The 51,510-nt window shown below is 64.9% G+C and carries 48 protein-coding genes and 4 pseudogenes; 19 read left to right on the plus strand and 33 right to left on the minus strand.

The annotated features are described in order from the left end of the window. Positions 1-216 precede the first annotated feature (216 nt). Positions 217-345: pseudogene (locus OC184_RS10170) on the plus strand (IS481 family transposase); the annotation flags it as partial. Positions 346-474: 129 nt separating this feature from the next. Here the strand turns inward: OC184_RS10170 and OC184_RS10175 are convergent. The 5 genes from OC184_RS10175 to OC184_RS10195 form a co-directional block, all read right to left on the minus strand. After that, positions 475-1,803: a DUF4041 domain-containing protein gene (locus tag OC184_RS10175; protein WP_265507091.1), complete on the minus strand. Its 1,329-nt coding sequence runs from the start codon at positions 1,801-1,803 to the stop codon at positions 475-477. A 597-nt stretch (positions 1,804-2,400) separates the two neighbouring features. Continuing rightward, entirely contained in the window at positions 2,401-3,294 is an 894-nt protein-coding gene (locus OC184_RS10180; protein WP_265507092.1) for a serine hydrolase domain-containing protein, read from the minus strand. Between the two features lie 463 nt (positions 3,295-3,757). Continuing rightward, on the minus strand, positions 3,758-4,243 hold the full coding sequence (locus tag OC184_RS10185; protein ID WP_265507093.1) for a RidA family protein: 486 nt from the start codon (positions 4,241-4,243) through the stop codon (positions 3,758-3,760). 22 nt (positions 4,244-4,265) lie between these two features. Then, positions 4,266-4,661 carry a c-type cytochrome gene (locus OC184_RS10190; protein ID WP_265507094.1) on the minus strand — a complete coding sequence of 132 codons (396 nt, stop codon included), beginning with the start codon at positions 4,659-4,661 and terminating at the stop codon, positions 4,266-4,268. A gap of 31 nt (positions 4,662-4,692) precedes the next feature. Further along, a complete protein-coding gene (locus OC184_RS10195; protein WP_265507095.1) occupies positions 4,693-6,189 on the minus strand; it encodes a flavin monoamine oxidase family protein in 1,497 nt (498 codons plus the stop codon). A gap of 445 nt (positions 6,190-6,634) precedes the next feature. Between OC184_RS10195 and OC184_RS10200 the strand changes: the two genes are divergently transcribed. Continuing rightward, on the plus strand, positions 6,635-6,976 hold the full coding sequence (locus OC184_RS10200; RefSeq protein WP_265507096.1) for a peptidoglycan-binding domain-containing protein: 342 nt from the start codon (positions 6,635-6,637) through the stop codon (positions 6,974-6,976). A 641-nt stretch (positions 6,977-7,617) separates the two neighbouring features. Here OC184_RS10200 and OC184_RS10205 read toward each other — a convergent pair. The 3 genes from OC184_RS10205 to OC184_RS10215 form a co-directional block, all read right to left on the minus strand. After that, positions 7,618-8,127, minus strand: a complete 510-nt coding sequence (locus OC184_RS10205; RefSeq protein ID WP_265507097.1) for an MgtC/SapB family protein — start codon at positions 8,125-8,127, stop codon at positions 7,618-7,620. A gap of 270 nt (positions 8,128-8,397) precedes the next feature. Next, positions 8,398-8,880, minus strand: coding sequence for a nucleoside deaminase (locus tag OC184_RS10210; RefSeq protein WP_265507098.1), 483 nt, complete (start codon positions 8,878-8,880; stop codon positions 8,398-8,400). Between the two features lie 117 nt (positions 8,881-8,997). After that, positions 8,998-10,230, minus strand: a complete 1,233-nt coding sequence (locus OC184_RS10215) for a serine hydrolase domain-containing protein (RefSeq protein WP_265507099.1) — start codon at positions 10,228-10,230, stop codon at positions 8,998-9,000. 197 nt (positions 10,231-10,427) lie between these two features. Between OC184_RS10215 and OC184_RS10220 the strand changes: the two are divergent. From OC184_RS10220 to OC184_RS10230, 3 genes and pseudogenes are all read left to right on the plus strand, one after another. After that, a pseudogene (locus OC184_RS10220) lies at positions 10,428-11,061 on the plus strand (tyrosine-type recombinase/integrase). A gap of 348 nt (positions 11,062-11,409) precedes the next feature. Continuing rightward, on the plus strand, positions 11,410-11,847 hold the full coding sequence (locus OC184_RS10225) for a hypothetical protein (protein ID WP_265507100.1): 438 nt from the start codon (positions 11,410-11,412) through the stop codon (positions 11,845-11,847). Then, positions 11,844-12,215, plus strand: coding sequence for a hypothetical protein (locus OC184_RS10230; protein WP_265507101.1), 372 nt, complete (start codon positions 11,844-11,846; stop codon positions 12,213-12,215). The genes OC184_RS10225 and OC184_RS10230 overlap by 4 nt, the downstream gene beginning before the upstream one ends. A gap of 403 nt (positions 12,216-12,618) precedes the next feature. On the opposite strand, the gene OC184_RS10235 is transcribed toward OC184_RS10230, so the two are convergent. The 12 genes from OC184_RS10235 to purC all read right to left on the minus strand — a co-directional run bounded on the left by OC184_RS10235 (position 12,619) and on the right by purC (position 22,251). Continuing rightward, positions 12,619-13,398, minus strand: a complete 780-nt coding sequence (locus OC184_RS10235; RefSeq protein WP_265507102.1) for a hypothetical protein — start codon at positions 13,396-13,398, stop codon at positions 12,619-12,621. Positions 13,399-13,729: 331 nt separating this feature from the next. Continuing rightward, positions 13,730-13,972 (minus strand): hypothetical protein, encoded by a 243-nt coding sequence (locus OC184_RS10240; RefSeq protein WP_265507103.1) that lies wholly within the window; start codon positions 13,970-13,972, stop codon positions 13,730-13,732. A gap of 128 nt (positions 13,973-14,100) precedes the next feature. Next, positions 14,101-14,622: a DUF6634 family protein gene (locus OC184_RS10245; RefSeq protein ID WP_265507104.1), complete on the minus strand. Its 522-nt coding sequence runs from the start codon at positions 14,620-14,622 to the stop codon at positions 14,101-14,103. A 42-nt stretch (positions 14,623-14,664) separates the two neighbouring features. After that, entirely contained in the window at positions 14,665-14,940 is a 276-nt protein-coding gene (locus OC184_RS10250) for a hypothetical protein (RefSeq protein ID WP_265507105.1), read from the minus strand. A 148-nt stretch (positions 14,941-15,088) separates the two neighbouring features. Beyond that, complete coding sequence (locus OC184_RS10255; RefSeq protein WP_265507106.1) at positions 15,089-16,195, minus strand: AAA family ATPase; 1,107 nt, start codon at positions 16,193-16,195, stop codon at positions 15,089-15,091. 302 nt (positions 16,196-16,497) lie between these two features. Continuing rightward, positions 16,498-17,829: a glutamine synthetase family protein gene (locus OC184_RS10260; RefSeq protein ID WP_265507107.1), complete on the minus strand. Its 1,332-nt coding sequence runs from the start codon at positions 17,827-17,829 to the stop codon at positions 16,498-16,500. Between the two features lie 4 nt (positions 17,830-17,833). Continuing rightward, complete coding sequence (locus tag OC184_RS10265; protein WP_265507108.1) at positions 17,834-18,658, minus strand: ABC transporter permease; 825 nt, start codon at positions 18,656-18,658, stop codon at positions 17,834-17,836. Further along, positions 18,655-19,536 carry an ABC transporter permease gene (locus tag OC184_RS10270; protein ID WP_265507109.1) on the minus strand — a complete coding sequence of 294 codons (882 nt, stop codon included), beginning with the start codon at positions 19,534-19,536 and terminating at the stop codon, positions 18,655-18,657. Before OC184_RS10270 ends, OC184_RS10265 begins: the two co-directional genes overlap by 4 nt. 48 nt (positions 19,537-19,584) lie before the next feature. Continuing rightward, on the minus strand, positions 19,585-20,319 hold the full coding sequence (locus OC184_RS10275; RefSeq protein WP_265507110.1) for a transporter substrate-binding domain-containing protein: 735 nt from the start codon (positions 20,317-20,319) through the stop codon (positions 19,585-19,587). Positions 20,320-20,343: 24 nt separating this feature from the next. Next, on the minus strand, positions 20,344-21,144 hold the full coding sequence (locus OC184_RS10280; protein WP_378925849.1) for an ABC transporter ATP-binding protein: 801 nt from the start codon (positions 21,142-21,144) through the stop codon (positions 20,344-20,346). Positions 21,145-21,237: 93 nt separating this feature from the next. Beyond that, the gene (gene purS / locus OC184_RS10285; protein ID WP_265507112.1) at positions 21,238-21,477 is read right to left on the minus strand and encodes a phosphoribosylformylglycinamidine synthase subunit PurS; all 240 of its coding nucleotides are present in this window, start codon (positions 21,475-21,477) and stop codon (positions 21,238-21,240) included. A 12-nt stretch (positions 21,478-21,489) separates the two neighbouring features. Continuing rightward, positions 21,490-22,251 (minus strand): phosphoribosylaminoimidazolesuccinocarboxamide synthase, encoded by a 762-nt coding sequence (gene purC / locus OC184_RS10290; protein WP_265507113.1) that lies wholly within the window; start codon positions 22,249-22,251, stop codon positions 21,490-21,492. Positions 22,252-22,381: 130 nt separating this feature from the next. Between purC and OC184_RS10295 the strand changes: the two genes are divergently transcribed. Beyond that, positions 22,382-22,696, plus strand: a complete 315-nt coding sequence (locus tag OC184_RS10295) for a DUF1476 domain-containing protein (RefSeq protein ID WP_265507114.1) — start codon at positions 22,382-22,384, stop codon at positions 22,694-22,696. Between the two features lie 172 nt (positions 22,697-22,868). Beyond that, positions 22,869-23,249, plus strand: a complete 381-nt coding sequence (locus OC184_RS10300) for a hypothetical protein (protein WP_265507115.1) — start codon at positions 22,869-22,871, stop codon at positions 23,247-23,249. Here the strand turns inward: OC184_RS10300 and OC184_RS10305 are convergent. Genes OC184_RS10305 through OC184_RS10315 form a run of 3 tightly spaced genes read right to left on the minus strand, consistent with a single transcriptional unit; the run spans position 23,239 to position 25,473 of the window. Next, entirely contained in the window at positions 23,239-24,555 is a 1,317-nt protein-coding gene (locus OC184_RS10305) for an MATE family efflux transporter (RefSeq protein ID WP_265507116.1), read from the minus strand. The two genes, OC184_RS10300 and OC184_RS10305, sit on opposite strands and share 11 nt — an antisense overlap. After that, the gene (locus OC184_RS10310) at positions 24,552-25,049 is read right to left on the minus strand and encodes a PaaI family thioesterase (protein WP_265507117.1); all 498 of its coding nucleotides are present in this window, start codon (positions 25,047-25,049) and stop codon (positions 24,552-24,554) included. The genes OC184_RS10305 and OC184_RS10310 overlap by 4 nt, the downstream gene beginning before the upstream one ends. A 1-nt stretch (position 25,050) precedes the next feature. Beyond that, positions 25,051-25,473 (minus strand): PaaI family thioesterase, encoded by a 423-nt coding sequence (locus tag OC184_RS10315; RefSeq protein ID WP_265507118.1) that lies wholly within the window; start codon positions 25,471-25,473, stop codon positions 25,051-25,053. A gap of 139 nt (positions 25,474-25,612) precedes the next feature. On the opposite strand from OC184_RS10315, the gene OC184_RS10320 reads away from it, so the two are divergent. The 10 genes from OC184_RS10320 to OC184_RS10365 all read left to right on the plus strand — a co-directional run bounded on the left by OC184_RS10320 (position 25,613) and on the right by OC184_RS10365 (position 36,418). Further along, on the plus strand, positions 25,613-25,990 hold the full coding sequence (locus OC184_RS10320; RefSeq protein WP_265507119.1) for a MerR family transcriptional regulator: 378 nt from the start codon (positions 25,613-25,615) through the stop codon (positions 25,988-25,990). Between the two features lie 109 nt (positions 25,991-26,099). Then, complete coding sequence (locus OC184_RS10325) at positions 26,100-26,498, plus strand: MerR family transcriptional regulator (protein ID WP_265507120.1); 399 nt, start codon at positions 26,100-26,102, stop codon at positions 26,496-26,498. A 4-nt stretch (positions 26,499-26,502) separates the two neighbouring features. After that, entirely contained in the window at positions 26,503-28,281 is a 1,779-nt protein-coding gene (locus tag OC184_RS10330; protein ID WP_265507121.1) for an acyl-CoA dehydrogenase C-terminal domain-containing protein, read from the plus strand. Between the two features lie 270 nt (positions 28,282-28,551). After that, on the plus strand, positions 28,552-29,193 hold the full coding sequence (locus tag OC184_RS10335; protein WP_265507122.1) for a glutathione S-transferase family protein: 642 nt from the start codon (positions 28,552-28,554) through the stop codon (positions 29,191-29,193). Then, a complete protein-coding gene (locus tag OC184_RS10340; protein WP_265507123.1) occupies positions 29,190-30,401 on the plus strand; it encodes an acetyl-CoA C-acetyltransferase in 1,212 nt (403 codons plus the stop codon). Before OC184_RS10335 ends, OC184_RS10340 begins: the two co-directional genes overlap by 4 nt. After that, on the plus strand, positions 30,401-30,871 hold the full coding sequence (locus tag OC184_RS10345) for a cupin domain-containing protein (protein ID WP_265507124.1): 471 nt from the start codon (positions 30,401-30,403) through the stop codon (positions 30,869-30,871). Before OC184_RS10340 ends, OC184_RS10345 begins: the two co-directional genes overlap by 1 nt. Beyond that, positions 30,868-33,048 (plus strand): 3-hydroxyacyl-CoA dehydrogenase NAD-binding domain-containing protein, encoded by a 2,181-nt coding sequence (locus OC184_RS10350; RefSeq protein ID WP_265507125.1) that lies wholly within the window; start codon positions 30,868-30,870, stop codon positions 33,046-33,048. The genes OC184_RS10345 and OC184_RS10350 overlap by 4 nt, the downstream gene beginning before the upstream one ends. A gap of 162 nt (positions 33,049-33,210) precedes the next feature. Next, positions 33,211-34,380, plus strand: a complete 1,170-nt coding sequence (locus tag OC184_RS10355) for a toxic anion resistance protein (protein ID WP_265507126.1) — start codon at positions 33,211-33,213, stop codon at positions 34,378-34,380. After that, positions 34,377-35,426 carry a DUF2927 domain-containing protein gene (locus OC184_RS10360; RefSeq protein ID WP_265507127.1) on the plus strand — a complete coding sequence of 350 codons (1,050 nt, stop codon included), beginning with the start codon at positions 34,377-34,379 and terminating at the stop codon, positions 35,424-35,426. The genes OC184_RS10355 and OC184_RS10360 overlap by 4 nt, the downstream gene beginning before the upstream one ends. Positions 35,427-35,506: 80 nt before the next feature. Further along, positions 35,507-36,418: a carbohydrate kinase family protein gene (locus OC184_RS10365; RefSeq protein ID WP_265507128.1), complete on the plus strand. Its 912-nt coding sequence runs from the start codon at positions 35,507-35,509 to the stop codon at positions 36,416-36,418. Between the two features lie 84 nt (positions 36,419-36,502). Here the strand turns inward: OC184_RS10365 and hflX are convergent, their stop codons facing one another. The 9 genes from hflX to dusB all read right to left on the minus strand — a co-directional run bounded on the left by hflX (position 36,503) and on the right by dusB (position 48,634). Then, positions 36,503-37,894, minus strand: coding sequence for a GTPase HflX (hflX, locus tag OC184_RS10370; protein WP_265507129.1), 1,392 nt, complete (start codon positions 37,892-37,894; stop codon positions 36,503-36,505). Then, complete coding sequence (gene hfq / locus OC184_RS10375) at positions 37,895-38,128, minus strand: RNA chaperone Hfq (protein WP_089343093.1); 234 nt, start codon at positions 38,126-38,128, stop codon at positions 37,895-37,897. It abuts the gene before it with no gap. Between the two features lie 120 nt (positions 38,129-38,248). Continuing rightward, a complete protein-coding gene (locus OC184_RS10380) occupies positions 38,249-39,880 on the minus strand; it encodes a TrkH family potassium uptake protein (protein WP_265507130.1) in 1,632 nt (543 codons plus the stop codon). 7 nt (positions 39,881-39,887) lie between these two features. Continuing rightward, a complete protein-coding gene (gene trkA, locus OC184_RS10385; protein WP_265507131.1) occupies positions 39,888-41,264 on the minus strand; it encodes a Trk system potassium transporter TrkA in 1,377 nt (458 codons plus the stop codon). 73 nt (positions 41,265-41,337) lie between these two features. Then, positions 41,338-42,729, minus strand: a complete 1,392-nt coding sequence (gene ntrX / locus OC184_RS10390; RefSeq protein ID WP_265507132.1) for a nitrogen assimilation response regulator NtrX — start codon at positions 42,727-42,729, stop codon at positions 41,338-41,340. Beyond that, the gene (locus OC184_RS10395; RefSeq protein ID WP_265507137.1) at positions 42,726-44,987 is read right to left on the minus strand and encodes a sensor histidine kinase NtrY-like; all 2,262 of its coding nucleotides are present in this window, start codon (positions 44,985-44,987) and stop codon (positions 42,726-42,728) included. Before OC184_RS10395 ends, ntrX begins: the two co-directional genes overlap by 4 nt. 73 nt (positions 44,988-45,060) lie before the next feature. Beyond that, entirely contained in the window at positions 45,061-46,506 is a 1,446-nt protein-coding gene (locus OC184_RS10400) for a response regulator (RefSeq protein ID WP_265507133.1), read from the minus strand. A gap of 11 nt (positions 46,507-46,517) precedes the next feature. Beyond that, the gene (locus OC184_RS10405; RefSeq protein WP_265507134.1) at positions 46,518-47,633 is read right to left on the minus strand and encodes a two-component system sensor histidine kinase NtrB; all 1,116 of its coding nucleotides are present in this window, start codon (positions 47,631-47,633) and stop codon (positions 46,518-46,520) included. Beyond that, positions 47,630-48,634: a tRNA dihydrouridine synthase DusB gene (gene dusB / locus OC184_RS10410; RefSeq protein ID WP_265507135.1), complete on the minus strand. Its 1,005-nt coding sequence runs from the start codon at positions 48,632-48,634 to the stop codon at positions 47,630-47,632. Before dusB ends, OC184_RS10405 begins: the two co-directional genes overlap by 4 nt. 253 nt (positions 48,635-48,887) lie before the next feature. On the opposite strand from dusB, the gene OC184_RS10415 reads away from it, so the two are divergent. Together OC184_RS10415 and OC184_RS10420 are read left to right on the plus strand one after the other, a co-directional pair. Continuing rightward, positions 48,888-50,270, plus strand: a complete 1,383-nt coding sequence (locus OC184_RS10415; RefSeq protein WP_265507136.1) for an L-serine ammonia-lyase — start codon at positions 48,888-48,890, stop codon at positions 50,268-50,270. A 145-nt stretch (positions 50,271-50,415) separates the two neighbouring features. After that, positions 50,416-51,150: pseudogene (locus OC184_RS10420) on the plus strand (IS701 family transposase); the annotation flags it as partial. On the opposite strand, the pseudogene OC184_RS10425 reads toward OC184_RS10420, so the two are convergent. Continuing rightward, positions 51,132-51,386 (minus strand): annotated as a pseudogene (locus tag OC184_RS10425) (integrase core domain-containing protein); the annotation flags it as partial. The pseudogenes OC184_RS10420 and OC184_RS10425 sit on opposite strands and share 19 nt — an antisense overlap. Positions 51,387-51,510 lie beyond the last annotated feature (124 nt).

The raw sequence follows: 51,510 nt of genomic DNA on the forward strand, positions 1-51,510 counted from the left end.
CTCGAAATGAACGGCGAGAGTTATCGCCTCGCCAACAGCACCGCCCGAAAGCGGCAACAAAAGTCCTGAGATTAGATCGCCTCGATTTGGCCCCAAGGGGCCAATGCGCCATGGCACGCGCTAGCTCTATGGTAAGCGCGCGCGCCATGGCGCCGGCCATCGTCACCTGGCCTGATTTTACGCCGCCGCGTGGCCGGGTTTTGCACCGCCGTTGACAACTTCGCACGCAGGCTCAAGACCCTCGGCGGCCTCACTCCATACGAATACATCTGCAAGATCTGGACATCCGAGCCGGACAGATTCATCCTAAACCCGATCCACCAGATGCCGGGACTGAACACCTAGGCGGTCAGGCGGTCGGGTCAGAATCTCCGAAAGCGGTGTCATTTCTGCGGCTGCCGTTGCCGCGAACATGATCGCGGCAACGGCGACGGGAAACTTCCTCATGTTCTTGATCCTCATCCTTGGGAAAGCTCAAATCTCAGCCGGCAGCGCCGTCTCAACCGACGCCCGCAGCTGAGCGAGTGTCTCATTTCGGCGAGCCATCGTCTCGTGCCACTCCTGCGCCTCACGATCCTTGAAGAACGATGCCGACGGCGCGAGGCGAGCAACCGCCTCTTCCACCTCCTCCAGGCCGACCCGGAAAAATTCTTTGCGGAAGTTCGTCATGTTGATCCGCCGCTCGGCGAATTCCCGATGGAGCGCCGATTCCAGGGCGGGAGCTTCTTCCGAGTAGATCATAGCGTGGACATCGAAACCGAATGGCACCGAGGCGTCCCCAAGCTCCCGCACACGGTCGTCCGGATCGAGCCTCCTTGTGAGCCCGATCTTGACGACATCTTCCCCAAAACTCCCCACGTTCGAGATGACGTAGACATAGCCGGATTTCGTCATCGTCGCCATGGCCTGTGCGCGCTCGGCCGCCGAATGAGCCTCGGCCAGCAGAACCTCAAGCTCGGCAATTTTCGACTGATCGGCGCCTACTTCGGAGCGAGCTTTATCCAGGAGGCGCTTGTATTCTCTTTCCTTCTTTTCGGCGGCTTCAGCCTCAGCGAGCAGTTTCTTTTCCTCTCGCTCAGCGCGCGCCATCTCGGCACGTTCCTCTTTCTCCGCCTTTTGCTTTTCGCGATATTCGTGCGTGAGCCGGAGCTCCTTTATCCGCAGTTCGATATAGTCCTCCTCCAACTGCAGGTTCATCGAGGCGTTCGCGCCATCAATCTGGCTGGCTGACGTGCGGATACGCTTCTCCATTGCGTTCACGTTATTCCAACGAACGTTGGCAATGGCAGCCTCGCATTCGTTATTAAAGGCCCGCAAGGTCAGCTTCGTTTGGCGGTTTATCATGGTCTGTCCCTTCGACTTACTCCCGTCGACGGTCCAGTTGTTGTTGGCAGAAACAGCGGACTTATCGGAAACCATCCGCTTCTGCTCTTCACGGCATCGACGAATTGCGTCTTTGTATTCCTCGCTGTCCGAAAAATCGAAATGGGGCTCATAGACACCAAGCTCCGCGAACGAAAGCCGCTCATCGTAAACGGCCACCTGCTGCTCCAGCTGATTTAGGAGCTTGCGCTTTTCGGCATACGTCGACCGCACCTCGGCCGTTTCCCGACGAGTTGCGTCTGCCTTATCGCGCATGCGGGCGATCTCGGCATCGAGCGAGACAACGGGAGCGAAGCGCTCCTTAAGAGCCGTGGCTTCCTGAGACGAACGTCGGGATGATGACCTGGCTCGGAACCAAAAGAAGACCAGCACGAACGGCAGCAACATCCAGACCAATGCGACAACGGCAACAGGTTCCATTCAATCCATCCGTGAAAAATGATTGGTGGAACTTTGCCGACGAGGATGCTCGATTGCAATCGCGGCGTGCGGTGCAAGATCAGTTTTCCCGCTGCACGCTTGGACCTACGTCCCCTTGCGTGGGCCAGCTCCTTGCCCGTCAGGACGGCGGGGGCAGGCATCTCAATAAGATTCGCCCGGAACTGCCACAGGTCTTCCAGACGTCCGGGACTTTTATGGGCAGATTGTTGGTGCGCGCAGGCAGGCCATCTTTAGAGGCTACCGCCGGACGGCTATTCACGCAGCGCCCAGTGCTAACGGCTGCTCTAGAGCAGCTGCAGTGCGGCAACCGGATCAGCGCGACCGACAGTTCTGCGCAAGCTATTATTCGCTGCACTCGTATTCGCCGTGGCTGTTACAAGCGTTGGCGAATGGCTTTCGTGTTGCTCTGCCAGCCCTAGTGCCGCGAACGGCGCGGGGCAGCCACTGACTCGCGCACTCGGCCCAGTGCGGTCGGTCGTAGCGTGACGGACGTCCCGTGGTGCCTCTCCAAACGGGACTTTCGCGCCTCCCGAAGCGAGATCGAGCAGGCACGGTCTATTCTGTGAGACGAAGCCGTCACAGGGCTCCACCGGCGTCGACCGCCGCAAACTCGGCCACGCCCTCATCGCGGCCGTCGGTGAAGCTCGCCACGGTGATGGGTCTCAGCCGGTCCGGGAAGTGATAGACCGCGTTCACGCTGAAGGGTCCTCCCCCCGAATGCCCGAACGCGCGTCCCGCTCCTCCCATGCGGCCGATCATGAGGCCGAGACCATAGCCGCATCCCGTCCATGGCCGTCCCTCGATCGAGCCGCCGACCGGGATCGCGGCCAGCATCTGTCTGAGTGACGCCTGTTTCAGAAGCCGCCCCTCGACCAGCGCCTGCAGCAGTCGCGCGGCGTCACCGGGGGTCCCGATCAGGCACCCGTGGTAGACCCATCCCGGATGATAGCGCCGCGCGGCCGTCCAATGCACGCGTGCGAATGGTTCCCGGTCGGTCGCAAGCTCCAGACTTGCAAGCCCGAGCGGCACGCTGATCATCTCTCTGACCAGCGCCGCGAAGGCTTGACCTGCGGCCTCCTCCACCCGCTCGCGTGCCAGCATGTAGCCTATGTTCGAATAGGACCAGCCGCGGCCTGGCGCAAAGCGCATGCCCTGCGCCATGACGGCCGCCAGAAGATCGCCCCGCAGCCACGGCTCCTGGTCGTCCTGGACGGCCTGATGATAGGCTGGAAGCGTGCCGTAGTCCGGCAGACCAGACGTGTGGTTGAGGAGCTGGCGCACGGTAAAACGCTCCTCCCCCAGGGGCTCGTCCAGATCGATCTTTCCGTCCTCGGCCAGCCTCAGGGCGCAAATCGCGATGACCGTCTTGGTGAAGCTCCAGTAGGGCAGCAGCGGGGCGCCGTCCTCGTCGGCCGCCTCGCCGCGGAGAGAAGGAAGAATGCAGGAGAAGATGCGTCCGCCTAGCGTCATCGTTCCAGCGTAATGCCTTGCCCGCCGACTGCAATCTTCACCTTGAGTTGCCGCCTCCGGCGACGTGAACGCAATGGTTCAGCCTCTGACACGCCCACTCGGCCCATAGCGGACGGTCGATCCCCTTGAGGCGCTGAAGTGCAGCTTCCCAGAACCGGACGTTTGTGCTCCGTGCAGCAAAGCGATCCATGCCGTGTCGCAGTGCGCGGCGGCGTGCAGTGTTCCCGGTTGCTGCTGAGGTTAGCTTCGGCGGCTCGCTGCGCGTCGAGTCACCAAAGCCGCGAGCCTGACGTGCCCTTCAACCGATGCAGAGCAGCTTCCACAAGCCCTGAACGATGCAATGTGCAGCGCAGCCAACAATGTGATGTCACAGATCATGTCTTAGCGTTGCATGATCAAAGGTCTTCCGAGAACACTCTCTTCCTGTGCATGGCCCGGCGCTCTGACACCGGGCCAGTTCATGTCAGGGCCGAACGGCAGTAACTTCGAGTTCGACCAGCCACGCCGGGTTCACCAGCGCTTCGACCACCATCGCGGAACGGACGGGCAGGTTCGGCTGCTCGTCCGTGCCAAAGAACTGACGGTAGCCCGCCATGAAGCCGTCGAAATCGACAGCCTCTCCCTCTGGGGCCACCAGAAACGCCTGCATCTTGATGATGTCGCCGACGCTCATCTCCATCGCTTCCAACTGGCTCTGGATGCGCGTCATGACGCTGACCGTCTGCTCTTCCGTATTGCCATAGGCCTCGAGGCTGCCGGGTTCGGCATCCTGATTGATCATGGCCGGCACAGTTCCGCTGAGATAGACGGTCGTCATCCCCGCCGGCACCTCGACGGCCTGCAGGATCGGAAAGTCCGAGTTCGGGATCGGGTGGCGGATCAACTCCTGCGCGGCTGCGGGCAGAGAGAAGGCGGCAGACAAGGCAAGTGCGGCAAACGTGGTTTTCATGACTAATCCTTCTTCGTTCAGTTCAGCGTGCGTCAGCGACGTGCTCGGGAGTGGCAGGATCTTCGGCGAAGTCGTTGCCGAATGAGGTGCGGATGTAGTTGACGACGTCGGCGATCTGCGTGTCGTCCAGAACACCACCCAAAGGCGGCATCGCCTTCTGCCCGTTCAGGATCACATAGATCGCGTAGTCGGGCATCAGCAGGTTCTCGTTGCCTGCCAGCGCAGGATAGTCGCCGGCGCCGCTGGCCCCTTCGCCTTCCGGCATGTGGCAGGCAGCGCAGATCGCCTCATATACATCTTGCCCGCCGCTTTGGGTCAGGCGCGAGGGGTTCTCAAACCAGCCAGCGCGGTCGATCATCGAGGCTTGGCCCGCCTCCTGCGCGACAGCGGGAGGTGTGAGCGTCAACAGAGCGGCCATCACAGTCATCATTCGGTTCATCATGGCCTCCTCAGCTTTCTGTCACGGTGACGTGCAGACGCTCGACGGCGTCCAGGGCCGACAGGATCGCGCCTTCCATCCAAGCGGGCAGATAAGAAATATGCTCGCCCGCCATCAGCGTCCGGCCGTCCATCACCGTTGCGTCCATGTAGTCGGCGTCGCGGTCCTTCCAGATGCCGTAGCAACCGAGCACCCAAGGCACCTTGTGCCAACCCACCGAAACGCCCGAAACGAACTCGTCCCGATATTGCGGATGAATCTGGCTGCCATAGTCGAGGACAGCCTCTATCCGGTCTGCCGGGGGCAGCGCGTTGAACTGATACGACGATGCGCCCCAGCTGTAAGCCGCCAGCAGCACGCCCGGTCCGTCGCTGAAATAGTCGTTCGAGGGATACGAAATGAGCGAGATTGGCAGGTTGGTGTAGCTGATGCCGCCGTAGATATGCTCGTCCTGCTCCCAGAAGCGACGCTTGAATTCGAGCCCGCATTTGAAGGACGACGCGTAATACATGCTGTCGATGATGCCCGACATCCGCGGCGAGAAGTCGTGGTCGATCTGCCCAAGGATCGAGAAGGGGATGGTGCAGATGCAGTAGTCGGCTGTCTCGGTCTGTTCCTCTCCGCCGTCGGTCGGCACCCAAGTTGCCGTGACGGTGTTCCCCTCGTGGCGGATGCGGGTCACCTTAGCCTGGAAGGTGATCAACTCGCCCACTTCACGCTCGAAAGCCTGGGCGATCTGGTCCATCCCGCCGACGGGCTGGAAGATCGTCGACTGCATGTGAAGATTGTCGCCGGCCGTGAGGTTGCGCCACAAGTTCGACTGCAAGATGACGGACAGAGGATGGACCTCGGAAGGTTCGGGCCTGCCGGTCGTGCCGCCACCTTCGGGAACAGCCCACCCGCGATAGGCAGAGGATGCCTCGCCGGTCACGTATTCCATTTCATCGTTGAGCGCACCGTAGCGCTTCAGCGCGTCCATCAGCAGCTGAGCATCCGCTTCGGTCACATCCGCATCCAGCGCCTGCTGGTCCACGACCTTTGCCAGAAGCTCTGCCACATGGCCGCGGAAGTCGGTCGAGATCTCCTTGAACCGCTGCGGCTGGCCGTCGAATGAGGCAGTGTTGTGCAGATAGGCGTTGTAGTTGACCTGGATGAACGGCTCCAGCTTCACGCCGAAGCGCTTGCAGTAGTCCAGAACGGCGTAGTGGTCCGAGGGGATCCGCCAAGGGCCGGGGTTGAGGTAGTTGCCTTCGGAGAAGGTCACATCCTGCGTATCACCGCCCAGTTCAGTGTATCTGTCGCCTCCACGCAGCGTCCAGCATCTGCCCCCCGCCTTCTCCCGAAACTCCAGCACCTGGACTTGGTAGCCTGCTGCCCGGAGCTCGTATGCCGCCGTCATCCCCGCAAGTCCTGCACCGAGGATCAGCACCCGGGTGCCGTTCACATCGCCCTGCAGGTCAAGCCGTCCTGCATAGTTCGAACCCTGCGCCAGCCCCATGGTGCTCATGGCACTATACATTGCGCCTGCACCCGCCACTGCTCCGATCATCGACAGCAGCGAGCGCCTTGATATTCCATCCGAGTTGAACGTCATGCCTGTCCCTTGTTCCTTTGCTCCGGCGTCACGCACCAGTTGCGTGAGCAGAGGTGTCGCGGGGTGGTGCAGCCAGAGCAATGGAGGGCAAAGTGCAGAGCATGCGAAATTGTCGAGTGCGGAACGAAGCGACAAGCCATACGCGGTTCTGCTCGCACCGCGTGCATTTGTTCTTCAGGTGCCGCAAAGGCGAGAGCTCGATTATCTATGACGCGGACACATATATATCAGCGGCAATTTCCGCTCCGACACGCTCTCGACCTCGATCAGGATCGACGATCGGCCTGCGGAGACCCAACAGTGGTCGAAGCTCACCACGAGCAAGGGCTCCGGCCTCTTCGGCGTCCGGGCCGAGGCGATGATGCGCCGGCTCATGGAGGCTCAGAGGGTCTTCTTCCGTATCGAGGATGGCGGCCAGAGATACGATGCCTCATTCGATCTCGCCGGCATCCAGCCTGTGGTCGAGGCGGTGGCAGGCGCCTGCGGCTTCATCCTCCTCCAGCGCACACGCAACGACTACCGCGCCATCCAGACCATGCTGAACGCCGCCGGCTTCGACACGGGCGCGCCGGACGGCGTCTGGGGTAGCGGCTCGGCGCGAGCCATGCGGGAATGGCAGGAGAAGAACGGATTGCCCGCAACCAGTGCGCCCGATCGTATAAGCCTCGAGGCAATGGGCATTACGCTCGCGGCCGAGTAGTGCGAGAACCAGGAGGATGTTGCGATGTGGCTTCTGAAATCGCTGTTCGGCGGCAAGGGTAGACCTGCGCCGCCATCTTCCTCGTCCCGGGCTGAGGCCAAGGCACGGCCGGCGAAGGCCGGCGCACGCCGCGGGCGCGTCGTCACGGATCTCAAGACCTTCTCCTCGGACGCGGTCGGCGAAAGCAATCAGGACGCTGGCCATGGTGGCGGAAGGCTACTAACGGGACAGCCAGGCCTTTGAGATCCCGGTCGTCATCGCGCTCGATCCCGCGAACAGCTATGACCCGAACGCGGTCAAGGTCGAGATCAAGGGCAGGACAGTCGGATAGCCGCTAATGAGACCGAGGCGCGTGCTTAACCCCATCATGGCCACGGCCCGCGAGCCGATCCAACAGGCCGGATACATATGAGCGACTTCCGCAGCCACGCCTAATTCTCAATTGCGAACAGCAGCCGGCACATACATACATTTGGGCTATCACGTCGATCTGCCGCACCTTGCGATGGTGACGGTGCGGATCAGCCTTCGACCTGCGAACTCGGCCCTTAGCGGCCGGTTGACCCTGTGAGGTGCTGCCATACAGCTTCTCCTGACCTGCCGTTCAAGCCATTAGCAGCATGCTCGCGAGGAGCAGTGCTTCAGCGGTCGTCATTCTGCCCTGCGCGCGGTAGATCCGCTTCCGATGCTTTCGGCATGATGAGAGGTATCACGCCGAGGATGATCAGAACGATGACTGCAGATAAGATCGCGGTCGCCTCAAGCCCCAGGCCGGCAATGACACCAATGGCGGCGGTCGCCCAAATGCTCGCGGCTGTCGTCAGGCCCTCGACTTCGCGCTGCTTCGCACGAACTACGATGGCTCCGGCACCCAGAAAGCCGATGCCTTGCACAACGCCCTGCAGAACTCGCGACATGTCCTCGATGGGCATGCCGCTTTGCAGGGGGCCGATGACGAACAGTGCCGCGCCCACGGCAACCAGCATATGGGTTCGTATGCCGGCGCTTCGCCTCTTCCGTTCCCGCTCGTAGCCGAGGATCCCGCCGAGCGCTGCCGCAATCATCAATCTTACCGTGATGCGGGTAATGGTCGACAGGTCCGGGATGTCCGAAAATTCGCTTAAGATCGTCAACCAGATCTCTTCCTTCACGGTCGGTTCCTCGTGCTAGCCGCCAAGACTGATGGGAAGATCTGGTGTCGCGCAAGTGCTTTGCTGGCAAGCGGAAGCGATCAGCATCCTCTTAGCCAAAACGGCGCGAACTACGGCCGGCAGAGACGGGAGCCGGCCCGTCACTAGATCGCGCTTCCGCTTGCCGCCGCAGAACCGAGTTTCTAACAGCCTCGACCCGATGCCGCCGGCCGACGCTTTCGAGGCACCGTATTGCAGCAGGTCGAGACCAGATGTTCGCGTAGGACGCAGCTAGCCGTAACCTTTATTTGATCGGACGTGGAGAACACGGACCTGCGACGCAAACTCGTCGAAGGGACCTTCAATGGTCGTATCGCTGATCACGTCGCTGATTGGTAGCGGCCGGACCCGGAACGCGGGAACACCCAGTTCGGCAAGCCATTTCGTCATTTGAGCTGCCGAGCTGGCATAAACAATCCGGCCAAGCCCGACCCAGCCATGGGCGGCGGCGCACATGGGGCAGTGTTCGCCCGAGGTGTAAACCGTGGCTGTAGCACGGTCCTGGACGTCCATGTTGTTCGCAGCCCATCGCGCAATTGCGAACTTCGGGTGCTGCGTGTGGTCGCCTCCTCCGATGCGGTTGTGGTCCTCGAACAGAACGTCACCGTCGGAAGAGACGAGCACCGAGCCGAATGGCTCGTTCCCGCTTTCCAGCGCCTGAGCCGCAAGGTCGACACAGCGCTGCAGGTGCTGACGATCGGCATCATCGATCATGAAACTTCCTTCCTGTTCGACGTCCCGAACCCTCGTCCGACAGAGCTAGCTTCGCAAAGGGCAACTGACGCACGGAAGACCGGCGGTAGCGTGTTAAAGAAGGATGGCTGAGGGCCATCAGTCCAGCGCAGCCGCGATGGCGTCGAACACAACCAGGGGGTCGACGGGCTCTCGACCCACGGGCTTGGGTTGCGCCATGTGTGTCGCGATCACGACGTTCCGAGTCGGGTTGATGTAGATGTTCTGCCCTTGGATGCCGATCGCGGCAAAGGCGCCATCAGCAATGGACGGATCAGTCCAGCCTGGCCACCACATGTAGCCATACTCGATCGTCTCGCCGCTCTTCAGCTCCTGCGGCTGTCCGGCAGTTTCCGTCCATCCTTCTGGCAGGATGGTGCTGCCGTCGATCACCCCGCCCTCCAGGAAGAACTGCCCGAAGCGGGCGAAGTCGCGCAGGGTCGCCGAAAGGCCGCTGCCGCCAATCTCAACGCCATCGGGGCTGTCCAGCCACCAATTGGCATCGGCCTCCATCCCGTAGGGCTGCCAGATCTTTTCTGCCAGGTAGGTCGCCAGCGGCATGCCCACCGCACCATGGACGACCTCGCCCAGAACCTGGGTTTCTCCGGTGGAATATGTATGGTGCGTGCCAGGCTCATGCGCGCGGGGCAACGCGGCCATCACCTCCATCGCCGCGCCCGGGCGCTGTTCGATCTGCGCGCGCAGCAGGTCGCGACGGTCGGAGGCGGGATCGGTATAGGTTTCGTTCCACTCAACGCCCGATGCCATCAGCAGGATGTCGCGGATGCTGACCCCGTCATAGGCGCTACCGGCCAGCGCAGGGACATAGTCGGTGACCATGTCGTCCAGGCCGTCGATATGGCCGTCCACGATCGCGGCGCCGACCAGGGTGGAGGTGATGGACTTGGCCACTGACATCGACATCCAGCGGGTGTCGGGCGTGTTGCCGCGCTGATAGGTCTCGTAGACGACCTCGCCATCCTTGAGGACGATCATCCCGGTGACATTGTCCAGCGACAGGAAGTCGTAGAGGTCGTAGGTCGCCTCATCGACCTGATAGCTGACCATGCTTGGCAGGTCGACAAGGGCTTCCGGCAGTTCGCGGGGGCTGTCGCTGGCCGGGATGGTTCGGGTCGGGAAGAGGCGGTCGATGTTGCGGAAGGTGCTGACGGCCAGATCCGGCGTCAGGTGGCCGTCATAGACATCCTCGATGGTGCCGATGGGTTCATCCGCATGCGGATAATCTTGTGCATGCAGGGCAGCTGGCAGGACCAGGCAGAGACTGCCCAAGGTCAGCAGGATACGCGTCCGATATAGCGGGGGGTGGTTCATAACGTCCTCCATCCGTTTATCCCATGAGACGGCAGTTCGGGACGGCGTGCAAGTGGTGCCCTATCTCGCTCAGGGCATCGCCGGACCGTTGCTGACGTGGTCCATCGATATTGCCGCGTCACCCGCGACCTTATGATACCATTACGCTGTCGGATCATCCGAAGACGAGGCGGGGCTGGTGGACAGGAGGATACACCATGTCCATGAACTTGCTTCCGACGCTTCGGCCTGAGCGTCCTGCCTGGAACAAGGGGCGTATCATTGGCCAGAAACACCCCCCTGCTTCCTAAACACGTTTGGTCCATCCGTGTCCGCCTCGAGATGGCGGATAATCGACGCGACTTGGCGTTGTTCAACATGGGCGTCGACAGCAAGCTTCGAGGCTGCGACCTGGTCTGCTTGAAGGTCCACGACGTCTTCGCAGCGGGGAGGGTGAAGGAGCGCGCCTCCGTCACCCAAAGCAAAACGGGCAAGCCAGTTCGCTTTGAGACCACCGAGACGACACGCCAGTCGCTCGAACGCTGGATCGCCGATCCGGAGATGTTCGGGCTGGAGTATCTTTGGCCCAGTCGTCTCCACCACAGTGCGCATCTGTCGACGAGGCAGTATGCGCGCATCCTGCGCGACTGGATTACGTCGATTGGGCTTGAGCCGAGCGCTTATGGCACCCACTCGATACGCCGGACAAAAGTGGCGCAGATATCCAAAAGGACTGGTAAACTGCGCGCTGTTCAGCTTCTGCTGGGTCATACCAAGATGGACAGCACAGTTCGATACCTCGGTGTCGATCTTGATGACGCGCTGACGCTTTCCGAAGGAATAGATCTGTAGTCCGGAAGCCGGCCGGCGGGGATCTTGTCGGCCGGCCCCCTCGGCCCATTGCGGTCATTCATGCCCGTCGAAGCGAACGACTGGAGGCAGCCCTTAGCTACCGATCGTGCCGTGTGCAGCGACGCGGTGATGCGTAAGAGGAGCCTGTGGTCGCTGTATTGGACCTCGGACATTGAGTTTAGTTGCTACGCGCGCGTGACGAGCCGCCCCCACTGCGTCTATCCATTCCAACGAAGGATCACACCACCAAACTGCGTGCTCAAACAAGCAGTTCGTATATAGGTTCCCACAAATGTAGGAGGATGCTAACAAGGCGTTCAAAGGTTAAATCCTGAGGTTGAATGCTCGATGGCGAATGGCGACGAAGATACAGAGGAACCACAGGACGACGCGGCAGAAGCCGAGTCCGACCCTTCGTCACAGCCCAAAGGCCGGAGGCGCTCATTCGGGAAGGTTCGGCGCGAACTTACAGAAGACGAACTGGGGTCGCCCGGCGTTCAAAAGTTACTTCTTGACGAACTTGACCGCGCGGATGGCGCAGAGGGTGAATTGCGCGCAATCACCGAAAAATTCTACGACACCTATACGAAACTTGCTGTGGCAAATGAAAAGCTCAAAACTCACAATGCGTTTGACGTGATTTCTACGGGAACCGCGGCCGCCGGATCTCTCCTGTTTGGCGCAGCCTTTAGCATAAAGGACAACGACGCAATTTTCTGGTTGATGCTAATTTTTGGCGGCGCTCTGGTTGCCGTTGGGGTGGCGGCAAAGGTAATGCGGTCATGAGGCTGGAACTTCGATCCATCGTTGCCCCTGGCGATCTCAAGAATGAACGCCTCACGCTTCGCGCTTTGGCCGACTTGGACGTTGGCGATTATCTTGTCGCCCAGACTATGCTCATTGACGACTACCCCGCCACAAGCTTCGACCATATGCTGTGGTTTCCGTTTAAATCCATTTCAAAAGGGGATTTGGTTGTCGTTTACAGCAAAGGTGGAACCAATAAGGAGCGAACCCTTTCGGGAGGCAATACGGCCCATTTTTTCTATTTGGACCTAAATCAACCGATTTGGGACGACCCCAACAAAGGTGCAATCCTCCTTCATACACCTAGCTGGGAAAGCAAGTCGCGTGACGAACTGAAGCGTTCGTAACGAGTTTCAAGAATTGTGGGCATCACGCCATGCGGCACGGTAAGCGTAATGGTATTTTTGTAGCAGCGACCGTTCGAAGCTACTGAAGGTGTCGGCCCTCAGGCGATGTTCGTGCTTAATGCGTATAACGCCCGCTCCAGCCTCGAAGCGGACCTTACGGATATGGAAGCATGCGAGACCCTCGGTGATCTACAATCCGACCCACCTTTCTTTCCAAAGAGCTGCTAACGCCTAGAAAATCGTGAAAAATCCGAACGGAACGACCAGCGTTTCATTCGGCTAATCCCTCGTGGCTCGCGGGTGGAGACAGTCGAGGAATTGCCCGAAGCCACCCGCAAGTCGCTCATGCAGCAGGTGGAGTGGAAGCGGAGTCGCTTCGACTAAACGCCTAGCGAGCGCAAGCTTATGCCCTCTTCCTAAGAGGATCACTGAGCGCGCTATTTACTGTCTCCCGAAAATGGTGAGGCTCACGGATTCGGGCCTTTAGCTCCTTGAGAACAGGTTGGGCTTTGGCAATAGCGCCTTGTAGCTCGGCAATTGCACCATCTATCTCGGGGTCAGAAGAGTAGGCGGACTTAAGATCGATGAAAAACTGTAAAAGTGATTCTTCTGAGAGGTTAGCCTTTTCTATCCGTAGCCCGTCAAGCATTTTATGACCGCTCATTGTGATCGTGGGCGCATCGCTTTTCAAAATTGAAGCGGCGGCACACCTGCACTCTTCATCTGAAAGCCTCATGATGCGCTTCGGCTCAACAAGGTTGCTTGAACCGGAGCCCGGCGTGATCTTTGTCGCACCGAAAGCGGCAAATTTTTCGAGGGACAGATCGGTTATCTTTTCTTTAATTGAATCCAGCTTCCACCCGGCAACTAGTAGCGCCTTCTCTGCTTCTGTCATCAGCGCCACAAGGCGTTCTGGAAACAACGAATCTTCACCGCTTCGCTTCAAGGCAAAAACAGGTGGTTCTTGGTGTGGCAGCTTAGAAAAGCTGCTCCAGGTTTTCGGCTCAAATTTCTCGGCACGTTCAACCAAGTCATAGAAATGCTGATAAAGTTCGGAGTATTTCTCGCGCATCATTGCGCGGTCCCTTGTCTCTTTCCCGACTCTGGTCCCCATGAAGAAACCTGCCATAGCCAATATCCCGCTCCCCGCCAGGGTTGCCAAACTAGAATAAAGCGCCGCCAATTTACCGTCCCTCAAGCCATTCACTTTTCGCGACGGTAGCGCGGCGTTTGGGCATTGTCACCGCGTCAACCTCTTCGGCGCATCGCCCACCATCCGACCGGGCGGCGGGTTTGGGTGGTTGCGGTGAACTCTGCAAACTCTGCTTGCGCAAAGCCGACCTTGGTCAACACCGCGGCGAACGTCGGCTCCCCGCCCTTTGTGACGGACTGGGCGTCGGCTGTGCTGCGCCGGCGACGGACTGCCGCTCCTACGTCCTGAGACATTTGGTTCGCTGCACCACTGTCAGATCGCTCTCCGGCTCGGAGCGTGCCGTTCGGCCTTCTGACAGTCGTCAGAACAACGAGACCTTGAGGATGTGACGATCGTCCGCTGTCTTGAACAGGAACGATAGCTCTACCTTTGCCTCGCAGGCTGCGGCGTAGCGCAGGACGCTTTCCAGGTTCGGCAGGGCAGCCGTCGGGCTCTCCAGCCTTGATACCATCGCCTTGGTCAGCGGCCGGCCGAGTTCTTCGGATGCGCGCCGAAGCTCAGTCCGGCTCATCTGCTTCGACTTGCGCATTGCGCGGAGGGCCATGGCGATGTCAGCTTTTGTCCGGTGCTGATCGAGCAGTGCCGCGCCTGCAGGGTTGGCCGATCGCATCCTTTCGAGGAGACTGCTGCCGTTCTGGTCGCCCTTCTCACCTCGCTTTGTTCGCCTTGCTGTCATTGCAGCCTCCTCGCCGCGGCACCGCTCACCATGTGCGCCTCGAGGTTCTTCAACAGCACCAGCAGGCGCGCCATCTTCGCCTCGAGGAGCGCGTCGTCCACAACCGCCAGATATCCCGATGACCAGAGCGGCAGGTAGCCAGCCCTCCGCTTCGGATCATGGACACGTGAGGCGGGCGCGATCATCTCACGCGGGAACGGCCTGCCGAGGCGATACCACCGGCTGATCGTCCTCGCCCATCCTGCGTCACGGTTCAGCCCGACCAGCACCGACGTCAGGATCTGGCGGTCTCCCAACAGAGGATGCCCGGAGACCTGCCCCCAGAGCACTGGAAGGTCGTCCTCGTCCATGACGAGAACGGCCCAAAGGTTTGCCAGAGGTGCCTCGGCGACATCCTCAGGAGTAGGACCGCGTTCAAGCGCAGCGACGGAAGCCTTGGCGAGGTCGATGAAACTGTGAGGGTCGTGCATCCGGATCTCCATGGTGATGGTCGCGTGGTGGTGGGCATGGCGCGGCATTGTAGCCGATCGCGCGAGCCGGGTTACCGACTTGCCTCTCAGCTACCCGTGGCGCTCCGGCTCGATCTGCCTAAGGAACGCCGCAAGGACGTCGGTGCCGGGATCCTGCAAACCGTCGGCTGGAACCCCGTCGAAGTCGAGATGCGGCCGCATCATCCAGTTCAGCAGGCGGAAGTCGCTCCATTCTGCCGCTCTGGCAGCAACGAGGATCTCGACAAAGCGGGGATCAACCCGGCGGTTGGCCGAGTCGAACTGGAAGACAGGGTATCTCCAAGTGCCGGCGACACGGAAGCGCAGGAGGCGGCCCTCCTTCGGCAAGCTGGACCATGACGGACACGCATCCGACTGACCCAGTATTGCACGTGCTTCAGCGCCCCTGATCATCTTGACGCCGCTGAGGATCTGCCTGCGCAGAGCGCGATGGCGTGCCCTGCATCGGGCCGTCATTCTTTGCTTGCGGGACATCTCACATCGCCACCGGCCTGTTTTCCATGTCGGCGGCACGTTGGAGCATCCTCAGCACCGTCCGAAGGCTCGGCTTCGCCTCTGCATGAGGCGCGACCGCTGCCAGTGCTTCGACGATGGCCGAGATCGAGGCTTCGGAAAGGCCCTGGGCGCGTCCCTGGCGCTCCGCGAAGACGATCAGGTGGGGCAGCTCGACGTCCTGCAGCCGAAGGACGGTGCAGCGGCTGATGAGCGGCTCTGGCAGCGGCGCCAGGTCGTTGGTCAGCAGGATCCAGCTGACCCAGGACATGTCACAGCGCACGCGGAAGTAGGGGCAGCTCCAGTCCGCAGCGGTGACGGGCTCGAGGAGCGGCAGCAGCGCCGGAGCCAGGGCATGGGAATGTCCGCTGGATGACCTGACATCGCCCGCCTTCTCGACCTCGTCGACGACCACCAAAGGGTTCCCGGACAGCCGCTCCAGCACGAAGTCGACCACGCGGCCCGGGCGGGCGTTTGACCAGCCGCGCTGAGAGCCGACCACGGCGAAGCTCCCGCCCTCGCTGGTCGCGTCGATGACAAAGCTCCCGGCACCGATCAGCTCGCCCAGCCGCCGCGCCCAGTGGGTTTTGCCGATGCCCGGCGGCCCGTCGAAGATCACCGGTGGCAGGCGGAACCCGACATGCCCTTCGCGCACGGAGCGGCGCATGGCGTTCCAGGCGTGTTCGGTCGCCGGCGCCATCCACGGCATCTCGTCGTGCAGCGTCGCCGCCAGGACATCGGCCTGATGCTCGTCGGCGATCCCGGCAAGGCTGACGCCGTTCGCCAGGGGCGACAGCCGCTCCCGGTCGTGCTTGTCCAGATGCCCGAGGCCAGACTCACGCATGACGCGATCATAGAGCCGGCTGGCCCGCCGGTTCGCGCGCCTGTGGTCCTTCTGCGGCATGTTGATGCCCTCGACCGCGCCCATGCAGGCAAGATCGTAGAGACCCTCGTCCTCATGCCGGGACAGATCGACACCGGCGCGAGCGGCTCGAAGCCGAAGCAGATGCAGCACCAGCCGCTTGGCAATGCTGCGCGCCGACAAGTCCGGGTCAGGCATCCTGGCCCTGAGGAAGGGGTGGTTTCGCATGGTCGATCCTCGCATGAACCAGCCGCTCATCCGCGGCCGGATGCGGCTGGCCCGAAGGCGCAGACGCTGGTTTCAGGAAGGACCCGGGTCAGGAGGTAGTGTTGAGATCCGACGGCTACGGCGTCAATCCGGCGGCCCGCAGCAGTCACACCGCAGGCGCTGCGAGGCCCAACCAAGCATCAATGCTAATAAGCCGCTGAAAAGGCTAGCTTAGCCACATAGAACGCCAACTGATGGCAGCGTTATGCGTGGCGAAATGGCAAAAAACTCCCAAAATGGCAGTTTTATGGGGGCCTCTACACCTATACAGTATCGAGATACAGTTCGACCGTCTCCTCGTCCGACAGTTCGGCCATGTAGTGAAGCTCCTGCCGCTTGGTCATCAGGTAGTTGTCGACCAGATGCGCGGGAAGGATGCGGCGGATTTCCGGGCAGGCATCGAATGCGTCGATCGCCGCGCCCCAGTCGCCGGGAAGCTGCGCCAGATGCTGGTCATAGGCATTTCCCTTGAAGGGCGCCGGCGCCTCAAGCTTGTCCTCGATACCGTTCAGGGCCGCCCCAAGAATGGCCGCAACGGTCAGGTAGGGATTGACGTCGCCACCTGCCACGCGATGCTCGATCCGCCGCGCCTTGGGGCCTGAGGACGGGATGCGGATGGCTGCGGTGCGGTTCTCATAGGCCCAGCCGATGCCGGTCGGCGCGTGGGCGTTCGGAACCAGCCGGTCATAGCTGTTTTCATGCGGGGCGAACAGCAGCGTCGATCCCGGCATGGCGCGCAGGCAGCCGGCCACGGCTTGGCGCAGGGCCTCGGTCCCGTCTTCCCCGCCATCGTCGAAGATGTTGCGCCCGCCGCTATCCAGGATCGAGAAATGCATGTGCATCCCGTTCCCGGTGAACGCCTCGTAGGGCTTGGCCATGAAGCTGGCGGCGAAGCCATAGCTGCGGGCGATGCCCTTGACCAGCATCTTGAACAGCCAGGTGTCGTCGGCGGCCTTCAGCGGGTCGGCCTGATGCATCAGGTTGATCTCGAACTGCCCCGGACCGGCCTCGGAGATAGCCGTATCGGCCGGGATGTCCATCGACTCGCATGCCTCATAGAGCGTCGTGAAGAACTGGTCGAACGCGTCCAGCGCGCGCAGTGACAGAACCTCTCCACCGGTGCGCCGCTTGCCGGACCTGGGACTGGGCGGCACGCGCAGCTGGCGACCGCTGTCATCGATTAGAAAGAACTCCAGCTCGGTCGCCACGACCGGCGTCAGGCCCGCCGCTTGGTAACGCGCGGCAACCTTAGCCAGCGCCTGCCGAGGATCGCCGTCATAGGGCCGCCCGTCCGGGTGGAACATCCACAGCGGCAACAGCGCGGTCGGCGCATCCAGCCACGGCATCGGCAGGAAGCCACGCTCGGTCGGAAGCAGCAGCCCGTCGGGATCGCCCGACTGGAAGACCAGGGGGCTGTCCTCGACATCTTCTCCCCAGATGTCCAGGTTCAGCACGGAATAGGGGAACTTGGTGCCCTCCTCCAGCAGCTTCCCCGCATAGCGTGCGGGCAGGCGCTTGCCGCGGGCGACGCCATTGAGGTCGGCGGCAGCCACGCGGATCGTCTTGACCTCGGGGTGTTCGCGCAGCCAATCCATGTCGTCATCTCGCAAGTTGGGGTCGGTATCTGACGCGTCCGTCCGCGCCGGGAAGGTGGCGGTTCAATCGCCGGTTCACGCGCCCGAACAGCCAGATCAGCAGCAGGGTCGCCACGATGAAATAGGCCGCCGCGATAGGGTAGGCCACGAAGGGGTTGAAGGTCTTGTCCGCGAAATAGCTGGCGTAATAGAGCGCGTCGCCCTTTTGCTGAAACGCCGGGAAGCTGGAGAAGTAGACCAGCGTCGTCGCGTGAAAGAGGAAGATCGCCTCGTTCGTGTAGGACGGCCAAGCCAGCCTCAGCATCGTGGGCCAGATCACCCGGCGGAACCGCGTCCAGCCGGTCATGCCATAGGCGTCGGCGGCCTCGATGTCGCCCTTGGGCACGGCCATCAGCGCGCCGTGGAAGATCTGTGCGGAATAGGCGGTCGTGTTCAGCGTCAGGACGATCAGCGCACCGGCCCAAGCCCGCGTCAGCCAGCTGGTCTGGATGGTCAGCCCGAAGACGTCGATGCCCGCCCGCGGCAGAAGGACCAGCGCCTCGTAGGCGATGAAGAACTGGATGAACAGCGGGCTGCCGCGAAAGACGAAAATGAACGCATCTGCCGGACCGCGCAGCCAGGCGTGGCGGCTGGTGCGCGCCACGGCCAGCGCGTTGGCCAGCACGAAGCCCATGCTCAGCGCCAGGACGGCGAAGTAGATGTTCCAGATCAGCCCCGATCCGATCAGCGTGAACTGCTGGCAGATCGTATAGTCCGCCCGCGGCAGCAGCCGTTCGCCATAGCCCAGAGACCGCAGGCCATAGTCGATGATGGTCTGGGTGCAGCTCATGCGACGGCCCCCTTGCGCTGCGCTTCTCCGCCCATGGTGGCCTGCCCCCGCGACAGCCGCCGCGCGACGCGGTCCAGCACCCGGCCCGAGATCCAGGTCATCAGCAGATAGAAGACCAGAAGTGCCAGGAAGTAATAAAGCCGCCAATCGGGGTGCGGATAGGTGAAGGCGCTGGTCTTGGCGCCGCCCAATTCGCGCGCCCAATAGACCACGTCCTCGACCCCCAGCAGGAACAGAAGCGGCGTCGCTTTGATCAGGATCATCCACAGGTTCGACAGCCCAGGCAGGGCATAGATCCACATCTGCGGGACCAGCACCCGGCGCGTCACCTGCCGACGCGTCATGCCATACGCCTCGGCCGTTTCCAACTGGGCGCGCGGCACCGCCTGCATCGCACCGTAGAGAACGTTGGCCGCGAAGGCCCCGAAGACGATCGAGAACGCGATGACCGCCAGGAAGATGCCATAGGCGTCATGCACCCAGGGGCTGGCGTCGCTCAGCGGCAGCTTGGCGGCGTCGCAGACGACGAAGTCGTTGCCCTGCCGCACCGGCTGGCTGCTGTCGCAAAGCGCCTGGTGGCGGACCCACTCGAACCCCTGGTCCAGCGCGATGGGCACGAACAGGAAGAAGATGATGTCGGGAATGCCCCGAACCATAGAAGTATAGATCTTGCCGAACCAGCGCAGCGGCGCGACCCGCGACCGCGACGCCATCGCCCCGCCATAGCCGAAGACCAGCGCCACCGGCGCCGTGATCGCCAGCAGCAGCAGCACCGTCCCGAAGCTGGCATAGAACAGCATATGCGTGCCCGACGTCAGATAGCATGACAGCCAGGCAAGCCCCTCGATCGAAGACGGGTCAGTGCAATAGGAAAACATCTGGGTTCCCGAAAGGCCGCCACGGAGATCCCGCGGCGGCAGGTCAGATCATTCGAAGGTCAGCGCGTCTTCACCGAACCACTTCTTGATCAGTTCGTTCAGGCTGCCGTCCTCCTTCATCTCGGTGATGACGGCGTCGAAGGTTTCGCGCAGGTCGTTGTCGGACTGACGCAGGCCCATGCCGATGCCTTCGCCCAGGGGAACGGTGTCATAGCCCTCGACCCAGACCAGTTCGCCGCCTGATTCCTCGACGATGGGGGCCAGGAAGTCCTTGTCGGCGAAGACCGCGTCGGCCTCTCCGTTGCGGACAGCGGCGACGGTTTCGTCGGGGTTGGCGAACTCCAGCAGCGTTGCGCCGGTTTCGGCCACGTGGCCCGCCTGGATGGTGCTGGTCTGCGCCGCGACCACGCCGCCTTCCACGTCCACGTCGGGCGACAGCGCCGCATAGGCCGACGGCATCGCGGGGGTATAGGGCTGGGTGAACTGGATGACCTGCTTGCGGTCCTCGTTGATGTTCATGCCGGCCATGATCGTGTCATAGTTGCCCGAAACCAGATTCGGGATGATCGAGTCCCAGTCGTTGCGAACCCAGGTGCAGTCCAGCTCGGCGCGGGCGCACAGCTCGTTGCCCAGCTCGATCTCGAAGCCGGTGACCTCGCCCGTCGCGTCGTCGATGAAGTTGTAAGGGGCATAGGCGCCCTCGGTCCCCATGCGTACGGTCTGGGCATGCGCGATGCCCGCGGTCAGCGCCAGCGTCGTGGCGGCGATCGTCAGCAGTTTCATTATCGATCTTCTCCTGTTGGTTTCTTATGTGGCCATCGTGGCGGACAGGAACTGGCGCAGACGATCGGTCCGCGGGTCCTGGAACAGCCGCGACGGCGGGCCTTCCTCGCAGACCACGCCCTGATGCAGGAACACGACGTGGTCGCTGACATCGGCGGCCAGCCGCATGTCGTGGGTGACAAGGATCATGGTACGATGCTCGGCGGCCAGGTCCTTGATGACCTTCACCACCTCCTGCTGCAGCTCGGGGTCGAGCGCGCTGGTCGGTTCGTCGAACAGCAGTGCCTTGGGCTCCATGCAGAGCGCGCGGGCTATGGCGGCCCGCTGCTGTTGGCCGCCCGAAAGCTGCGCGGGCCAAGCGTCGGCCTTGTCGCCGATGCCGACCTTGGCCAGCAGGATGCGGGCCCGTTCCTCGACCGCGGCGCGGTCTTCGCCCAGGACGGTGACGGGTGCTTCCATCACGTTCTGCAGGATCGTCATGTGCGCCCACAGGTTGAACTGCTGGAAGACCATCGACAGGTTGGTGCGGAACCGCGTGACCTGCTTGCGGTCGGCGGGGTGTCGGTCCTGGCCCCTGCCCTTCCAGCGCACCGCCTCGCCCTCGAAGCTGATCTCGCCCTCCTGGCTGTTCTCCAGCAGATTACAGCAGCGCAGCAGCGTGGATTTTCCCGAACCGGACGACCCGATCAGGCTGATCACATGGCCGCGCGGTGCCGTCATCGAGACGCCCTTCAGCACCTCGAGCGGGCCATAAGCCTTGTGCAGCCCGGTGATCTGGATGACCGGGGTGGCGGTGTCAGGGGCAGGTGTGGTCTGGCTCATCATCCGCACATTGGGCGTCAAACGCACGGATTTTGCAACGGGGTGCGCACGGCATCCTGCCGATAAACGCAGGATGCCGCTACGTCAGGCGAAGGTTCAGGCAATCTCGATCGAGTATTTCTCGATCACGGTGTTGGCCAGCAGCCCCTCGCACATCTTCGCGACCTCGGCGCGGGCGGCGTCGGCATCGGTCGCGGCCAGGTCCAGCTCGATCAGCTTGCCCTGGCGGACGCCGTTCACGCCGCCATGGCCCAGACCGCCCAACGCGTGGCGGATCGCCTCGCCCTGGGGGTCGAGGACGCCGTCCTTCAGCATGATGGTCACACGTGCTTTCATGGCGGCTGTCCTTCAGTTGATCGCGGTCGGTTTCAGGCTGGTGGTGTTCGCGGGCATCAGTCCTAGACGACGCGCGACCTCGGTATAGGCGTCGGTCAGGCTGCCCAGGTCGCGGCGGAACACGTCCTTGTCCAGCTTCTGGCCGGTCTTGACGTCCCACAGCCGGCAGCTGTCGGGGCTGATCTCGTCGGCGACGATCAGGCGCATGAAGTCGTTGTCCCACACGCGGCCGATCTCGATCTTGAAGTCGATCAGCTTGATGCCCGCGCCGTAGAACACGCCGGACAGGAAGTCGTTCACGCGCAGCGCCAGGCTGACGATGTCGTCCAGATCCTGCTGGCTCGCCCAGCCGAAGGCGATGATGTATTCCTCGGACACCATCGGATCGCCCAGCTCGTCGTTCTTGAAGCTGTATTCGACGATGGGACGGGGCAGCGCCGCGCCCTCCTCCAGCCCCAGCCGCTTGGACAGCGAGCCGGCGGCGAAGTTCCTGACGATCACCTCCAGCGGCACGATCTCGACCTGGCGGATCAGCTGCTCGCGCATATTGATGCGGCGGATGAAGTGGTTCGGGACGCCAATGTTCGTCAGGCCCTGCATGAAGAACTCTGACAGGCGGTTGTTCAGCACCCCCTTGCCCTCGATCGTCGCCTTCTTCTGCGCATTGAAGGCGGTCGCGTCGTCCTTGAAGTACTGGACCAGGGTCCCGGGCTCGGTGCCCTCGTACAGGATCTTCGCCTTGCCTTCGTAAACTTTTTTGCGCCGCGGTGCCATGGGCCCACCGTCCTTTCGCATGTCCCCAAAAATGGCGCATAGCGCAGAAAGCCCATCGGGGGCAATACGAGCCTTGCGACAAGCCCGTGCAGGGGGCATATCGGAAGAAGGGAATAGCGGGAGTTCAGACATGTCCACCTTCGACGACCGGGAACGCGCCTACGAGGCGAAGTTCGCCCACGACGCCGACCTGCGCTTCAAGGCCGAGGCGCGCCGCAACCGCCTTCTGGGCGAATGGGCGGCGGGCATGCTGGGCAAGACCGGCGACGAGGCGCGGTCCTACGCCATCAGCGTGGTGACGTCGGACTTCGAGGAGCCGGGCGAGGAGGACGTCTTCCGCAAGGTCGAGGCCGACCTGTCAGGCAAGGCCGACGCCGCGACCATCCGCGCCAAGATGGCAGAGCTGATGGACGAGGCCCGCCGCCAGGTCATCGACGAATCCTGACCCGGTCGTCGGTCCGGGCACAAGGGGCGCAGGTGCGCCCCTTCTTCGACCGCATCGCGGAAACCTGGACATCACGCCCCTGGAACAACGGCTTGTGATCGGCGCGAGCGGCATCTTGCGATAACCAAGGGCGTTCAACCCAAGTTCGGGATAACGCGAAGGAGCCATCGTCATGCAGATCCGTCACATCCTGACCGCCGCCACGGTCCTGATCGCCACCGCGGCGGCCCCCGCTCTGGCCGATCCGGGACGCGGCAAGGGGCATCACGACGACAGCGGCCATGCCGGTCACTGCCCGCCGGGCCTTGCCAAGAAGCAGCCTGCCTGCGTACCGCCCGGCCACGCCCGCCACGATGACCGGCGCCACGGCCCCCGCGCCGGAGAGGTCCTGCGCATCGGCGACTATGTCGTCATCCGCGATCCCGGCCGCTATGACCTCGAACGTCGCGACGGCTGGCAGTACTACCGCGACGACAGCAACATCTATCGGGTCGATCGCGACACGCAGCGCGTCCTGGCCGTGCTGAACCTGGTCCGCGCCTTCACGAACTGATCGCGGCCGCCTCGGCGCGGGGATAGAGACGGAACATCGTCACCGCCCGCGCCAGGTTCAGCGCCATCAGCGCGGCCCAAAGCCCGTGGTTGCCCCAGATGGGCGGCAGGACCAGAACCGCGACGATGAAGATGGCGACCGACTGGATCATCGCCACCCGCATCTCTCGGGTCAGGGTGGCGCCGATGAAGATGCCGTCCAGCATCCAGCCGGACACTCCGATCAGGGGCGCCAGCCCCAGCCACGGCAGATAGAACCGCGCCTCGGCCCGCACCTCGGCTGCTGTCGTCAGCAGGTCGATGATTGGCCCGCCGGCTCCCAGGAAGATCAGCCCCAGCACCACCGATCCCCCCAGCCCCCAGGCCGACGTCATCTTGCTGGCCCGTCTGACGCGGTCAGGATGGTGCCCCCCGACCGCCTGCCCGACCAGGCTTTCCGCCGCGAATGCGAAGCCGTCCAGCGCATAGGCGGTGACGGCCAGGAACTGCAGCAGGACCTGGTTTGCCGCCAAAGGTACATCGCCATGCCCCGCCCCCAGGAACAGGAAGCTGGTCATGCAGCCCTGCAGCAGCACCGACCGGATCATGATGTCGCCGTTGACCCGCGCCAGGCGGTTCAGCTTGTCTGCAGCGAACAGGCTGGCCGTGTCCCGCGCCGCGCGGACGGCCCGCGACAGCACGTGGCGCGCCAGCCACAGCCCCAGCGCCAGTCCGGACAGTTCGGCGATCAGCGTGGCCCAGGCGACCCCCGCCACGCCGAGGCCGAGCCCCAGGACAAACCACAGGTCCAGCGCGACGTTCAGACCGTTCTGCAGCAGTTGCAGCGCCAGCACGGCCCGTGTTCGCTCGACAGCGATCAGCCAGCCGGTAATCGCGTAGAGCCCGATGGTCGCGGGTGCCCCCCAGATGCGGATCGCCAGGTAATCCCGCGCCAGCGCCTCGACCGCGTCCGATGCCGGCGAAAGCCGGAACGCCGCCCAGAAGATCGGCACCTGCAGCGCCACGAACGCCAGTCCCGCGGCCCCAGCGATGGCCAGCGCGCGCAGTAGATGCGCGCCGACCTCGGCCTGGTCGCCCGCGCCATGCGCTTGCGCGACCAACCCCGACGTGCCCATGCGCAGGAACCCGAACACCCAATAGACCGAGGTCAGGATGATCGCCCCGATCCCTACGGCACCGATGGGTTCGGGGGCCCCCAGCTGTCCCACGACGCCAGTATCGACAAGCCCCAGAAGCGGCACCGTCAGGTTCGACAGCACAATGGGGATAGCGATGTTCAGAACCCGGCCGTGGGTCAAGGGCTTCATGGCTGCGGCATCAGAAAATGCCCCGTCGCCTGCGCCATCAGGCGCGAGCGGTTATCCTGCCACGCCTCGACATGCACCGACGCATAGCGCCGCCCGGACCGCACCACCCGCGCCCGCGCATAGGCGTCGCGCGGCAGGCCCGACCGCAGGTAATCCACGGTGAAGTCGATGGTCTTGGGCAGCCGCGGCAGGCTGTCTGGCACGGCAGCGTCCGGCGCGATGCGGCCGGATTCTAGATCCTCCCACATGGCGGACCAGGCCAGTTCGATGATGGCGGTGGTTTCCAGGAACGCCGCCGTGACACCGCCGTGGATCGCCGGCAGGCGGGGGTTGCCGATCAGCTTGTCGGCATAGGGCAAGATCGCCGTCAGTTCGTCCCCGCGCCGGTCGAAGCGGACGCCCAGCCATGTCAGGTAGGGCACGCCGGACACCAGCGCGTTCAACGCCGAATCGCGGCGGGTCTTGATCTGGTGCAGGGGTTCGTTGCGATCCATCCTAACGCTCCGCCGTGAAGGCGCCGGTGGCCGAGGCGACGGGGTTCTCGCCGTCCTCGTCCAGCGCCACCGCCCGCAGGAACGCCACGCTGCGGGTCATGTGATAGCACTCGGCCCGCGCCGTGATCCGCTGGCCAGGCGTCGCCGCGCGCATGTAGTCGATGCGCAGGTCGATCGTCGCCGTTGATCGCGGGTTCGACGGATGGACCATGACGGCCGCCCCGCAGCAGGTGTCCATCAGCGCCGAGACGACGCCGCCGTGGATGACACCGGTGCGCGGATCGCCGACGAGATGTTCCGCCCAGGGCATGCTGATGATTGCCCGCCCCGACCCGATCTCCTCGACACGCATGCCCAAGGCGCGGGCATGGGGGATCGCCTCGATGAACTGCTGGGCGATGCGGGCTTGGTCGTCGTCGGTCATGGGCGGCTCCTTCATGGCGATGATTAGACGCAGGGGGCGGCGGCACTCAAGCCCTGATGCAGGCGCCTGCGCGTTCCGGTTGAGAAAGCCGCCGGTTGCCCCTAGGTTGACGCAAAGGGAAATCTTCGAGAGGGCGCTGATGCCGGGTGAACAGTTCAGCTTCAAGGAGATGTGCGCGCGTTTCGACGTCACACCCCGAACCCTGCGTTACTATGAGTATATCGAGCTGTTGCAGCCTCGGCGCGAGGGGCGGGCCCGCTTCTATGGTGCGCGAGAGGTGGCGCGGATGACGCTGATCCTGCGCGGCCGGCGCTTCGGCTTCAGCCTCGAAGACATCCGCCAGTGGTTGCAGATCTATGACCGCAAGGGCTCGCGCGAACAGTATCAGGTGTGGCTGCAGATGGCCGAACGCCAATTGGCGGTCCTGGACGAACAGATCGGCGACCTGCAGGCCGCCCGCGCCGATCTTGAACAGCTGCGCCAGACGACGGCCGACGAACTGGCACGGATGACCTGACGCGGCGGCAGCCGTGGCGTGACGCCGCGTCCCGCTTACGTTCGCGTCAACTTGATCCTATATCGAAGGCCAAGGACGGACCACCGGTGAGCGAGGAGAAGCCGAACCCATGTCCGAGGATCTGATGACCATCCGGCAGATGTGCGACACGTTCGACGTGACGCCGCGCACCTTGCGCTTCTACGAGGCGCGGGAACTCATCTTCCCGCAGCGCCGCGGTCAGCACCGGCTCTATGACCGGCGCGACCGGGCCCGGCTGACGCTGATCCTGCGCGGCAAGCGGTTCGGTTTCAGCCTGGAGCAGATCCGCCAGCTGCTGGAGCTCTACGAGCCCGGCGGGACGAACCGCACCCAGGTCGCCGCGACGATTGAGGTGGGTCGTGCCCGTCTGGCCGACATGGAACGCCAGCGCGCCGAACTGGGAGAGGCCATCGCCGACCTCCGCGCGCAGATTTCCGACGCAGAACACCGGTTGTCCGCCACATCCGTCGAACCGATCACAGGATAGTGCCATGCCGATCTACACCCCGCCGATCCGCGACCTGCAATTCGTCCTGCACGACGTGCTGGCCCTGTCGACCTCGGGCCTGCCCGGCCACGAGGAGCTTGACCGCGAATTCACCGAAGCCATCCTGGACGCTGCCGGCAAGCTGTCATCCGAGGTGCTGGCGCCCCTGAACCGTATCGGCGATCAGCAGGGCTGCCGGCTGGAGAACGGCGTCGTCCGCACCCCCGACGGCTTCAAGCAGGCCTTCGACGCCGTCCGCGAAGGCGGCTGGACGGCGCTGGATTGCGACCCGGAATATGGCGGCCAAGGTATGCCCTACGTCATGGGCGTGGCGACCGGAGAGATGTTCGTCAGCGCCAACCTGGCCTTCAACATGTACCAGGGCCTGACCCACGGCGCCTATTCCGCCATCCATGCCCACGGCACCGAGGAGCAGAAGCGGACCTACCTGCCGAAAATTGTCAGCTGCGAGTGGACCGGCACGATGAACCTGACCGAGCCCCATGCGGGGACCGACCTGGGCATCCTGCGCACCAAGGCCGAGCCGCAGGACGACGGCAGCTACAGCATCACCGGGCAGAAGATCTTCATCTCCTCGGGCGACCACGACATGTCGGACAATGTCATCCACCTGGTCCTGGCGAAGGTCCCCGGCGGCGGCGAAGGCACCAAGGGCATCAGCCTGTTCATCGTACCAAAATTCCTGGTGAACGAGGACGGCTCGCTTGGTGACCGCAATGGCGTCACGGTCGGTGCGCTGGAACACAAGATGGGCATCCACGGCAACGCCACCTGCGTGATGAACTACGACGGCGCCAAGGGATTTCTGCTGGGCGAGATGCACAAGGGCATGCGCGCCATGTTCACGATGATGAACGAAGCCCGGATCGGCGTCGGCCTGCAGGGCTATGCCGGTGCCGTTCCCGCCTATCAGAACGCGCTGGCCTACGCGAAGGACCGCCTGCAGGGCCGGTCTGTGTCTGGCGCACGGAACGGGACCGGGGTCGCCGACCCGCTGATCGTGCATCCCGACATCCGCCGCAGCCTGATGGACCAGAAGTCGTTCCTGGAGGGCGCCCGCGCGCTGTCGCTGTGGGGCGCCCACCTGATCGATCGCAGCCGCTTGGCGGACGACGCCGATGCCGAGGGGCTGATTTCGCTGATGACCCCCGTCATCAAGGGTTTCCTGACCGACAAGGGTTTCGAGACCACCGTCCTCGCCCAGCAGATCTTCGGCGGTCACGGCTATGTCGAGGAATGGGGCATGAGCCAGTTCGTCCGCGACGCCCGGATCACCATGATTTATGAAGGCGCGAATGGCGTCCAGGCCTTGGACCTCGTCGGCCGCAAGCTGGCGCAGGACGGCGGCAAGCACGTCATGGCCTTCTTCGAGATGATCAAGTCCTTCTGCAAGCAGCATGGCGACGATGAGGCGGTGGCGGCGGACTTCATCGCACCGCTGAAGGTGGCGTCGAAGGATCTTCAGACCGCCGCGATGTTCTTCATGGAACGTGGCATGAAGAACCCCGACGACGCACTGTCTGGCTCCTACGACTTCATGCACCTCTTCGGCCACGTGACATTGGCCTTCATGTGGGCGCGGATGGCGGTGGCCGCGCAAGAGGCGCTTTCCTCCGGCACCGATGATGCGGATTTCTACAGGACGAAACTTGCGACCGGCCGATACTACATGAAGCGGCAGCTCCCGATGACGGCGACCCACCTGGCGCGAATCCAGACCGGCGCCGAACCGGTGATGGAGCTGGAGCCGGAAGCCTTCTGAGGCGGAGCGCGTGGCGAGAGCGTGCCTGTGGGTATTTGTACAAAGAAGAAGCAGAGTGCGTCCCGGCCTCTCCCGTCCAGCGACGAGTCAGACACTCTGGGCCCACAGGCCGGAACGTCTTCTCCTTTGACGGTCATCGGCTCCCCAGCCTGTACCGCAGCGTCAGGCTAGCACGGGCAAGATAAAGAATGAGTTAATGCCCTTCTTCTTTGTCTCAAATACCCTGCGGGGGTCCGGGGGCGCAAAGCCCCCGGTGGTATCGGAGGACACATGACCGCTCAACTTTGGTGCTTCGGCGAATCCGGCAATGCCTACAAGGCGGCGCTGACGCTGCAGCTGGCAGATTACGACTGGCGTCCCGTCTACGTCGACTTCTTCAACGGCGAAGGGCGCAGCCCCCAGTTTCGTACGCTGAACCCGATGGGCGAGGTGCCGGTCTTTCGTGAAAACGATTTGACCCTCAGCCAGTCGGCCGTGATCCAGCTGCACATCGCCGAGAAAACGGGCCGCTTCCTCGGCAGCGATCGGAACGAAACCCTGCGCTGGCTGATGTTCGACAACCACAAGGTTTCTGGTCAAGCCGGGCCCGCGAGGTTCCTGCTGAACTTTCTGCCCGAGGCCAAGCGTCCCGCCGGCGCGGCTGAATATCTGCAGGGCCGGTTGAAGGGGGCTTACCAGGTTCTGGACAACCATCTGGCAAACCGCGACTGGGTAGCCCCCGGCGGCCCCACAGTCGCTGATTTCGCGCTCTGCGGATACCTCTACTACCCCGAGCCATTCGGCTTCGACCGAAAGGAATGGCCCCATATCGACCGCTGGCTGGACGCGATCGCCGCGCTGCCCGGCTGGAAACACCCCTATGACCTGATGCCCGGCCATCCGTCAGACCGGGCGCCCAAGGAGGACACATGACCGACGCCTTCATCTATGACGCCGCCCGGACTCCGCGCGGCAAGGGCCGCCCCGATGGCAGCCTGCACGAGGTCACCTCGCTGGCGCTGTCGGCGCGCCTGCTGAACGCCGTCAAGGAACGCAACAATCTGGACGGTCACGCCGTCGAGGACGTGATCTGGGGCAACGTCACCCAGGTCAAGGAACAGGGCGGCTGTCTTGCACGCAGCGCCGTGTTGGCCTCGGACCTCGACGAACGCATCCCCGGCCTGTCGATCAACCGCTTCTGCGCCAGCGGCATGGAGGCGGTGAATCTGGCTGCAAACCAGGTCAAGGCGGGGGCGGGCCACGGCTATATCGCAGGCGGGGTCGAGATGATGGGCCGCGTCGCGATGGGCAGCGACGGGGCCGCCATCGCCGTGGATCCGGGCCTTGCGATGCGGTCCTATTTCGTGCCGCAGGGCATCAGTGCCGACATCATCGCGACTGAATATGGCTTCAGCCGCGACGAGGCCGATGCGCTGGCGCTTGAAAGCCAGCGTCGTGCGGCGAATGCCTGGGAGGAGGGGCGGTTCAGCAAGTCCATCGTTCCGGTCCTGGACCAAAACGGCCTGACCATTTTGGACCGCGACGAGTACATGCGCCCCGGCACCACCGCCGAAGATTTGGCCAAACTGAAGCCTGCCTTCAAGGAGATGGGCGAGGCGATGCCTGGCTTCGACAAGGTCGCGATGCTGAAGTACCCGCATCTGGACCGCATCGACCACATTCACCATGCCGGCAACAGCAGCGGCATCGTCGATGGCGCCGCCGCCGTGCTGATCGGCAACGAGGAGTTCGGCCGGGCCCACGGCCTGAAGCCCCGTGCCCGCATCCGCGCCACCGCCAAGATCGGCACCGATCCCACGATCATGCTGACCGGCCCCGTCCCGGTGACCGAGAAGATCCTGCAGGACAGCGGCATGTCGATCGGCGACATCGACCTGATCGAGGTGAACGAGGCATTCGCCGCCGTCGTCCTGCGCTTCATGCAGGCGTTTCAGGTGGATCCGGCCAAGGTGAACGTGAACGGCGGCGCCATCGCCATGGGCCACCCCCTTGGCGCGACCGGCGCGATCATCATCGGCACCCTGCTGGACGAGTTGGAACGGCAGGACAAGACCGTGGGCCTCGCGACGCTCTGCATCGCGTCGGGCATGGGCGCCGCCACCATCATCGAGCGCGTGTGATGGCGATCCTGCGCAAGGACAGCGTTCCTGTGACGGAAGGGGTCTCGGGCTATCCTGACCCCTTCGATCTGGGCCGCGGGTTCCTGTCCTATCGCCACCTGACCGAGGCTGGCGGGCTGACGCAGTTCGGCATCGCGGTGGAAACGCTGCAGCCCGGCAGGCAGAGCAGCCAGCAGCACTGGGAGGAGCACGAGGATGAGTTTCTCTATCTGCTGGAAGGCGCGCTGACGGTGGTCGAGGACGAGACCGAGACGGTCATCCATCCGGGTGACGCCTGCTGCTGGAAGGCCGGTGTTCCTGTGGCGCATGTCCTGCGCAACGACAGCGACCACCCCGCGACCTATCTGATCGCCGGCAGCCGCCTGCCTCACAACGTGACGCATTACCGGGGGATCGACCTGGTCGGCACGCCCTGGGGCTATACGCACCTGGACGGCACCCCCTACCCGACGAAGGGAGAGACAGAATGACCGATTTCACTATAGAGACCGGGGACGATGGCGTCGCGGTCATCACCTGGGACGTTCCCGGCAAGTCGATGAACGTGCTGACGATGGACGGCGCGCAGGCGCTGAACGACCTGATCGACCAGGCCTTGGCGGACGAGGCCGTGAAGGGCATCGTCATCGCCAGCGGCAAGACGGATTTCGCCGGGGGCATGGACCTGAAGGTCATTGCCGGCATGAAGGAACGCGGCGGGGCGCAGGGCGTCTTCGACGGCGTGATGACGCTGCACAGCCTTTTGCGCAAGATCGAACTGGCGGGCATGGACGCCAAGACCAAAAAGGGCGGCAAGCCCATCGCGGCCGTCCTGCCCGGCACCGCGCTTGGGATCGGGCTGGAGCTGCCGCTGGCGACGCATCGCATCTTTGCCGCCGACAACCCGCGCGCCAAGATCGGCCTGCCCGAGATCATGGTCGGCATCTTTCCCGGCGCGGGCGGCACGACGCGTCTGGTGCGCAAGCTGGGCGCCATGATGGCCGCGCCCTTCCTGCTGGAAGGCAAGCTGTCGGACCCGAAGAAGGCCAAGGCCGCAGGCCTGATCGACGAGGTCTCGGACGATCCGCTGGCCGCCGCGAAAGCTTGGGTGCTGGGGGCGAAGGACGCCGACCTGGTCAAGCCCTGGGACGCCAAGGGCTACAAGATGCCGGGCGGAGAGCCGTTTCACCCGGCGGGCTTCATGACCTTCGTGGGCGCGTCCGCGATGGTGCATGGCAAGACCATGGGCGTCTATCCGGCGGCCAAGGCGCTCTTGTCGGCGGTCTATGAGGGTTCGATGGTGCCCTTCGACACCGCCCTGAAGATCGAGGCGCGCTGGTTCACCAACGTTCTGATGAACCCGTCATCGACCGCGATGATCCGCAGCCTGTTCATCAACAAGGAGGCGCTTGAAAAGGGCGCGAACCGCCCCGAGGCGCCCGATCAGACGGTGCGTAAGGTCGGCGTCCTTGGCGCCGGGATGATGGGCGCAGGCATCGCCTATGTCAGCGCCATGGCGGGGATCGAGGTCGTGCTGATCGACGCGGCGCAGGACAGCGCCGACCGCGGCAAGTCCTATTCCGAGGGTCTTTTGGACAAGGCGATCAGCCGCAAGAAATCCACCGAGGAAAAGAAGGCCGAGGTTCTGGGCCGCATCACCGCCACGACGGATTACGCCGCGCTGGACGGCTGCGACCTGATCATCGAGGCAGTCTTCGAGGACCCGCAGGTCAAGGCCGAGGTAACGAAGCGCGCCGAGGCCGTCATCCCGCAGGACGCGATCTTCGCGACCAACACCTCGACCCTGCCGATCAGCGATCTGGCGCGTGCCAGTGCCCGGCCGGACCAGTTCATCGGCATCCACTTCTTCAGCCCCGTGGACAAGATGCTGCTGGTCGAGATCATCAAGGGCCGCGACACCGGACCGCGCGCCGTCGCCAAGGCGCTGGACTTTGTGCGCCAGATCCGCAAGACGCCGATCGTGGTGAACGACGCGCGCTTCTTCTATGCCAACCGCTGCATCATCCCTTATATCAACGAAGGCATCCGCATGGTCGGCGAAGGGGTGAACCCGACGCTGGTGGAAAACGCCGCCAAGATGATGGGCATGCCGCTTGGCCCGCTGCAGCTGGTCGATGAAACCAGCATCGATCTGGGCGTCAAGATCGCCAAGGCGACCCGCGCCGCGATGGGCGAGGCCTATCCCGATGATGCGGTGGACGACGTGCTGTTCTGGATGGCAGACCAGGACCGGATGGGCCGCAAGGGCGGCGCGGGCTTCTATGCCTATGAGGACGGCAAGCGGCAGGGCCTGTGGGACGGGCTGGCGACGCAGTATCCGCGCGCTGACGACCAGCCGCAGCTGCGCGATGTGCAGGACCGCCTGATGTTCGCGCAGAGCCTGGAAGCCGTCCGTGCGCTGGAAGACGGCGTGCTGGAGGACATCCGCGAGGGCGATGTCGGCGCAATTCTGGGCTGGGGCTTTGCACCTTGGTCAGGGGGGCCCTTCGGTTGGCTGGACATCATCGGCGCCGCCAAGGCGGTCGAGATCTGCGACCGGCTGGCGGCTGAACATGGCAACCGCTTCAAGGCGCCGCAGTTGCTGCGCGACATGGCCGCCAAGGGCGACAGCTTCTATGGCCGCTTCGGCCAGCAGGAAGCTGCCTGAGACCGTCAAGGCCGGGCCGCAGGCGACTGTGGCCCGGCCGACCCATCGCTGTGATCTTCCCGCCGCAGCGCGAAACTTTCCCGGGATCATGTCGTTGAACCGCTGTCGATTGGCCATATGCTGCGCCGCAGAGCCAGGCAGCGGCCGACGGAAGGGATTCGCATGACCGAAGACACACGCCAACGCGCCGAGGCTGCCAAAGCCGACATCGACGCCATCACCCGCGCACCCCTCGCCGAACCCGCCATGGACACGCCAGAACAGGCGCCGGACCCCGCCACCTCTGCCGAAATCCGCCGCCGCATGGATGAGATCGACCTGAGGGATTCGAATTCCGTCCTTCGCTTCGGTACCCGTGCCCAGGCCGACCTGCAGCAGATCAGCCAGCAGATGCTGGCCGACGTTAAGGCGAAAGAAGTCGGACCGGCGGGCGACAGCCTGCGCGAGGTGGTGACGACCATCCGTGGATTCTCGACCACCGAACTGGACATGCGCCGCAGCCGCAGCTGGTGGGAACGCCTGCTCGGCCGCTCGGCACCCTTCGCGAAGTTTGTCGCCAACTATGAACAGGTTCAGACCCAGATCGACCGCATCACCGCCGATCTCGAGGCGCATGAACAGAAGCTGCTGAAGGACATCAAGTCGCTGGACGTCCTCTATGACCGCACGCTGGCCTTCTATGATGAACTGGCCCTCTATATCACGGCGGGGACCGAGAAACTGCGCGAGTTGGACCATGACACCATTCCCGCGAAAGAGGCTGAGGTCGCAGCCCGTCCCGAGCCCGACCGGGTGATGGAGGCGCAGGAACTGCGCGACCTGCGCAGCCTGCGCGACGACCTGGAACGCCGTGTCCACGACCTGAAGCTGACGCGGCAGGTGACGATGCAGTCGCTGCCCTCGATCCGGCTGGTGCAGGAAAACGACAAGTCGCTGGTGACCAAGATCAACTCGACGCTAGTCAACACCGTGCCGCTCTGGGAAACGCAACTTGCGCAGGCCGTCACCATCCAGCGCGGGGCCGAGGCCGCCCGCGCCGTGCGCGAGGCCAGCGACCTGACCAACGAGCTGCTGACCCGCAACGCCGACAACCTGCGCCAGGCCAACACCGCGATCCGCACCGAGACCGAGCGCGGGGTCTTCGACATCGAGGCCGTCAAGACCGCCAACGCCCAGCTGATCGCCACCATCGAGGACAGCCTGCGCATTGCCGACGAAGGCCGCACCCGCCGCGCCGCAGCCGAGGGCGAGTTGGCGCGGATGGAGGCTGAACTGCGCGGCACGCTTGCCGCCGCGTCGGCGCAGCCTACCAATCAGGTGACCAAGCGATGACGGCAACGATGATCAGCCCGGCCCGCGCGTGGCCCCTGCTTGGCAGCGTTCTGGCGGCGGGCCTGTTGCTGGCGGGTTGCGACAGCCGCCCGGCCGGCCCCGAGGTCGAGGCCGCCCGCCCCGAGCCCCGTCCCGCCGTGGACGAGCCGGCGGCGGTCGATCAGGCCGAACTGCGCCGGGCACGCGCCGAGCGCAATCGGGACGCAAACGCGGCGGCCGTTCAGGCGTCGGCACAGGCCAGCGACGCCAGCCGGACGCAGCGCGACTTCTACGCGGCGGTCGAACGCCGGCTGCTGGACCGGGGTCGCCTGCGCCGCGACCGCGTGCCGCTGGACGCGCCCATCGACGCCGACACCTTGGCCCGGAATTTCATGGCCATCGCGCTGCAGGACGAATACAGCGACACTGCCGACGGGCTTGTCGCAAAGTCGCGTCCCTCGCCCCTGCGGCGCTGGCAGGACCCCGTGCGTCTGCAGCTCGAGTTCGGAACCTCGACCGCCATGGCCGAGCGTCCCGGCTGGCGATCCGAAATCGCAAGCTATGCCGAGCGGCTGTCCTCGGCCACCGGCCACCCGGTGGCCCTGACCGCACGGGGCGGCAACTTTGTTGTCCTGGTCTTGACCGAGGACGAACGCCGCGCCATCGGCCCCCGGCTGCAAGAGCTGGTCCCTGGCATCCCGCAGCGCGACATCGCGCGTCTGGTGGACCTGCCGCCGTCGATCAGCTGCTCGGTCTTCGCCTATTCGCGCGGCGACAGCAGCACCTATGCCCATGCAGTGGCCGTGATCCGCGCCGAACTGCCACCCCTGCTGCGGTCTTCGTGCATCCATGAAGAGCTTGCGCAGGGCATGGGCCTTGCCAATGACAGCCCCGCCGCCCGCCCGTCGCTGTTCAACGACGACGAGGAATTTGCGCTGCTGACCCGCCATGACGGCCTGCTGCTGCAGATGCTTTACGACCCGCGTCTGCGGCCGGGCATGACCGCCGCCGAGGCCGAGCCCATCGTCCGCCGCATTGCAGCCGAGCTTCTGGGCGATCGCGCTTGAGGTCTTATCAGTGGTGCTGGTGGCGCTAGCCCCGTTGCGCTATGCCTGCCGGGCAATGCTCTGGGACAGGGGGGACAGTCATGATCTTGTGTGTCGGCGAATCGCTGATCGACATGGTGCCAGAGGGCGGCAGCTTTCGCCCGCTCGTGGGTGGTTCGGTCTATAACACCGCCGTGGCACTCGGCCGGCTGGGGCAGAAGACGGGCTACCTCTGGCCCGTCAGCCGCGACCCGTTCGGCGATCAGATCTTGCGCCCGCTGGCCGAGGCCGGCGTCGACACGTCGCTCTGCCCGCGCACCGACCGCCTGACGACGCTTGCGCTGGTCACGCTGGCGGATGGCGAGGCGCGATACTCCTTTTACGACGAGGGGTCAGCCGGACGGATGCTGCAATGGCAGGACATCCCGCCCCTTCCTGACAGCGTCACGGCCCTGTTCGCGGGCGGCATCAGCCTTGTCCCCGACCCCTGCGGCACGACGGTCGAGACGTTAATTGCCCGTCACCACGAACGGCTGCCGGTGATGATTGACCCGAACATCCGTCCGCTGTTCATCACCGACCCCGGCGCCTATCGTGCGCGCCTGGCCAGGCTGCTGCCGATGGCCGACATCGTCAAGTTGTCGGCGGACGATCTGGAATGGCTTTATCCTGATCTTGCCCCCGAGGATGCCGCCTGCTGCGTGCTGGACAGCGGCCCGCGTATCGTCCTGCAGACCGGAGGAGCGGCGGGCGCCAAGGCGATCTGGTCAGGAGAGACCGTGACGGCACCCGCCGTCCAGACCACAGTGTCCGACACCATCGGCGCTGGCGACACGTTCAATGCCGGGGTTCTGGCAAGCCTCGACCAGCAGGGCGTCCTGTTCAAACAAGGGATCGCCCGGATCACCCCGGACCAGATCCTCAAGGCGCTGACCATGGGCGCCAAGGCCGCCTCGGTCACGGTATCGCGGCCCGGCGCCAACCCGCCCTGGTCGCACGAGATGCCTGCGTAATTTCGGGGAGGGACCGGGAGGGGCACCGCCCCGCCCGGCGGGGGGTTCGGGGGGCTGGCCCCCCGCTGCCCTCAGGCCCGGCGTTCAGTCGGCCGGATGCCATCCGCCTGGGCGTTCCGCATCCGGTTCGTCGTCATCGTCCTCCGGCGCAGCTGTACCCGTGAAGACGGCGAACGCAGCCTTCTGGCGCGCCGTCCAGCGTAGGTGCAGGTGCAGGCCCTCAGCCGCCGCTTCCTCACGTTCGACCACGCCGGCTTCGTGCAGCCAGGCACGGCTTCGCCCGTCGGCGAAGTCCAGAACAACTTCGTCATCGACACGAGGCTCGTCCAGCACTTCACCAAGACGATGATCGATGGCCGAGACCAGATCGTCCAACCCCTCGCCGGACAGGGCGCTAACCGCTTGCACGCCTTCGGTCCGGGCATCGGTACGGCGCAGCGCCGCCCGTGTGTCCGACCCCAAAGCGTCGATCTTGTTCCAGACCTCGATCAGGGCGACATCCTCGTCCACGCCCAGGCTGTCCAGGATCTCGGCCACGTCGGCGGCCTGCTCCTCGGTCTCGGGGTGGCTGATGTCGCGGACATGCAGGATCAGGTCGGCCTCCAGCACCTCCTCCAGCGTGGCGCGGAAGGCCGCGACCAGCTCGGTCGGCAGGTCCGAGATGAAGCCCACAGTGTCCGACAGGATGATCTTGCGCCCCGCGCCGCCGCCGCCCGCATCCGGCAGCCGGATCGCCCGCATCGTCGGGTCCAGCGTCGCAAAGAGCATGTCCTTGGCGAAGACCTCGGCCCCGGTCATCCGGTTGAACAGCGTCGACTTGCCGGCGTTGGTATAGCCGACCAGCGCGACGATCGGATAAGGCACCTTGGCCCGCGCCGCGCGGTGCAGCGTGCGGGTCTTGACCACGCGCTCCAACTGGCGGCGCAGGCGGGTCATCTGCTCGTCGATGGCGCGGCGGTCGGCCTCGATCTGCGTCTCGCCGGGACCGCCGACAAAGCCCAGACCGCCCCGCTGGCGTTCCAGGTGGGTCCAAGCCCGCACCAGCCGCGTGCGCTGATAGGACAGCGCGGCCAGTTCGACCTGCAGCACACCTTCACGGGTCCGCGCGCGGTCGGCGAAGATCTCCAGGATCAACCCCGTCCGGTCCAGAAGCTTGACGCCCCAGTCCTTTTCCAGGTTGCGCTGCTGCACGGGCGTGACCGGACCGTCGATCAGCACCAGCTCGACCTCGGCGGCCTCAAGCCGCTCCTTGATCTCGGCCAGCTTGCCCTTGCCGAACAGCTTGCCGGGATTCGGCTCGCGCAGGTTCGCAACCTCGGACCCGACCATCTCGATCCCCGGCAGCGCCAGCGCCAAGGCCACGGCCTCGGCCAAGGCATGCTCGGGTTCGCGCCGCTGCGTCCGCGCGCGGCCCAGATCGGGATGGATCACATAGGCGCGGGTCGGCTTCGCCTCGGTCTCGGTCAGCTCGGCCAATCAGTCGTCGCCTTCATAGAGGCTGATCGGCTGGCCTGGCATGATCGTGCTGATCGCGTGCTTGTAGACCAGCTGCGACTGGCCGTCGCGGCGCAAGAGAACGCAGAAATTATCGAACCAGGTGATGACGCCCTGTAGCTTGACGCCGTTGATCAGGAATATGGTGACAGGCACCTTGGCCTTGCGGACGTGGTTCAGGAACGCGTCCTGCAGGTTCTGCTTGTCGCCAGCCATTTGTTTTGGTCCGTTTTTCACTGTCCGATCATCTGAAATATCTAAGCCGTCGCCGCAATCCATGCAACATCCGCGCAACACGCAGGTTTGCATGTCGACCTATCGGCCACACCTTCGGCGCTATCGGCGCCAGTATTCGGGCGAGAGCAGCGCCAGGACGGCCAGCGTCTCGATACGGCCCAAGATCATCGCCGAGGCCAGGACGGCCTTGGTGAAGACCGGCAGGCCGGACCACCCCTCCCACGGGGCCGAGGCGATGCCTGCGCTGCCCTCGAAGGCGGGGGTCAGCGGGATCGCACCGGCCAGCGGGCCGGTATTCGTCAGAGCTGCGATGGAGAGGATCGTCGCCGTCTCGAACTCGATGGCGTGGATCGAGACGAGGCAGACCACCGCCGCGATCGACACGGCGAACAGCATAAAGAAAATAAAGGCCAGATAGGCGCCCTCTCGCCGCAATCTGCGGGCGATGCGGCCGCCGCCCGAGACGCTGCTGGGATGGATGATCCGCTCCATCTCGCGCTCGCCATGGCGGGCCAAGGCATAGACGCGCAGCAGCTTGACGCCGCCCGCGGTCGTGGCGATGCCGCCACCCATCATCGCCAGCCCCGCCAGCACAAGCCCCGGCGCCGTCAGCCCCGACCACGCCCGCGCCCCCTGCCATTCGGACGAGTTCCAGCCCGTCGTTGTCAGATAGCTGAGCGCATTGAACATGCCGCCCCACAGCGCCGACAGGCCGCTGCCCAGGTCGCGCATGGCCGAGGGCGCGGCCGACGCCCCTGCCCCGGCCTCGATCGCGCCCAGGAAGTGGCGCAGGAACAGCACCAGCGTGACCAGCATGACCAGCGCCGCCGCCATCTGCAGCTCGGGGTCCTCGCGCAGCTTCTCGGTCGCGCGCAGCTCTCCTCCGCCGGGCCAGAAGCGGCGCGACAGGGCGGGGATCAGGAACACGAAGACCAGCATCTCTCCGGGAATGCCTGCGGCGTCGCCCGCCGGCCCGATCACCGGCGAGATACCCGAGGTCGACAGCGTCCCCATCGCCCGCGTCAGCGCCAGGAAGGACGGATCGCCCAGCATCAGCAGCCCCACCCACAGCGCAAGGGTCAGCACCAGATAGGGCGGCCCGACCGCCAGCGCCGCGCGGACGATGCGCGTGCCCGACTCGGTCTGGTGGATTTCGTAACGCGGGTCCGACAGGTGCGGCACCGATCGCCGGGCATCGGCCGAGGGCGGCAGCTTGGTGACGTACTCCTCGCGCCCATAGGGGCTTGACATGATCTCGAAGCCGCCGACGCGCAGCGGTGCCAAAATCGCCACGGCCGAGACCAGCACGAAGAAGCCGCCCATCCATCCCGCCATGGACCGCCAGAGATGCAGCGGCGCCGGCAGCAGATCCGCCGAATAGAGCGACGCCCCCGTGGTCGTCAGAGACGACACCATTTCCCACCAGGCGTTGAAGATGCCCGTGTCCGGCAGGCTTTCCGAAAACGGCAGCGCCAGCAGCAGCGGCACGAAACCGAAGACCCCCAGCATCGTCAACAGCATCTCGCGCGCGCGGTGGGGGCGCGGATTGGCATGGGTCGCCAGCCCGATCAGCCCGCAGAAGACCAGGATCAGCAGCGCCGCATAGAAGAAGTTTCGCGCGATCGCCGGGTGGTCGGTGACCGAGGCAAAGCTGGCCGGCACCAGCATCATCAGCGCAACGCCCGCGCTCAGCAGGATCAGAAGCGGCTGGCGCTGAAGGATCGCGATCATGCCCGCCTCAGAAGAAGTCGATCGAGACCTGAAGCAGGCGCTCGACCTCGGGAACGTCCTTGGTCAGGGCAAAGATCAGAACGATGTCGCCCTCCTCGATGCGGGTGTCGGCGGACGGGCGGATCACCCGGTCGCCCTTTCGCACCGCCCCCAGCAGCGCACCTTCGGGGAAATCAATGTCGCGGATCGCGCGGCCGGACATGGGACTGGTGGACAGGACCTGCGCCTCCATCACCTCTGCCTCGGCATCGCCGATGGAATAGATGTCGCGGACCCGACCGTGGCGGATGTGGCGCAGGATCGTCGATACGGTCGTGGCGCGTGGGTTGATATACGCATCGATGTCCAGCGCTCCCATCAGCGGCACAAGGGTCGGATCGTTGATCAGCGCGATGGCCATCTTGGCGCCCGCCTGCTTGGCGCGCACGGACGCCAGGATGTTCGTCTTGTCGTCGTCGGTCACGGCCAGAACCGCATCGGCCTGCGGCACACCGGCCTCGTCCAGCAGTTCGGCCGAGAGTCCGTCGCCGTTCAGCACGATGGTGCGCTCCAGCCGGTCGGCGGCGTATTCAGCGCGGCTGCGGTCACGCTCGATCAGCTTGGCGCGGATGCGGTCGGCCCGGCCCTCCAGCGTCTGCGCGACCGAAAGGCCCACATTCCCCGCCCCGATGATCGTCACACGCTCTTGCTTTTGCGGGGGCTTGCCGAAGATATCCAGCGTCCGGGCCACGTCGTCGGCATGGCTGAAGACATAGATCTGGTCGCCGGCGAACAACTGGTCGCCCGCTTCGGGTGCAAACAGCCGCCCGTCGCGGCGCACGCCCGCCACGATCGCGCGCAGGCTGGAGAACAGCTCCGTCAACTGGCGCAGCGGCGTGTTCAGCGCCGGGCAGTCGGGTTCAAGGTCAATCCCCAGAAGCTGGATCTTGCCGTCGAGAAACGTCTCGACATCGAAGGTCGAAGGCGCCGACAGCCGCTGCAGCGCGGCCAGCGCGACCTCTCGTTCAGGGCTGATGACGACGTCGATGGGCAGATGCTCGGTCCGGTAGAGGTCGGAATAGATGGCGTCCAGATAGGCCCCCGACCGCAGGCGCGCGATCTTGCGCGGCACCTGGAAGACCGAGTGGGCGATCTGGCAGGTGACCATGTTCACCTCGTCCGAATGGGTCGCGGCGATGATAAGGTCGGCGTCGCGCGCGCCCGCCCGGTCCAGCACGTCGGGATGGCTGGCAAAGCCGGTGACGCCTTGGACATCCAGCGAATCCGTGGCCCGTCGGATCAGTTCGGGATTGTTGTCGATGACCGTGACATCGTTGCGTTCCCCCGCCAGGTGGCGAGAGATCTGCCAGCCGACCTGCCCGGCCCCGCAAATGATGATCTTCATCCACCGCCCCTTCAGCCGCGTTCCGGACCCCCTTGCCTATGACGGCAGGGCCGCGTGCGCAAGCGGGCCACGATCACTTGCCGACCAGCATCTCCTCGTCGCTGCGGATGCCGCCGACGACGCCCAGAGATTTCAGCTTGCGGTGCAAGGCGCTGCGCTCCATCCCGACAAACTGCGCTGTCCGGCTGATGTTGCCGCCGAAGCGGTTGATCTGGGCGACCAGGTATTCCCGCTCGAACATCTCGCGCGCCTCGCGCAGGGCCATGGCAGTGACTGCGGGACCCAGGCTCAGCGTGTCGCTGTTGTCGGGCGTCGCGCCCTGGGGTTCCAGTTCTGACGGCTGGATCGCGCCGGTCTCCTCGGCCAGGATCAGCACGCGCTCGATGACGTTGCGCAGCTGGCGGATGTTGCCGGGCCAGCGCATGGACTGCAGCGCGGCCACGGTTTCCTCGGGCAGGTCGCGCGGCGCAAGGCCCTGCGTCTGGTGGAAGTGCTGGATGAAGTGCCGTGCCAGCACCGCGATGTCGTCGCGCCGGTCGGCCAGCGAGGGCACGGCAATGGGCACCACGTTCAGACGGTCGTAGAGCTCTTGCCGGAAGCGCCCGGCGGCGATTTCGGCCATCAGGTCGCGGTTGGTCGAGGACAGCACCCGCAGGTCGACCCGCACCTTGTCGGCGCCCCCTGCCCTGACGAACTGCTGTTCGGTCAGAACCCGCAGGATCTTGGGCTGGGTGCCCATGGGCATGTCGCCCACCTCGTCGAAATAGATGATGCCGCCATGGGCCTGCTCCAGAAGGCCAGGCTCGATCCCGCGCTCGGGGGTCTCGCGGCCGAACAGGACCTCCTCCATGCGCTCGGGCTCGATCGTGGCGCAGGGGACGGTCACGAAGGGAGCGCCGGCGCGGGGTGAATGGGCGTGGATATATCGGGCGGCCATTTCCTTGCCGGTGCCGGGCTCGCCCGCCAGCATCACCCGCCCGTTGGACCGCGCCACCTTGTCCAGCGCGTCGCGCAGGCGCTTGAACGCGACGGACTGACCCAGCATCTCGGCCGTGCGGTCGCCACCGCGGCGCAACGTGCTGTTTTCCCGGCGCAGGCGGCTGGTCTCCATCGCGCGGTTGATGACCACCATCAGCTGGTCGATGTTGAACGGTTTCTCGATGAAATCGTAAGCGCCCTGCTTGATCGCCGCCACCGCGATCTCGATATTGCCATGCCCCGAGATGATGATCACCGGCACATCAGGGTTGTTGCGCTTGACCTGCTTGAGGATGTCGATCCCGTCCATCCGGCTGTCCTTCAGCCAGATGTCGAGGATCATCAGTGCGGGTTCCCGGTCGTTGAGCGCGCCGACGGCCTCGTCCGAGTTTGCCGCAAGCCGGGTTTCGAAACCCTCGTCCTTCAGGATGTCGGCGATCAGTTCGCGGATGTCGCGCTCATCATCGACGATCAGGATATCGGTCATGGTGTCGCCTCGTCTTTTTCTTGTTTGCTCTTGATCTTGGGGGCCCGCACGGGATGGCGCTCGCGCGGGAGCCGGATTTCGGCCATCGCGCCCGGCCTTTCGGGCGCATCGGTCAGGACCAGGCTGCCGCCATGCTCCTCGACGATCTTCTTGACAATGGGCAAGCCAAGGCCGGTGCCTTGGCTTTTCAGCGTCACATAGGGCTCGAACAGGCGCGACCGGTCGGCAGGCAGGCCCGGCCCGTTGTCGATGATGCGGATGCAGACGGCCTCGGGATGGGTCTCCATCTCGATCCGAATGATCGGGGTCCAGCCCGTGGGCGCGTCGGCACGGCGTTCCTCGACGGCCTCGCCCGCGTTCTTCAACAGGTTGGTCAGCGCCTGCCGCATCATGCCCGCGTCGCAATCGACGATCACCGGCTGGTCGGGCAGGTCGGCCTTCAGCGCGCCGTGCAGGGCGTCCTGCTGCAGTAACGCGACCTCTCGCAGCAGGGCCGCGATGTCGGTCTCGGCGCGGTCGGGTTCGGGCATCCGGGCGAAGCGGCTGAATTCGTCGACGATCCGGCGCAGGTCATTGGTCTGGCGGATGATGACCTCGGTATACTGGTCCAAAGCGGCGCGTTCGCTTTCGGGCGCCAGCGGGCCGAACTTGCGGCGCAGGCGCTCGGCCGACAGCTGGATAGGCGTCAGCGGGTTCTTGATTTCGTGCGCCACGCGGCGCGCGACATCGCCCCAAGCGGCCATGCGCTGTGCCGAAACAAGCTCGGTCACGTCGTCGAAGGCCACGACATAGCCCTCCAGCACGCCTTCGGCGCTGCGGCGCACCGCCATGCGGACCAGCAAGCTTTCGACCCGGCCCTCGCGCATGACGCGAACCTCGTCCTGAACGGTCTCGGCGACCGAGGCCGACAGCCGCTCGAACAGGGCCGAGAACTCCGGCACCGCCTCGGACAGCAGGGCGTCGATGTCGCGCTTCGCGTCAAGCCCCAGAAGGCGGCTGGCCGAGCGGTTGACGAAGTCGATCTCTCCGGCGGCGTCCAACCCGATCACGCCGGAGGTCACCGAGGTCAGCACGTTATCGAACAGCCGCCGCTGGTCGTCGCCGGCGCGATGGCTGTCGATCAGTTCGTCCCGCTGCGCCTTCAGCTGCCGGGTCATGCGATTGAAGGCGCGGCCCAGGGTCTGGATCTCGTCCCCGGTGTTCGGCTCGGGGATCTGCAGGTCCAGATTGCCGCGCCCGACCTGCTCGCTGGCCTGCGCCAAGATACCGATGGGGCGCGACAACCGACCTGCAAACCACAAGGCCAGCCAGATCGCCGCCGACACCAGCAGCAGCGCGAAACCCAGATAGACCAGCGAGAATTCCAGCAGAACCTGGCTGCGCATCGACTCCAGCTCGCGATAGCTACCGGCGGTGGCGCGGGTATCGTCGACCAGCCCCAGAAGGCTGCCGTCCACGTCGCGCGTCACATAAAGATACCGGTCGGCCAGTGGCGGCAGCGCCACCAAGGCACGGAATTCATCGTTGTCCCAGTCCTCGATCAGGACCAGCCCCTCGGCCTGGGCGCGGTCCAGCTGATCGCTGCTGGGCGCCTCGTACCAGAACAGATAGCTGCGTTCCCCACGAGCGCGGATCTCTCCGGCGCCGTTGATGATATAAGCCTCTCGCAGACCGCGCTGGATCAGCGCCTGCCCCTGCGCCAGCAGTTGGCGCATCTGGGCATCCTCGATCAGCGGGTTGGCGCGGCCGGCCTGGGTCAGCACGCTGGCCAGGGCGCGCGCGTCCTCACTAAGATCGCTGCGGTGTTCCGCCTGATAGGCCTCGGCCGCCGCCTGAGAGGTGGTGACCACCTGCTGCACCCGGTCCGAGAACCACCCTTCCAGGCCGATATTGACCAGAAAGCCCGCGAACAGCGCGACCAGCACCGTCGGGATCAGCGCCAGACCGCCGAAGATCGCCACCAGCCGACCATGCAGCCGGGATGCCGGGCCCGCCCGCCGCCGGTCGGTAATCAGCCGCGCCATGCGGGCGACGATGAAGGCGATGATCAGGACCAGATAGGTCAGGTCCGCCAGCAGGACCAGCCGCAGCGCCTGCCCCTGAAGGCCGCGCCCGAAAGGCCCCATGATCGCCAGCGTGGCCGCGGCCAGCGCCAGGCCCGCCAGCGCCATTCCCCAGGTCAGCGCCCCGCGCCATTCGCGGGGCAGTCGGATGCGTGCCAGCCTGTCCCAGCTGAGCCCTGCCTCGAGGCCTGCCATATCCCCCACTCGCCGTCTGTCGCGGCTTTTCAGCGGCGCCCGACGTGTCGGCGGCGCCGCGCCTGTGGCGGTTTTACATCAGTTTGCGGCGGCGTGTCACCTCGATATTCAGCTCGGTCAGTTTCTTGCGCAGCGTGTTGCGGTTGATGCCCAGCAGGTCGGCGCAGCGCAGCTGGTTTCCGCCGGTCGCATCCAGCGCCACCTGCAGCAGCGGACGCTCGACCTCGCGCAGGATGCGGTCATAGAGGCCCGGTGGCGGCAGCGCGTCGCCATGGAGGTCGAAATAGCGCTGCAGATGAGCCTCGACCGAATCCGACAGCCGGGAACCGGTGTGCAGCGGCGTCACCCCGGCGGGTTCACTGGGTGCCGGATCGCGGCTGACGGACACCGGCGTCGGCGCGCGACTGCCAACGGACGGCTGGCTCAGCGCGTCGCGCATCTCGGCCGCGCTGATCGTCAGGCCGCTGGCGGTCAGGGCCAGGCGGCGCATCATGTTCTCCAGTTCGCGGACGTTACCCGGAAACGGATGCGCGCGCAGGATCGCCGCGGCATCGTCCGACAGCATCCGTTCAGGCAGGCCCTGCGCCGCGGCGCGGGCCAGCAGGTGCGCGGCCAGCGGCAGGATGTCGTCGACCCGCGCCCGCAGCGGCGGCACGCTGACGGTCACCCCCGCCAGACGATAATAGAGGTCGGACCGCAAGCGCCCGCTGGCGACATCGGCCTGGGGGTCTGGGCCGGTCGTGGCGACGACGCGCGGTGCCTGCGCCCGGTCGGGACCCGACTCCATCGTCTCGATCAAACCGATCAGTCGGGCCTGCGCGGCCGGATCGAAGCCGCCGGGGTTCTCAATCACGATGGTGCCGCCCTGCGCCCGCTCGGCCGCGCGTGCGATCGCATCCTCGCCCGCGTCCGAAGACGTCAGGATCGCCAGCCCGCGGTCGCGCCTGTCCGACAACTCGTGGAAGCTGCGGGCGATGGTCGTCTTGCCGACGCCCGCCTCGCCCGCGATGATGACCGGAAGGTCGGCGTTCAGGACCCGCGCGACCATGCGGAACAGCGCCTGCATGCTGGCCGCGTGGCCGATCAGCGGCATGGCCGGATCGGCGGCCTCGCGCATCGCAGGCAGCGGTTCGGGCGCGGGGTCGGACTTGCGCGGACGGCGCGACAAGGCTTGGCCAACCTTGGTCATCAGGTCGGGCAGGTCGAAGGGCTTCGGCAGGTATTCGAAGGCCTCGGCCTCGGTCGCGCGGATCGCCGTCACGATCGTGTTCTGGGCCGAGATCACGATCACCGGCAGGTCCGGCCGGGCATCACGGATGGCGGGGATGCGGTCGATGCCGTTGCCGTCGGGCATCATCACGTCGGTGATGACCAGGTCGCCGCGCCCCTCCTCGACCCATTTCAGCAGCTGCGCCAGGCTGCCGGTGGCGTGGACGCGGCAGCCCGCGCGGGTCAGCGCCTGCGTCAGCACCGTGCGGATGGTGCGGTCGTCGTCAGCGATCAGAACGGTTCCGTCCATGGGGTCGGTCCTTATGCCTTGGGCAGGGAAATGCGGAAAACGGTGCGGCCGGGGCGGCTGTCCACCCGGATCAGCGCGCCGAGGTCGGTGATGATCTTGCTGACCAGCGCCAGCCCCAGGCCGGTGCCGTTCTCGCGGCCCGACACAAAGGGCTCGAACACCTGATCGGCAATGGCGGGCGGGAAACCGGGGCCATTGTCCTCGATCTCGATCTGCAGGGGCAGCGGGCGGCCGGTCGGATCGCCCTGCTCGGGCGGCAGGCGCAGGGTGTGGTCATAATGGGTGTGCAGGCGGATCATGCCGCCCGCCTTCCCCGCCAGGGCTTCGGCCGCGTTCTTGACCAGGTTCAGGCAGACCTGCACCATCTGGTCATTATCCGCGATCGCCGGCGGCAGCGAGGGGTCATAGTCGGTGACGATCTGCACGTCGCGTGCAAAGCCCGCCTTGGCTGACCGGCGCACGCGTTCCAGCACGTCATGCACATTCAACGCCGCCAGCTTGGGCGCCGAGGTGTCGCCGAACCGCTCCACCTGCTCCAGCAGGGCCACGATGCGGCGTGATTCGCTGACGATCATCTCGGCCATCTCGCGGTCCTCGGGGGTGGCGTTCATCGCCATCAGCTGCGCCGCGCCGCGGATGCCGGCCAGCGGGTTCTTGATCTCGTGGGCCAGCATCTCGGACATGCCGATGGCGCTGCGGGCGGCGCTGCGGATGCTGCGGCTCTGCAGCAGGCAGGCGTCGTCCTGCGGCACGATCAGCAGGTTCACGGCCCCGCCAGACCCGTCGTCCGCGCCCGCATGGACGGCGGCAAGCCGCGCCTGGTGGCCGCCCGCCCGGTCACCGATCTCGAACCTGACGCCGTTCTGGTAAAGCGCTTCGGCGCCCGCCACGACCCGCGCAATCAGCGGCGACAGCGCCGGCGTGATGCGCAGACGGGCCGTCATCTCGTCACCCTCGAGCGCCTTGCCCATGGTAGACGTCCGAGACATATTCAACCAGATCTCGGCTGCGTCGTTCATCGCGGCCACGCGCCCCTCTCGGTCCAGGATCAGGGCCGGCAGGGGCAGCGCGTCCCAGCCCGGCCCCGGCGCGGCCTGCCGAAAGTTCCGGGGGCGCTGCAGGGTCATGCGGCCATGTCCCCCGGCGCATCGGCGAAGGCCCTGCGGATCAGATCGACGGTGGCAGCCGGGCTCTCGGCCCGCAGCATCTCGGCCCGCAGGGGGGCGTGGTTCGCCTCGGCATACCAGCCCAGGTGCTTGCGCGCCACGCGCAGGCCCAGGTCGAGGCCATAGAAATCCAGCATGTCCTCGTAATGCTCCTCGACAAGGTCGGCCAGCGCTCCACCCTGTGGCACGGCGGGCGCGGGAAGATCCCACAACCGATGCGCGATCTGCGCCAGCGCCCAAGGCCGGCCCTGTGCGCCGCGCCCGACCATCACCGCCTCGGCCCCCGATGCCGCAAGTGCCCGCGCGGCGCTGACCGCATCCGTCACGTCGCCATTGGCGACCAGCGGGGGGCGGCCGGGCAGGTTCGCCACGGCGCGGATCGCGCTCCAGTCGGCGCGGCCCTTGTAGAATTGCGCCCGCGTCCGGCCGTGCACCGTCAGCATCGCGACGCCGGCATCGCGCGCCCGCGCCGACAGTTGGGCCGCGTTCAGGCACTCGTCGTCCCACCCCAGGCGCATCTTCAACGTGACCGGCACATTTACCGCGCCCACCACCGCGTCGATCAGCGACAGCGCGTGGTCCAGATCGCGCATCAGCGCCGCGCCCGACAGCCCGCCGGTCACCTTCTTGGCGGGACAGCCCATGTTGATGTCGATTACCCGCGCGCCCATCCCCGCGACGATCCGCGCGGTTTCGGCCATGGGCTGCGCCTCGCGGCCGGCGATCTGGACGCTGACCGGCAGCGCCCCCTCGGACAGGGCCTTGGCGCGCACCGCCGCGCGGGTGGATGGGCGCGGCGTTACCATTTCGGTCGAGGCGACCATCTCGCTGACCATCAGGCCGGCACCGAAGCGCGCGACGGCACGGCGGAACGGCACGTCGGTGATTCCCGCCATGGGTGCAAGAAACACCGGCGGTCCCAGGGGCATGTCACCCAGCATGATCGGTTCGGGCAGTTGCATATCCTGTTCCTTCACCCTCGATCCCGCCGCCCGCAAGAAGGGCAGTCGGGCACCGGGCTGCCCAATTCGCAGGCGCGACCCGGCTGCCCATCCATAGGGCATGTTGCACACATATTCATCACCTGCCGTGTCGCCGATCTGACATCCCTTCGCGCCGCCGACGTCGCATCCGGGCCGGAAAAGGGTCGTTTCCAGGCATGGCAGTCCGGTTGTTGACGTGGTTGGATGGGACGCCAGGTGCAAGGGGGAAAACATGTTCCTGTCGGTGTTCGATCTGTTCAAAATCGGCGTGGGGCCGTCGTCGTCACACACCATGGGGCCTATGGTGGCCGCGGCGCGGTTCCTCGACGCCTTGCGCGGGCAGCCGTTCCAGGCGCACGGCCTGCGTGCCAGCCTGCACGGCAGCCTGGCCTTCACCGGCAAGGGGCATGCGACCGACCGTGCAACGATCCTGGGGCTGGCGGGCTTCACCCCCGACAGCATGGACATGGACGCCGCCGAGGCCGCGCTGGCGGCCAACCGCGACACCCACCTGCTGACGCCACCGCGCCTGGCGCCGCTGGCCTTTGATCCCAACTGCGACCTGCGCTTCGACTATGACACCGCCCTTCCCGGCCATGCCAACGGCATGACGCTGTCGGCCACGGACGCGCAGGGCGACGTGATCTTCCACCAGATTTACTACTCGATCGGCGGCGGGTTCGTGATGACCGATGCCGAACTGGCCGCAAAGGGCGATCAGGGCCGCAGCGACGCGTCCTCCTCGGTGCCGTTCCCGTTCGGAACGGCCGCCGAGATGCTGGAGATGGCCGAGACGTCAGGCACCTCCATCGCCCGCATGAAGGAGGCCAACGAGCTGTGCTTCCGGTCACAGACCGAATTGCGGGCCGGGCTGAACCGCATCTGGACGGCGATGCGCGATTGCATGGATCGCGGCCTGACGTCCGAGGGCACCCTGCCCGGCGGGCTGAACGTCAAGCGCCGCGCCAAGGCCATCCACGAAAAGCTGATGGCGGAACGCGGCATGAACCTGACCGCGCCTCATGTCATCAACGACTGGATGTCGATCTATGCAATGGCCGTGAACGAGGAGAACGCCGCAGGCGGCCAGGTCGTCACCGCCCCCACCAACGGCGCGGCAGGCACGGTGCCTGCGGTGATCCGCTATTGGCTGGATCACGTGCCCGGCGCGTCTGAACGATTGCTGCCAGACTTCCTTCTGACCGCGGCGGCGGTCGGAGGGCTGATCAAGCACAACGCCAGCATCTCTGGCGCGGAATGCGGTTGCCAAGCCGAGGTCGGCAGCGCCAGTGCCATGGCCGCCGCGGGCCTTGCCGCCGTCCTGGGCGGCACCCCCCGCCAGATCGAGAACGCGGCCGAGATTGCGCTGGAACATCACCTCGGGATGACCTGCGACCCGGTGCGCGGGCTGGTGCAAGTGCCCTGCATCGAAAGGAACGGCCTCGGCGCGATTAAGGCCGTCAGCGCCGCCAGCCTGGCACTGCGCGGTGACGGCAGCCACATCGTGCCGCTGGACGCCGCCATCGAGACGATGCGCCAGACCGGCCGCGACATGAGCGAGAAGTACAAGGAGACATCCCTCGGCGGCCTCGCCGTCAACGTCCCGAACTGCTAAGGCGACGCGGGCGTGCGCCACCGGCGATCGACAGTCACGTCGATGAACGGGAAACGCGCCCCACCGTCCTGCTATCTAGCATGACAGTTGCATTCTTCTCTCCGCTTTGGGTCAATGCGCTACCATGACGAGTTAGGGATCATGGATGGCGGGGTTGTCGGTCGAAGAGACGGTGGAGCTTTGGGCTTCCTTCGCTACGTGAAGTCGAGGCTCGACTTCGGCCGCTGTTTACGCAGGGACGGGTTGCGGCATCGGCCGGTCAGTTTCCCGACGGCTTGTTGGGTGGGAAACGGCGCAAGACGGGGCGGATGCGGGCCGAAGCGGCCGGAGATCCGGGCCCGCGGCGTCAGCAGGCGATATTGGGACGAGGCCATCGGGATGCCGACGCGCTGCGCGATATTGTGCGGGACTACGCCGTGAAACGCCGGCTGATCCCGAGGCGGTGCTGGTGATCGATGAAACCGGCTTCTTGAAGCAGGGCCACGCCTCCTGTGGGGTCGCGCGCCAATGTACGGGGTCGGCAGGAAAGATCACCAGTTGTCAGATCGGCGCCTTCGCCAGCTACGTCTCGCGGCACGGACATGCTTTTATCGATCGGGCCCTTTATCTGCCGAAAGCATGGGCTGAAGCCCCGGCCAGACGAAGCCGGGCCCATGTGCCCGAGGCGGTGGAGTCCGCCACCAAACCTGCCATCGCCCGCAGCATGATCGAGCGCGTGCTCTCGGCCAAGGTTCCATTTTCTTGGGTGGCCGCCGACAGCGTCTATGGCGTTGGCGATATCGGCATAGCGCTGCGCCGCGCTGGAAAAGGCTATGTCTTGGGTGTCAGTTCCAAGCACGCCTTCAATTCCTGGGGGAAAGCCTATGTGTCACATCCCGCGTGATTATACGGCCGCTTCTTGAAGATGTCCGGCCTTTGCCTTTGCCAGTCCTTGAGCGCGTTGATGGGCGTTTGCCCCTTCAACACTGATTGGGGGAGTTGGCCGTTGTAGAGCCGGACATATCGAAGAATAGTCTGTTCAAGATCCTCGCCGCTGCGGAAGCGGTGGCTTTGCAGGACGTCCTCGATCCGGCCGTTGAAGCGCTCGACCATGCCATTGGTTTGCGGATGCATCGGTGGGGGCGTTGTTGCAGAACTCTGTCTGCGAAAGATTCCCATCGCAATTCCCTGTGGTTAGACGAGGTGCATGAGCAAGCCTCCATCCGCCCGCTACCGCACGACGAACTGGTCCAGCTACACG

The organism is Paracoccus rhizosphaerae, from assembly GCF_026162645.1.
Taxonomy (GTDB): domain Bacteria; phylum Pseudomonadota; class Alphaproteobacteria; order Rhodobacterales; family Rhodobacteraceae; genus Paracoccus; species Paracoccus rhizosphaerae.

Excerpts from the sequence above, each read along its gene's own strand:
- OC184_RS10175 (WP_265507091.1), bottom strand. The coding sequence starts at position 1,803 with ATGGAACCTGTTGCCGTTGTCGCATTGGTCTGGATGTTGCTGCCGTTC.
- OC184_RS10180 (WP_265507092.1), bottom strand. The coding sequence starts at position 3,294 with ATGACGCTAGGCGGACGCATCTTCTCCTGCATTCTTCCTTCTCTCCGC.
- OC184_RS10185 (WP_265507093.1), bottom strand. The coding sequence starts at position 4,243 with ATGAAAACCACGTTTGCCGCACTTGCCTTGTCTGCCGCCTTCTCTCTG.
- OC184_RS10190 (WP_265507094.1), bottom strand. The coding sequence starts at position 4,661 with ATGGCCGCTCTGTTGACGCTCACACCTCCCGCTGTCGCGCAGGAGGCG.
- OC184_RS10195 (WP_265507095.1), bottom strand. The coding sequence starts at position 6,189 with ATGAGCACCATGGGGCTGGCGCAGGGTTCGAACTATGCAGGACGGCTT.
- OC184_RS10200 (WP_265507096.1), top strand. The coding sequence starts at position 6,635 with ATGATGCGCCGGCTCATGGAGGCTCAGAGGGTCTTCTTCCGTATCGAG.
- OC184_RS10210 (WP_265507098.1), bottom strand. The coding sequence starts at position 8,880 with ATGATCGATGATGCCGATCGTCAGCACCTGCAGCGCTGTGTCGACCTT.
- OC184_RS10215 (WP_265507099.1), bottom strand. The coding sequence starts at position 10,230 with ATGAACCACCCCCCGCTATATCGGACGCGTATCCTGCTGACCTTGGGC.
- OC184_RS10225 (WP_265507100.1), top strand. The coding sequence starts at position 11,410 with ATGGCGAATGGCGACGAAGATACAGAGGAACCACAGGACGACGCGGCA.
- OC184_RS10230 (WP_265507101.1), top strand. The coding sequence starts at position 11,844 with ATGAGGCTGGAACTTCGATCCATCGTTGCCCCTGGCGATCTCAAGAAT.
- OC184_RS10240 (WP_265507103.1), bottom strand. The coding sequence starts at position 13,972 with ATGGCCCTCCGCGCAATGCGCAAGTCGAAGCAGATGAGCCGGACTGAG.
- OC184_RS10245 (WP_265507104.1), bottom strand. The coding sequence starts at position 14,622 with ATGCCGCGCCATGCCCACCACCACGCGACCATCACCATGGAGATCCGG.
- OC184_RS10255 (WP_265507106.1), bottom strand. The coding sequence starts at position 16,195 with ATGCGAAACCACCCCTTCCTCAGGGCCAGGATGCCTGACCCGGACTTG.
- OC184_RS10260 (WP_265507107.1), bottom strand. The coding sequence starts at position 17,829 with ATGGATTGGCTGCGCGAACACCCCGAGGTCAAGACGATCCGCGTGGCT.
- OC184_RS10265 (WP_265507108.1), bottom strand. The coding sequence starts at position 18,658 with ATGAGCTGCACCCAGACCATCATCGACTATGGCCTGCGGTCTCTGGGC.
- OC184_RS10270 (WP_265507109.1), bottom strand. The coding sequence starts at position 19,536 with ATGTTTTCCTATTGCACTGACCCGTCTTCGATCGAGGGGCTTGCCTGG.
- OC184_RS10275 (WP_265507110.1), bottom strand. The coding sequence starts at position 20,319 with ATGAAACTGCTGACGATCGCCGCCACGACGCTGGCGCTGACCGCGGGC.
- OC184_RS10280 (WP_378925849.1), bottom strand. The coding sequence starts at position 21,144 with ATGATGAGCCAGACCACACCTGCCCCTGACACCGCCACCCCGGTCATC.
- purS (WP_265507112.1), bottom strand. The coding sequence starts at position 21,477 with ATGAAAGCACGTGTGACCATCATGCTGAAGGACGGCGTCCTCGACCCC.
- purC (WP_265507113.1), bottom strand. The coding sequence starts at position 22,251 with ATGGCACCGCGGCGCAAAAAAGTTTACGAAGGCAAGGCGAAGATCCTG.
- OC184_RS10295 (WP_265507114.1), top strand. The coding sequence starts at position 22,382 with ATGTCCACCTTCGACGACCGGGAACGCGCCTACGAGGCGAAGTTCGCC.
- OC184_RS10300 (WP_265507115.1), top strand. The coding sequence starts at position 22,869 with ATGCAGATCCGTCACATCCTGACCGCCGCCACGGTCCTGATCGCCACC.
- OC184_RS10305 (WP_265507116.1), bottom strand. The coding sequence starts at position 24,555 with ATGAAGCCCTTGACCCACGGCCGGGTTCTGAACATCGCTATCCCCATT.
- OC184_RS10310 (WP_265507117.1), bottom strand. The coding sequence starts at position 25,049 with ATGGATCGCAACGAACCCCTGCACCAGATCAAGACCCGCCGCGATTCG.
- OC184_RS10315 (WP_265507118.1), bottom strand. The coding sequence starts at position 25,473 with ATGACCGACGACGACCAAGCCCGCATCGCCCAGCAGTTCATCGAGGCG.
- OC184_RS10320 (WP_265507119.1), top strand. The coding sequence starts at position 25,613 with ATGCCGGGTGAACAGTTCAGCTTCAAGGAGATGTGCGCGCGTTTCGAC.
- OC184_RS10325 (WP_265507120.1), top strand. The coding sequence starts at position 26,100 with ATGTCCGAGGATCTGATGACCATCCGGCAGATGTGCGACACGTTCGAC.
- OC184_RS10330 (WP_265507121.1), top strand. The coding sequence starts at position 26,503 with ATGCCGATCTACACCCCGCCGATCCGCGACCTGCAATTCGTCCTGCAC.
- OC184_RS10335 (WP_265507122.1), top strand. The coding sequence starts at position 28,552 with ATGACCGCTCAACTTTGGTGCTTCGGCGAATCCGGCAATGCCTACAAG.
- OC184_RS10340 (WP_265507123.1), top strand. The coding sequence starts at position 29,190 with ATGACCGACGCCTTCATCTATGACGCCGCCCGGACTCCGCGCGGCAAG.
- OC184_RS10345 (WP_265507124.1), top strand. The coding sequence starts at position 30,401 with ATGGCGATCCTGCGCAAGGACAGCGTTCCTGTGACGGAAGGGGTCTCG.
- OC184_RS10350 (WP_265507125.1), top strand. The coding sequence starts at position 30,868 with ATGACCGATTTCACTATAGAGACCGGGGACGATGGCGTCGCGGTCATC.
- OC184_RS10355 (WP_265507126.1), top strand. The coding sequence starts at position 33,211 with ATGACCGAAGACACACGCCAACGCGCCGAGGCTGCCAAAGCCGACATC.
- OC184_RS10360 (WP_265507127.1), top strand. The coding sequence starts at position 34,377 with ATGACGGCAACGATGATCAGCCCGGCCCGCGCGTGGCCCCTGCTTGGC.
- OC184_RS10365 (WP_265507128.1), top strand. The coding sequence starts at position 35,507 with ATGATCTTGTGTGTCGGCGAATCGCTGATCGACATGGTGCCAGAGGGC.
- hfq (WP_089343093.1), bottom strand. The coding sequence starts at position 38,128 with ATGGCTGGCGACAAGCAGAACCTGCAGGACGCGTTCCTGAACCACGTC.
- OC184_RS10380 (WP_265507130.1), bottom strand. The coding sequence starts at position 39,880 with ATGATCGCGATCCTTCAGCGCCAGCCGCTTCTGATCCTGCTGAGCGCG.
- trkA (WP_265507131.1), bottom strand. The coding sequence starts at position 41,264 with ATGAAGATCATCATTTGCGGGGCCGGGCAGGTCGGCTGGCAGATCTCT.
- ntrX (WP_265507132.1), bottom strand. The coding sequence starts at position 42,729 with ATGACCGATATCCTGATCGTCGATGATGAGCGCGACATCCGCGAACTG.
- OC184_RS10395 (WP_265507137.1), bottom strand. The coding sequence starts at position 44,987 with ATGGCAGGCCTCGAGGCAGGGCTCAGCTGGGACAGGCTGGCACGCATC.
- OC184_RS10400 (WP_265507133.1), bottom strand. The coding sequence starts at position 46,506 with ATGGACGGAACCGTTCTGATCGCTGACGACGACCGCACCATCCGCACG.
- OC184_RS10405 (WP_265507134.1), bottom strand. The coding sequence starts at position 47,633 with ATGACCCTGCAGCGCCCCCGGAACTTTCGGCAGGCCGCGCCGGGGCCG.
- dusB (WP_265507135.1), bottom strand. The coding sequence starts at position 48,634 with ATGCAACTGCCCGAACCGATCATGCTGGGTGACATGCCCCTGGGACCG.
- OC184_RS10415 (WP_265507136.1), top strand. The coding sequence starts at position 48,888 with ATGTTCCTGTCGGTGTTCGATCTGTTCAAAATCGGCGTGGGGCCGTCG.